At 72.7% G+C, this 41,144-nt stretch carries 34 protein-coding genes and 3 riboswitches; of the genes, 19 read left to right on the top strand and 15 right to left on the bottom strand.

Going from position 1 to position 41,144, the window contains the following annotated elements; all coding sequences use genetic code 11:
* The first annotated feature begins 154 nt into the window (after positions 1-154).
* The 6 genes from ABGB21_RS35020 (at position 155) to pstB (ending at position 6,684) form a co-directional block, all read left to right on the top strand.
* Entirely contained in the window at positions 155-1,231 is a 1,077-nt protein-coding gene (locus tag ABGB21_RS35020; RefSeq protein ID WP_347681462.1) for a polysaccharide deacetylase family protein, read from the top strand.
* A gap of 41 nt (positions 1,232-1,272) precedes the next feature.
* Complete coding sequence (gene mshD, locus ABGB21_RS35015; protein ID WP_347651933.1) at positions 1,273-2,247, top strand: mycothiol synthase; 975 nt, start codon at positions 1,273-1,275, stop codon at positions 2,245-2,247.
* A 250-nt stretch (positions 2,248-2,497) separates the two neighbouring features.
* Positions 2,498-3,598, top strand: coding sequence for a phosphate ABC transporter substrate-binding protein PstS (gene pstS / locus ABGB21_RS35010; protein ID WP_347651934.1), 1,101 nt, complete (start codon positions 2,498-2,500; stop codon positions 3,596-3,598).
* A gap of 78 nt (positions 3,599-3,676) precedes the next feature.
* On the top strand, positions 3,677-4,807 hold the full coding sequence (pstC, locus tag ABGB21_RS35005; RefSeq protein WP_347651935.1) for a phosphate ABC transporter permease subunit PstC: 1,131 nt from the start codon (positions 3,677-3,679) through the stop codon (positions 4,805-4,807).
* Positions 4,804-5,886 carry a phosphate ABC transporter permease PstA gene (pstA, locus tag ABGB21_RS35000; protein ID WP_347681460.1) on the top strand — a complete coding sequence of 361 codons (1,083 nt, stop codon included), beginning with the start codon at positions 4,804-4,806 and terminating at the stop codon, positions 5,884-5,886. The genes pstC and pstA overlap by 4 nt, the downstream gene beginning before the upstream one ends.
* 21 nt (positions 5,887-5,907) lie before the next feature.
* A complete protein-coding gene (gene pstB, locus ABGB21_RS34995; RefSeq protein WP_347651937.1) occupies positions 5,908-6,684 on the top strand; it encodes a phosphate ABC transporter ATP-binding protein PstB in 777 nt (258 codons plus the stop codon).
* A gap of 86 nt (positions 6,685-6,770) precedes the next feature.
* On the opposite strand, the gene ABGB21_RS34990 is transcribed toward pstB, so the two are convergent.
* Both ABGB21_RS34990 and ABGB21_RS34985 read right to left on the bottom strand, forming a co-directional pair.
* Positions 6,771-7,331, bottom strand: a complete 561-nt coding sequence (locus ABGB21_RS34990) for a GNAT family N-acetyltransferase (RefSeq protein ID WP_347681458.1) — start codon at positions 7,329-7,331, stop codon at positions 6,771-6,773.
* 81 nt (positions 7,332-7,412) lie between these two features.
* A riboswitch (SAM riboswitch) is annotated at positions 7,413-7,526 on the bottom strand.
* A gap of 66 nt (positions 7,527-7,592) precedes the next feature.
* Positions 7,593-8,444, bottom strand: a complete 852-nt coding sequence (locus tag ABGB21_RS34985) for an NUDIX hydrolase (RefSeq protein ID WP_347651939.1) — start codon at positions 8,442-8,444, stop codon at positions 7,593-7,595.
* An 87-nt stretch (positions 8,445-8,531) separates the two neighbouring features.
* Between ABGB21_RS34985 and ABGB21_RS34980 the strand changes: the two genes are divergently transcribed.
* Entirely contained in the window at positions 8,532-9,500 is a 969-nt protein-coding gene (locus ABGB21_RS34980; RefSeq protein ID WP_347651940.1) for a Gfo/Idh/MocA family oxidoreductase, read from the top strand.
* Positions 9,501-9,570: 70 nt separating this feature from the next.
* Here ABGB21_RS34980 and ABGB21_RS34975 read toward each other — a convergent pair whose 3' ends face one another.
* The gene (locus ABGB21_RS34975; protein ID WP_347651941.1) at positions 9,571-10,572 is read right to left on the bottom strand and encodes an inorganic phosphate transporter; all 1,002 of its coding nucleotides are present in this window, start codon (positions 10,570-10,572) and stop codon (positions 9,571-9,573) included.
* Between the two features lie 3 nt (positions 10,573-10,575).
* Entirely contained in the window at positions 10,576-11,202 is a 627-nt protein-coding gene (locus tag ABGB21_RS34970) for a DUF47 family protein (RefSeq protein ID WP_347651942.1), read from the bottom strand.
* A 324-nt stretch (positions 11,203-11,526) separates the two neighbouring features.
* On the opposite strand from ABGB21_RS34970, the gene sigJ reads away from it, so the two are divergent.
* A complete protein-coding gene (gene sigJ / locus ABGB21_RS34965; RefSeq protein ID WP_347651943.1) occupies positions 11,527-12,522 on the top strand; it encodes an RNA polymerase sigma factor SigJ in 996 nt (331 codons plus the stop codon).
* Positions 12,523-12,556: 34 nt separating this feature from the next.
* Here the strand turns inward: sigJ and ABGB21_RS34960 are convergent, their stop codons facing one another.
* Positions 12,557-13,060: a DUF402 domain-containing protein gene (locus ABGB21_RS34960; RefSeq protein WP_347651944.1), complete on the bottom strand. Its 504-nt coding sequence runs from the start codon at positions 13,058-13,060 to the stop codon at positions 12,557-12,559.
* Between the two features lie 360 nt (positions 13,061-13,420).
* Here ABGB21_RS34960 and ABGB21_RS34955 point away from each other — a divergent pair, with 360 nt between their 5' ends.
* Complete coding sequence (locus ABGB21_RS34955; RefSeq protein ID WP_347681464.1) at positions 13,421-15,523, top strand: ATP-dependent DNA helicase; 2,103 nt, start codon at positions 13,421-13,423, stop codon at positions 15,521-15,523.
* A 90-nt stretch (positions 15,524-15,613) separates the two neighbouring features.
* Here the strand turns inward: ABGB21_RS34955 and ABGB21_RS34950 are convergent, their stop codons facing one another.
* Positions 15,614-16,903 carry an AI-2E family transporter gene (locus ABGB21_RS34950; protein WP_347681456.1) on the bottom strand — a complete coding sequence of 430 codons (1,290 nt, stop codon included), beginning with the start codon at positions 16,901-16,903 and terminating at the stop codon, positions 15,614-15,616.
* Positions 16,904-17,074: 171 nt separating this feature from the next.
* Here ABGB21_RS34950 and ABGB21_RS34945 point away from each other — a divergent pair, with 171 nt between their 5' ends.
* On the top strand, positions 17,075-17,413 hold the full coding sequence (locus tag ABGB21_RS34945; protein ID WP_347681454.1) for a co-chaperone GroES: 339 nt from the start codon (positions 17,075-17,077) through the stop codon (positions 17,411-17,413).
* A gap of 34 nt (positions 17,414-17,447) precedes the next feature.
* Here the strand turns inward: ABGB21_RS34945 and ABGB21_RS34940 are convergent, their stop codons facing one another.
* Entirely contained in the window at positions 17,448-18,962 is a 1,515-nt protein-coding gene (locus ABGB21_RS34940; protein WP_347651947.1) for a PrsW family intramembrane metalloprotease, read from the bottom strand.
* A gap of 68 nt (positions 18,963-19,030) precedes the next feature.
* Positions 19,031-19,152, top strand: a riboswitch (SAM riboswitch).
* Between the two features lie 47 nt (positions 19,153-19,199).
* On the opposite strand from ABGB21_RS34940, the gene ABGB21_RS34935 reads away from it, so the two are divergent.
* Positions 19,200-20,528, top strand: coding sequence for an aminotransferase class V-fold PLP-dependent enzyme (locus ABGB21_RS34935; protein ID WP_347651948.1), 1,329 nt, complete (start codon positions 19,200-19,202; stop codon positions 20,526-20,528).
* Between the two features lie 61 nt (positions 20,529-20,589).
* On the opposite strand, the gene ABGB21_RS34930 is transcribed toward ABGB21_RS34935, so the two are convergent.
* Positions 20,590-21,831 (bottom strand): FUSC family protein, encoded by a 1,242-nt coding sequence (locus ABGB21_RS34930; RefSeq protein ID WP_347681452.1) that lies wholly within the window; start codon positions 21,829-21,831, stop codon positions 20,590-20,592.
* A 112-nt stretch (positions 21,832-21,943) separates the two neighbouring features.
* Here ABGB21_RS34930 and ABGB21_RS34925 point away from each other — a divergent pair, with 112 nt between their 5' ends.
* Positions 21,944-23,338 (top strand): FAD-linked oxidase C-terminal domain-containing protein, encoded by a 1,395-nt coding sequence (locus tag ABGB21_RS34925; RefSeq protein WP_347681450.1) that lies wholly within the window; start codon positions 21,944-21,946, stop codon positions 23,336-23,338.
* A 25-nt stretch (positions 23,339-23,363) separates the two neighbouring features.
* On the opposite strand, the gene ABGB21_RS34920 is transcribed toward ABGB21_RS34925, so the two are convergent.
* Complete coding sequence (locus tag ABGB21_RS34920; protein ID WP_347651951.1) at positions 23,364-25,199, bottom strand: glycerol-3-phosphate dehydrogenase/oxidase; 1,836 nt, start codon at positions 25,197-25,199, stop codon at positions 23,364-23,366.
* A 174-nt stretch (positions 25,200-25,373) separates the two neighbouring features.
* Between ABGB21_RS34920 and ABGB21_RS34915 the strand changes: the two genes are divergently transcribed.
* The 5 genes from ABGB21_RS34915 to ABGB21_RS34895 all read left to right on the top strand — a co-directional run bounded on the left by ABGB21_RS34915 (position 25,374) and on the right by ABGB21_RS34895 (position 30,709).
* Positions 25,374-26,156, top strand: a complete 783-nt coding sequence (locus ABGB21_RS34915) for a hypothetical protein (protein WP_347651952.1) — start codon at positions 25,374-25,376, stop codon at positions 26,154-26,156.
* Positions 26,149-26,553, top strand: a complete 405-nt coding sequence (locus ABGB21_RS34910; RefSeq protein WP_347681448.1) for a transcriptional regulator — start codon at positions 26,149-26,151, stop codon at positions 26,551-26,553. Before ABGB21_RS34915 ends, ABGB21_RS34910 begins: the two co-directional genes overlap by 8 nt.
* A gap of 260 nt (positions 26,554-26,813) precedes the next feature.
* The gene (locus tag ABGB21_RS34905) at positions 26,814-29,291 is read left to right on the top strand and encodes a S8 family serine peptidase (RefSeq protein WP_347681446.1); all 2,478 of its coding nucleotides are present in this window, start codon (positions 26,814-26,816) and stop codon (positions 29,289-29,291) included.
* Positions 29,292-29,356: 65 nt separating this feature from the next.
* Positions 29,357-30,316: a GNAT family N-acetyltransferase gene (locus tag ABGB21_RS34900; protein ID WP_347681444.1), complete on the top strand. Its 960-nt coding sequence runs from the start codon at positions 29,357-29,359 to the stop codon at positions 30,314-30,316.
* 99 nt (positions 30,317-30,415) lie between these two features.
* Positions 30,416-30,709: a hypothetical protein gene (locus ABGB21_RS34895; RefSeq protein ID WP_347651956.1), complete on the top strand. Its 294-nt coding sequence runs from the start codon at positions 30,416-30,418 to the stop codon at positions 30,707-30,709.
* Between the two features lie 105 nt (positions 30,710-30,814).
* Here the strand turns inward: ABGB21_RS34895 and groL are convergent, their stop codons facing one another.
* Together groL and ABGB21_RS34885 are read right to left on the bottom strand one after the other, a co-directional pair.
* Positions 30,815-32,437: a chaperonin GroEL gene (groL, locus tag ABGB21_RS34890; protein ID WP_347651957.1), complete on the bottom strand. Its 1,623-nt coding sequence runs from the start codon at positions 32,435-32,437 to the stop codon at positions 30,815-30,817.
* Between the two features lie 881 nt (positions 32,438-33,318).
* A complete protein-coding gene (locus ABGB21_RS34885) occupies positions 33,319-33,522 on the bottom strand; it encodes a cold-shock protein (RefSeq protein WP_095568160.1) in 204 nt (67 codons plus the stop codon).
* 300 nt (positions 33,523-33,822) lie between these two features.
* Between ABGB21_RS34885 and ABGB21_RS34880 the strand changes: the two genes are divergently transcribed.
* A complete protein-coding gene (locus ABGB21_RS34880; protein ID WP_347651958.1) occupies positions 33,823-34,425 on the top strand; it encodes a GNAT family N-acetyltransferase in 603 nt (200 codons plus the stop codon).
* Between the two features lie 70 nt (positions 34,426-34,495).
* Here ABGB21_RS34880 and paaN read toward each other — a convergent pair whose 3' ends face one another.
* The 4 genes from paaN to ABGB21_RS34860 all read right to left on the bottom strand — a co-directional run bounded on the left by paaN (position 34,496) and on the right by ABGB21_RS34860 (position 40,196).
* Positions 34,496-36,160, bottom strand: coding sequence for a phenylacetic acid degradation protein PaaN (gene paaN / locus ABGB21_RS34875; protein WP_347681442.1), 1,665 nt, complete (start codon positions 36,158-36,160; stop codon positions 34,496-34,498).
* Positions 36,161-36,253: 93 nt separating this feature from the next.
* Positions 36,254-37,270 carry a GNAT family N-acetyltransferase gene (locus ABGB21_RS34870; RefSeq protein WP_347651960.1) on the bottom strand — a complete coding sequence of 339 codons (1,017 nt, stop codon included), beginning with the start codon at positions 37,268-37,270 and terminating at the stop codon, positions 36,254-36,256.
* Between the two features lie 434 nt (positions 37,271-37,704).
* A complete protein-coding gene (gene thrC / locus ABGB21_RS34865; RefSeq protein ID WP_347651961.1) occupies positions 37,705-39,000 on the bottom strand; it encodes a threonine synthase in 1,296 nt (431 codons plus the stop codon).
* A gap of 12 nt (positions 39,001-39,012) precedes the next feature.
* Positions 39,013-39,147, bottom strand: a riboswitch (SAM riboswitch).
* A gap of 77 nt (positions 39,148-39,224) precedes the next feature.
* A complete protein-coding gene (locus ABGB21_RS34860) occupies positions 39,225-40,196 on the bottom strand; it encodes a S26 family signal peptidase (RefSeq protein ID WP_347681440.1) in 972 nt (323 codons plus the stop codon).
* A 218-nt stretch (positions 40,197-40,414) separates the two neighbouring features.
* Here ABGB21_RS34860 and ABGB21_RS34855 point away from each other — a divergent pair.
* The coding region (locus ABGB21_RS34855) for a response regulator transcription factor (RefSeq protein ID WP_347681438.1) at positions 40,415-41,144 on the top strand (730 nt) is incomplete at its 3' end.

The following is a 41,144-nucleotide window of genomic DNA, read 5'->3' as shown; positions in this document are numbered from 1 at the left end:
CCCGGACCCCCCCGGGGCGGCCGGGGGGCCCTTCTCGCTTTTATCCCCGAAGGTGAACCCGAGAAAGCGCACCTATTCGGGTATTTCGCTCGTAGCCTGAACCGGTGGATCCGAGGGCAGGGGCGACACCGGTGATGATCGTGGCGGTCGGCTGATGGGCAGTCTGTCGAGAAGCCGGATGTTCGTGATCGCGGCGCTGATCACCGCCGCGATCCTGGGCGGCGCCTACACCCTCGGCCACACCCTCGGCCGGGCCGGGACCCCAGGCGACCACGGCGGGTTCGGTGGCCCCGGGCAGGTCGACGCCGGTTCGGCGTACCCGGCCGACGACGGGTCGGCGCCGTCCCCGGACCACGCGCCGGACCCCGGCACCGACGGTCGTGCCGACCGGGACGCCGGGACGCCGCCGAGCGCGTCCGCCCCGGCGCCGTCGCCGTCCGCGTCCGACGCCGCCGACGGGTACGCCGACGAGGACCTCGGCACGGCCCAGCCGGAGGAGGCACAACTGCCGCCCGAGCCGGCCGGCCCGTACGGCGCCCGGCTGACCACCGGAGGCCCGGCCGTGGCGCTCACCTTCGACGACGGTCCCGACCCCCGGTACACCCCGCAGACCCTCGCCGTCCTGCGCGAGTTCCACGTCCGGGCCACCTTCTGCCTGGTCGGCGAGAACGCCCTGGCGTACCCGGGGCTGGTCCGGGCGATCGTCGCCGACGGCCACACGCTCTGCAACCACTCCTGGGACCACGACGTCGCGCTCGGCAGCCGGTCGGCGGCTCTCATCCTGGCCGACCTGACCCGGACCAACAACGCCATCCGGGCGGCGGTACCGCAGGCTCGGATCGCGTACTACCGCCAGCCGGGCGGCAACTGGAGCCCAGCGGTGGTGGCGGTGGCCCGACAGCTCGGCATGACGTCGCTGCACTGGACGGTGGATCCGCGCGACTGGACGCTGCCCGGCGCCGGGAACATCGCCTCGATGGTCACCGCCAACGCCTTCCCCGGCGCCGTCGTCCTGCTGCACGACGCCGGCGGCAACCGGCAGGGCACGGTCAACGCCCTGTACCCGATCCTGATCAGCCTGAGCCGCCGGTTTGTCATCGCCCCGCTGCCGACCGGCCCGGCGGTACCGCAGCCGCCGACCGGGACAGCCCCGGCGGCGCCGCCCGGATCACCGACCGGGACACCGTCGGACGCCGAGCAGTCGTCGCAAGCCCAGTCACCGCCGGGCTGACCCGGACCGCTACCGCCGTCCGGAGGGTCTACGGTGTGGAGGTGAGCGAAGGAGCGGCGACGGAGCGGCGGACCGTCCGCCTCGACGTACTCGCTCCGGAGGATGTCGAGGCGGTGCTCCGGCTCGCCGAAGCGGCCGGTGCCGCCGACGGGGCGGCTCCGCTCGACGAGCACGTGACGCTCCGGTTACGGCATCCCGGCGCGACGGGCGTCAGCCATCTGCTCATCCGGGACTCCGCCGGCGCAGCGGTCGGCTACGCGTACCTGGAGAACGTCCCGGACGGAACCGGTGAGCTCTCCGCCGGGCTGGTCGTCCACCCGGCCCACCGCCGGCAGGGACTGGGCCGGGCCCTCGTCGAGGCAGCCCGGGAGACCGCCGTCGCCACCGGCGACCGGCTGCTGGTCTGGGCGCACGGTGACCACCCGTCCGCCGCCGCACTCGCGCTCGACCTGGGTTTCGGCCGGGACCGGGTGCTCTGGCAGCTCCGCCGGTCGCTGCGGGAGCCGCTGTCCGGGCCGCCGCTGCCGGCCGGGGTGGCGCTGCGCGCGTTCCGACCCGGCGAGGACGACGAGGCCTGGTTGCGGGTCAACCGTCGGGCCTTCGCCGACCACCCCGAGCAGGGCCGGTGGACCGCCGCCGACCTGCGGCTCCGACTGGACGAGCCGTGGTTCGACCCGAGCGGCTTCCTGCTCGCGGTGGAGGAGAGCACCGGGCGGGTGCTCGGATTCCACTGGACCAAGGTGCACCGCCGGGACACCTCCGGTGGTGCCGGCCCGACCGAACCGATCGGCGAGGTGTACGTCCTCGGCGTCGACCCGGACACCCACGGCCTCGGGCTGGGCAAGGCACTCACCCTGGCCGGCCTGCACCACCTGCGCGACACCGGCCTGCGCCGGGTGATGCTCTACGTCGACGAGTCGAACGCCGGGGCGGTCGCCCTCTACATCCGGCTCGGTTTCGCCACCTGGGTACGCCACGTCCAGTACCGCTGGCAGCCCGGTTCCCCGACCGACTGACCCCGTCGGGCAAGCGACGAAGCGGCCCAATGGTCACGTTCGGCAGCAGCAGCCCCACGGTTCACGGAACGGACATCCCACCCTCAGGATCCGGTCACCCAGCCGGTCACCCCTGTTCACCCCACGTTCACTTGTGACCGGCGAGCCGGCTACCTGGCACTTCTAACTTTCCCTACTAGCTGGCCATCAGCCGGCTCCCGGGAAGGGTCCCGGGTATGTCTCGCTCTTCAAGGTGAAGGGAACCTTTCAGGTGAAGCTCCAGCGGCACGGCACCATTGCCTGCCTCGCTCTGGCCACGGCACTGGCAGTCAGCGCGTGCGGCTCGGACAATAACGAGCCCACCGGAGCGTCGGGCTCCGCGTCCGCCAGCGCCGACTGCGCCACCGGCACGATCAACGCGCAGGGTTCGTCGGCGCAGAAGAACGCGATCGCCGAGTGGACCAAGGCATACCAGCAGAAGTGCACCGGCGCGACCATCAACTACGAAGCGAGCGGCTCCGGCGCGGGCATCCAGGCCTTCATCGCCGGCACCGCCGACTTCGCCGGCTCGGACTCGGCCCTCAAGCCGGAGGAGCAGCCGAACGCGGACGCCAAGTGCCCCGGTGGCGCGGCGATCCACCTGCCGATGGTGATCGGCCCGGTCGCGGTGGCGTACAACGTCAGCGGCGTGGACAACCTGCAGCTCAAGCCGACCACGCTCGCGCAGATCTTCGCCGGCAAGATCACCAAGTGGGACGACGCCGCGATCAAGGCCGACAACCCGGGTGCGACCCTGCCGTCGACCGCGATCCAGACCGTCCACCGCTCGGACGAGTCGGGCACCACCGACAACTTCACCGACTTCCTCGGCAAGACCGCCGCGGCCGACTGGACCTTCGGCAAGGCCAAGGCGTGGAAGGCCCCGGGCGGCACCGGCGCCAAGGGATCGGACGGGGTGGCCAGCGCTGTCAAGACGGCCGACGGCAGCATCGGCTACATGGAGTGGTCGTTCGCCGAGAACGGCGGCCTGAAGATGGCCAAGATCGGTAACGGGGCCGGCGAGTTCGCCGAGCTCACCGCCGAGGCGGCCGGCAAGACCATCGCCGGCGCCCAGGTGACCGGCCAGGGCAACGACCTGAAGATGTCGATCGACTACAACACCAAGGAGGCCGGGGCCTACCCGATCGTCCTGGTGACCTACGAGATCGTCTGCAGCAAGGGCCTCGCCGCCGACAAGCTGGCACTGGTCAAGGGCTTCCTCGGCCACGCCGCCAGCACCGAGGGGCAGGCCGAGCTGACCGCGGTGGGCTACGCCCCGCTGCCGGAGACGGTCCGCGCCAAGGTCGAGACCGCTGTCAAGGCCCTCGCCTGAACCACGGACGGGTCATCCCTCCGCAACGCCTGAACAACTGATCATCCTCATAACTTCGTCAACGGAGCGAGCGAGCAGATGGGCGACACCCCAGACCGCTCGGCCAACGCCGGCACCGGCGGACCACGCGTGACCACCAGTCACGCCCGGTCCGCCGGTGCCGCGCTGTCGGTCGACGTACCAGTGACACCCCTGGACCGCACTCCGGACGGAGTCGGCGGTCAGGGCGGGAACGCCGGGCTGGGCGGCAGCGCCCAGGGCGGCGGCGGAGCGCTGCCCCGGCGCCGCGCCTTCGGCGCGGAGCGGATCTTCCAGAGTCTCACCATGTCGGCCGGTGCGGTGGTGCTGCTCATCATCGTGGCGATCGCGATCTTCCTGGTCGCCAAGGCCGTGCCGGCACTGAACGCCAACACCGAGAACTTCTTCACCTTCGAGGGCTGGTTCCCGAACGAGTCCCAGCCCCGGTTCGGGATCGGTGCGCTGGCCTTCGGCACCGTACTCACCTCGTTCCTGGCACTGCTGCTGGCCGTGCCGGTCGCGCTCGGCATCGCGCTCTACCTGTCGCACTACGCCCCCCGCCGGGTCGGCACCACGCTCGGCTTCCTGATCGACCTGCTCGCCGCGGTGCCGAGTGTGGTCTTCGGCCTCTGGGGCCGGGACTACTTCTACGGCCCCGTCCGGGACCTGTCGGTCTGGCTGAACAAGTACTTCAGCTGGATCCCGATCTTCGGTGGCGACGGCCCGTTCGGTAAGTCGATCCTGCTCGGCTCGCTGGTCCTGGCGATCATGGTGCTGCCGATCATCACCTCGCTCTCCCGCGAGGTGTTCCTGCAGACCCCGACCGCCAACGAGGAGGCCGCACTCGCCCTCGGCGCCACCAAGTGGGAGATGATCCGGACTGCGGTACTGCCGTACGGCCGGCCCGGCGTCATCGGCGCCACCATGCTCGGCCTGGGCCGGGCGCTCGGCGAGACCATCGCCCTGGCGATGACCCTCGGCATCGTCTCGAAGATCTCGTTCAACATCATCGAGAGCGGCGGCAACACCGTCGCCGCCAACATCGCGAACGCGTTCGGCGAGGCCAACGATGTCGGCCGGGGCGCGCTGATCGCCTCCGGCCTGGTGCTCTTCTCCATCACCCTGATCGTCAACATGACCGCGCGGGCCATCATCTACCGGCGCCGGGAGTTCACGGAGTCCGCAGCATGACCACTCTGAGTGCACCTCCGGTCGCGCCGGGGCAGAGCCCCCAACTACGGTCCCGCCGGCTGCCGCTGGCGGCGTCCATCGGTATCGCGGTGGCGGCGGTGGCCGTCGCCGCCGGACTCGTGTACGGCACCGACATCGGCGGCACCGCCCTGGTGGTCGCCCTCGCCGTCCTCTTCTACCTGGTCGGCCTCTTCGCGGCGAGCAACGCCGTGGAGGGCCGGCGGCAGGCGCGCAACCGGATCTGGAGCGCGCTGATCCACTCCGCGTTCGTGCTCGCCCTGCTGCCGCTGGTCTCGGTGGTCTGGACCCTGGTCGACAAGGGTATGGACCGGCTCGACGGCAACTTCTTCGGCACCTCGATGAACAACATCGCGGCCCGGGACCCGAACGGCGGCGCCTACCACGCCATCATCGGCACCCTGGAGCAGGTCGGCATCGCCACCCTGATCACGGTGCCGCTCGGCATCGCCTGCGCCATCTACATCGTCGAGTACGGCCGGGGGCGCTTCGCCCAGACCATCCGGTTCTTCGTCGACGTGATGACCGGCATCCCGTCCATCGTCGCCGGCCTCTTCGTGCTGGCGTTCTGGATCCTGATCGTCTCGCCGTACTTCAACAACGGCCGGCCCGGCTACTCCGGCTTCGCCGCCTCGCTGGCGCTGAGCGTGCTGATGCTGCCGACCATCATCCGTTCCACCGAGGAGATGCTCCGGCTCGTGCCGGCGCCGCTGCGCGAGGGGTCGTACGCGCTCGGCGTTCCGAAGTGGAAGACGATCCTGCGGATCGTCCTGCCGACCGCGCTGCCCGGCATCGTCACCGGCGTGATGCTGGCCGTCGCCCGGGCCGCCGGTGAGACCGCGCCGGTGCTGCTGGTGGCCGGCGGCGGCGCGGCGATCAACTTCAACCCGTTCCAGAACAACCAGTCGTCGCTGGCGCTCTACGTCTACCAGCAGGCCGGAGAGGCGTCACGGTACGCCCCGGCCCGTGCCTGGGCGGCGGCGCTGACCCTTGTCGCCCTCGTGCTCGTCCTGACGATCGCGGCGAAACTGCTGGCCCGCCGTAACCGGTTCGGCCGCTGACCGGAGGAGGAGAAAATCATCATGGCGAAGCGCATCGCAGCGACAAACGTCACCGCGTACTACGGTGGTTTCAAGGCCATCGAGAACATCAACCTCACCGTCGAGCCGAAGACCGTCACCGCGCTGATCGGCCCCTCCGGCTGCGGCAAGTCGACCTTCCTACGGTCCATCAACCGGATGCACGAGGTGCTGCCGGGGGCCCGGGTCGACGGCCGGCTCACCATCGACGACCAGGACATCTACGAGCGGGACGTGGACGTCACCGCGGTCCGCCGGATGATCGGCATGGTCTTCCAGCGGCCGAACCCGTTCCCGACCATGTCGATCTTCGAGAACGTGGTCGCCGGGCTGCGGCTCAACGGCGTACGCAAGAAGTCGATCCTGGAGGAGGCGGCCGAGCGGGCACTGCGTTCGGCGAACCTCTGGGACGAGGTCAAGGACCGGCTCGGCAAGCCCGGCGCGGGCCTGTCCGGCGGTCAGCAGCAGCGGCTCTGCATCGCCCGGACGATCGCCGTCGAACCGCAGGTCGTGCTGATGGACGAGCCCTGCTCGGCGCTGGACCCGATCTCCACGCTGGCGATCGAGGACCTGATGTTCAAGCTGAAGGACCGCTACACGATCATCATCGTGACCCACAACATGCAGCAGGCGGCCCGGGTCTCCGACCGGACCGCGTTCTTCTCGATCGAGCGGACCGGTGACCCGGGCCGACTCATCGAGTACGACGACACCCAGAAGATCTTCAGCAACCCCAGCGAGAAGAAGACCGAGGACTACATCACCGGCCGCTTCGGCTGAGCTGTCCGGAGGGGTCCTTCCTGCCACCGGGGCGACAGCTGTGGTGAGGAAGGGCCCCTTCCTCGCACCACCCAGATCAGCGAGGGTCAGCGCCGCTCGCTGGGCGGGCACCGCACCGTGCTGTCGGCCCAGACCATCCGCAGCTTCCGCGGCGTGCCGTCGAGCCGGCTGGCATCGCCGCCGGGCGGCTCCACCGTGGCCGTCTCCACGCAGATCGCGCCCCGCGCGGCATAGAACGCCTGCGCCCCGGTGTTCTGCCGCAACACCCAGAGGTACATTCCGGCGCCGACCGCCCGGTCGGTCACCGCTTCGGCGGCGCGGGTCAGCAGCCGGGTGCCGACGCCGGTGCGGTGTCGATCGGGTACGACGTGCAGGTTGTCGACCAGACTCCCCCACCGGGTGTCGTGGTCGAACACGACGTGAAGGAAACCCACCAGCCGCTCCCCGTGCTCGGCGAGCAGCGTCCGGGTACCGTCCGGCGCGGTCAGCCGGCTGCGCCACACCGCCCGACGGTCGGCTTCGACGTCGCCGTCCAGGTAGGAGTCGGCGTACGCGCCCCGGTAGTGGCGGCGCCAACTGTCGGCGTGCAACCCGGCGATCCGCTCGGCATCGTCCACTGTGGCGAGACGGATCGGCGGCGCCGTCATGGTCGAACTCCGATCCGCGGGTTACGTCCAGCCGGGAACCCGGCCCTGCGGTGTCTGACGATGATTGGTACGCGCCCCCCGTTCGACGGCTTGCCCGACACCTCGTGCCGGGCCCGGTCCTCACCCGGAGCACCCCGCCCGCGAACGGAGGGTTGCCGGCCAGCAAGCCGGGGCTTCGCGCTGGCACTCATGACCTGTGTCGGGCACGGTAGCACGGGGAGGGCGCCGGCAACGTCCACCGGAACGGTCCGTCCAGGCGGCTCAGTCGAGCACGAAGTGGGCGCCGCCGTCAGGGTCGGGCTCCAGCCGGGGCATCATCGGCCGGGCCGGGTCCCGCCGTGCCGCGACGGTCGGCAGCGCGGCCAGGTCGGCGCAGCCGGCGATCTCGGTCAGCGTCACCCGGGTCGGCGGCAGCATGGTCAGCTCCCCGGCGGTGGCCCGGGCCGCCGCGTCGGCCGGTGACAGCCACAGCGTCCGGTCGGCCTCGCCGGAGACGTCCCGGGTGCGCTGCCCCTCCGGCAGCAGGGCGAGGAAGAAGTACGTGTCGAAGCGCCGCGCCTCGAATTCCGGGGTGATCCACCGGCTCCACGGCAGCAGCAGATCGGAGCGGAGGGTGAGCCGGCAGTCCCGGAGCAGTTCGGCGAAGCTGGTCCGACCGTCGACCAGCGCCTGCCGGCAGCGTTCCCACTCGTCGCCGCTGACGTCGCCGAGCACCTCGTCCGGGTGCGGGCCGGCGAGCAGCACCCCGGCCTCCTCGAAGACCTCCCGGGCCGCCGCGCAGACCAGCGCCTGTGCCTCGGCCGGCGGCAGCCCGAGCCGCTCGCCCCACTGTTCCGGGCCGGGGCCGGCCCAGTCGAGCCGCGCCGACGAGTCGGCCGGGTCGACGCTGCCGCCGGGAAAGGCGTACATGCCGCCGAAGGTCATGGTGGCGGCCCGGCGGATCAGGTACACCTCGAAGCCGGCACCGCCGGACGGGGCTGGCCGCAGCAGCGGTACGGTCGCCGCCCGGCGGGCCGGCGCCGGCGGCCGTCCCTCGGCGTGGAACCGCCGGGCCCGCTCGGCGAAGGACGGCCCGGCGGGGAAGGTCAGCTCCCCGGAGCTGTGGTTCGGCATGCTGCGAGGGTAGTGCCCGAGCGACCGAGCCCACGATCTTGCCCGGCCGCTACGGTGCCGCTGACCGGCTCGGTTACCGTCCCTGCCATGACACGTTGGGGCATCCTCGCCACCGGCAACATCGCCAGGACCTTTGTCGAAGACCTCCGTCTGCTGCCGGACGCGGAGGTGGTGGCGGTCGGCTCGCGTACCGCCGACTCCGCCCGTGCCTTCGCCGAACGGCACGGCATCCCCCGGGCGTACGGGTCGTGGCAGGAACTGGCCGCCGACGACACCATCGACGTGGTCTACGTCGCCACCCCGCACGCCGCCCACCACGACGCGACGATGACCTGCCTCACCGCCGGCCGGGCGGTGCTGGTGGAGAAGCCGATCACCCTCGACCTGGCCGGCGCGCGGGAGCTGATCAACACTGCCCGGACGAACAACCGCTTCCTGATGGAGGCGATGTGGATGCGGTGCAATCCGGTCGTACGCCGGGTCAAGGAGCTGATCGACGACGGCGCGATCGGCGAGGTCACCACCGTGCAGGCGGATTTCGGGGTCGCCGGCCCGTTCCCGCCGGAGCACCGGATGCGGGCCCGGGCCCTCGGTGGTGGCGCACTGCTGGATCTGGGGGTCTATCCGGTGAGCCTGGCGCATCTGCTGCTCGGTGCGCCGGACGAGGTCCGCGCCTGGGCGAAGATCAGCCCGGAGGGGGTCGACGAGAACACCGGGCTCGTCCTCGGTTACGACTCGGGCGCGGTGGCAAGCCTGACCTGCGGCATGATCGGCGCGACCGCGGTGGCGGCGACGATCAGCGGCCGGACCGGACGGATTGAGCTGGGTTCGCCGTTCTACCGGCCGAGTCGGGTGACCCTGCACCGCGACGGTGCCGACCCGGAGCCGCTGCCCGTGGAGCTGATCGGCTCCGGCTACCAGTACGAGGCGGCCGAGGTGCAGCGCTGCCTGGCCGAGGGGCTGCTGGAGAGTCCGCTGGTGCCGCATTCGGCCACCACCGAGGTGATGGGGCTGCTGGACACCGTGCGGGAGCAGATCGGCGTCACCTACCCCTGAGATCGGCGCGGGCCCCTTCCGCACCGACGGCTGCCGCCGGCGGTGCGGAAGGGGCCCCTTTTCGCAGGGCTCAGAAGAGCGGGTTCACCAGGAAGTACATGATGGCGCCGATGGAGCCGGCGGCGGGGAAGGTGAGGATCCAGGCGCCGACGATGTTGCCGGCGACGCCCCACCGTACGGCGGAGAGCCGCTTGGTGGCCCCGACGCCCATGATCGCCGAGGTGATGGTGTGCGTGGTGGAGATCGGGGCGTGCAGCACCAGGGCGTTGAAGTAGAGGACCGCGCTGGCGACGCTCTCGGCCGCGAAGCCCTCCGGCGGGCGCAGGTCGATGATCTTCCGCCCGAGGGTACGGATGATCCGCCAGCCGCCCGCGTAGGTGCCGAGCGCCAGCACGGTCGCCGAGGTCCAGAAGGCCCACTCCGGGATGTGCTCGGCGCTGTTCTGGTAGCCACCGACGAAGAGGGCGAGGACCACGATGCCGATGGTCTTCGCGGCGTCCTGCATGCCGTGGCCGATCGACATCGCCGCCGCCGAGGCGGTCTGGGCCCACCGGAAGCCCCGGTTGAGCTTGGCCGGCTGACCGTTCCGGAAGATCCACTGTACGGCGATCATGACGATGTAGCCGAGGATGAAGCCGACCAGCGGCGAGAGGATCATCGGCAGCACCACGTCCCGGCCGATGCCTCCCCAGAGCACCGTGTGCGAGGCGGCCAGGGTCGAGCCGACCAGACCGCCGATCAGTGCGTGCGAGGAGGACGACGGCAGGCCGAAGTACCAGGTGATCAGGTTCCAGGTGATCGCGCCGATCACCCCGGCGAAGACGATGCCGAGGCTGGAGACCCCGGTCGGCAGGTCGACCAGACCGCTGCCGACCGTCTTGGCGACGCCGGCGCCGAAGTGCGCGCCGATGAAGTTGCCGATGGCCGCCATGGCCAGGGCCACCCGGGGGGTGAGGGCGCGGGTGGAGATGCTGGTGGCGATCGCGTTCGCGGCGTCGTGGAAGCCGTTGGTGTAGTCGAAGACCAACGCGACCGCGATCACCGCCAGCACGGCGATGAGTTCAGGTTCCACCGGTCAGCTTTCCTTGACCGCGATGGTCTCGACGGTGTTGGCGACGTGCTCGAAGGCGTCGCAGGCGGCCTCCAGCTCGTCGGCGACCTCCTTCATCTTCAGCACGGTGAGCGCGTCGTACTCGCCGGAGAAGAGCCGGACCAGCAGCATCCGGTACGCCTGGTCGCCGTCGTTCTCCAGCCGGTTGCACTCGATCCAGTAGTCCTCGAGGTCCTTCATCGCCTTCAGCCGCGGCATCGCGTCCGCAGTCAGCTTGGCCTGCTGGTCGAGGACGTTGACCAGCTCGTGCATCTCCCGGGGCAGTGACGGGAGCTTGGTCAGCCCGTACAGGTAGAGCAGGCTGCCGACCGCCTCCAGGTGGTCCATCACGTCGTCGAGCAGCGACCCGAGCCGGTAGATGTCCTCCCGGTCGAACGGGGTGACGAACGTCGAGTTGATCTTCTTGTAGAGCTCGTGGGTGATCTGGTCGCTGTCGTGTTCGACCTCGCTGAGCCGCTCGCTGACCGACTGGACGTCGACCCCGGGCAGGGCCAGCTCGTTGAGGAGCTCGGTGCCACGCACGAGGTTGTGGGCGGCTCGGGTGAACAACTCGTAGAAGGCGCCCTCGGAGGGGCGGAGCGAAAACTTCACGGCACGGACCTCGTTGCGTCGGCGGACGGGTGGCGGGCCGCAAGAGGCTGCCCCTGGGAGATGCTAGGAAACCTCGGATCGGGATTTTCCCCGGCCCACCCCTGGTCAGAGCCGGTTCACCCGTCATTCACCTGCTGTTCACCTTGGGACCGGCGCCAACCTCCGGAACAGAACAATCAGTCAGGAATCACCGGTACCCGCAACGGTGCCCGACGACACCCGGACCCGGGCCGGGAATCTGTCCGGCCCGCCCGGTCACACCGCGCCGACCGCCCTCTGTCATCGTCGTAGCGAGCACTCCGGAGAGCGGACGGGGAGGCCGACGTGCGGGACCTGGCGACGGAGTTCGAGGCCGAACGGGACCACCTGACCGCGGTCGCCTACCGGATGCTGGGCAGCCGGGCCGAGGCGGAGGACGTCGTACAGGAGACCTGGCTCCGGTACGCCGTCGCGCTGGCCACCCCGCAGGCCCGCGCCGAGGTACGTGACCTGCGGGCCTGGCTCACCACCACGGCCTCCCGGCTCTGCCTCGACGTGCTGCGCTCCGCCCGGGTACGCCGGGAGGCGTACCCCGGTGCGTGGCTGCCCGAGCCGATCGTCGACCGGGTCGTCAACCCCGCCGACCAGGTCGGGCCGGCCGGTGGGCAGACCGGCGGGGCGGCCGGGCTCGCCGCCGACCCCGCCGAACGGACGGTACGCGCCGAACAGGTGGGAATCGCCCTGCTGGTGCTCCTCGAACGACTCTCCCCCGAGCAGCGGGTGGCGTTCGTGCTGCACGACGTCTTCGCCGTGCCGTTCCCGGCGATCGCGACCGCGCTCGGGACCAGCCCGGCCGCCGCCCGGCAACTCGCCGCCCGGGCCCGGCGGGCGGTTTCCGAGGGTGGCGCCCGGCAGTCCGCCGACCCGGCCGAACACCGGCGCCTGCTCGACGCCTTCCTGGCCGCCGCCGAGGCGGGCGACCTCGACCGGCTGCTCGCGGTGCTCGCCCCCGACGTGGTCTACGTCGGCGACGGTGGAGGGATCTTCCCGACCGCACGCCGCCCGGTGACCGGGGCCGACAAGGTGGCCCGCTTCGCCCTCGGCCTGGTCCAACGGTCGACGGCGACCTGGCAGGTACGCCACCTGCGGTCGGTGCCGGTGCTGGTGAACGGCTTCCCGGGCGTGCAGATCGCGGCCGACTACCGGCCGGGACTGCCCCTGCACGGGGTCCTCTGGTGCACGGTCGCGGACGGCCGGATCACCGGGCTCTACCAGCAGGTCAATCCGGAGAAGCTGACCCGGGTGCCACCGCTGCACCCGAGCGACGCTCCCGCGCCGTGAGGTCGGACCGGCCACCACGGCCCCGGCCGGACGGTCAGACGACCAGGGCCAGCCACTTCCGGTACGCCGATCCGAACGGCTCGGTGCCGTCACCGAGCGCCCCGTACAGCCACTGCGCCGCCGCCCGGGCCTGCGTCACCAGCTCGTCCGGGTAACCGAACCGGATCCGGTGCTCGGCGAACTCGTCCTCGTCACGCAGCTCCACCAGTTCGGTGCTCCGGCGGCGTACCACGTCCAGGTCGAGGTCGACCAGGTGCACGGTGTCCCCCTCCCAGCGGGCCGGGGTGGCGATGTCGCAGTAGACCTCACTGGTCCGCGGCGGCGGGTTGAACATCGTCGTCCACCAGGCGTCGTGCGGGACGAGCAGGACGAACGGGATCTGCTCGACGGACGGTCGGCCGTGGTAGATGGAGTGGGTGCCGGCGGTCACGCCGAGCCAGACGCCGAGCTCGTCCTCGGTCAGCCGGCGGGCGGGGTAGTCCCGGTGCGGGGTGCCGTCGTACTTGCGATAGACGACCCGGACCACATCGCTCGACATGTCCGCACCCTAGCGGATCGTCCCCACTACCCGCCGTGTGCGAAGCGTCCGGTAGACGTCGCATTCGACAACATCAGGAGACTGACGGCGTGGCGGTTGGCGCTCCGGCGTCGGCCGGCCCTTGGCGGTCGGGGGCGTACCCCGGGTGGGCGAAGCGGCGGACCCGCCGGCCGAGGGAGCGCACCCGGTGTCGGGACCGACGGGTACGGTCGCACAGTGACCGCGCCCGCCACCGACGCCAGCCCACCCACCACGACCGGCCCGACGGCGACGGAGGCCGGCGCCGCCACCGGGTCCGACGGGAGCCCGACCGGCAGATCCGGGCGGCGGCGACGCGGCGACCGGCCCGGCGCCCTCGACCTGCTGACCGCAGCGGTCGGCGCGGTGCCCGGCGGTGCCGCCCGGCCCGGGCAGCAGCAGATGGCGACCGCGATCGAACGCAGCGTCCAGTCCCGCGAGCACCTGCTGGTCCAGGCCGGCACCGGCACCGGCAAGTCGCTCGCCTACCTCGCCCCGGCGCTGACCGTCGACGGCCCGGTGGTGGTCTCGACCGCCACGCTGGCACTGCAGTCCCAGCTGGTCGACCACGACCTGCCCCGGCTGGCCGACGCGGTCGAGCCGCTGCTCGGCCGGCGACCGACCTTCGCGGTGCTGAAGGGTCGGCACCACTACCTGTGCCTGGCCCGGCTGGAGAACTCCACAGAGGACGAGCCGGAGGACACCCTCTTCGACGCCCCGGCCCGGGGTGGGGGCGGCGGCACCAAGTGGCTCGGTGAGGCGGGCCGGCTCGGCAAACAGATCCAGCGGCTGCGGGACTGGGCCATGGAGACCGACACCGGCGACCGGGACGAACTGGACCCCGGCGTGGACGACCAGGCCTGGCGGCTGGTGTCGATGCCGGCCCGGGAGTGCGTCGGCGCCTCCCGCTGCCCGTACGGCGCGGAGTGCTTCGCGGAGGCGTCCCGGGCCCGGGCCCGGGAGGCGGACGTGGTGGTGACCAACCACAGCCTGCTCGCCGTCGACATGCTCGCCGGACGGCACATCGTGCCGCCGCACAAGCTGCTGATCGTCGACGAGGCGCACGAGCTCGCCGACCGGGTCTCCTCGGCGGCCCAGGCCGAACTGGTCCCCGAGCTGATCGACCGGGCGGCGAAACGGACCCGACCGCTGGTCGACCCGGAGCTGGCCGAAGCGCTCGTCGCGGCCGGCGACGCGCTGGCGGTCGGGCTGACCGAGGCGCCGGCCGGGCGGATCACCGGCGGGCTGCCGGCCCCGCTGCGGGAGGCGTGCACCCTGCTCGACGCCGCCACCCGGGGCGCGCTGGAGAAGATCGGCGACATCAAGGCCGACGATCCCGATCCGGTCCGCAAACAGCAGGCCAAGGCGGTGCTGGACGAGCTGTCGACGACCGCCCAGCGGCTGCTGGAGGAGGCCGACCACGACGTGGCGTGGGTGGAGAAGCCCGAGGGGCCGGTCGGTCGTCGCGCCCTGGTGGTCGCGCCGCTCTCGGTCGCGGGCACGCTCGCCACCCACCTGTACGACGAGCGCACCGTGGTCGCCACCTCGGCCACCCTGGCCCTCGGTGGCCGGTTCGACACGGTGGCCCGGTCGCTCGGCCTGGAGCTGCCGACGACGCCCCCGCCCGCCCCGTCGGCGATGGCGTCGGCGATGGCCGCGAAGAGCCGGGGCACGGGCCCGACGACGCCGGGAACGACCCCGGACCGGGGCGCCGGCCGGCCGGCTCCGGAGCCGCCGGGAGCCGCGGACCGGTCCGGGTCGGTGGACTCGGGTCCGGGCTGGCATTCCCTCGACGTCGGATCCCCGTTCGACTACGCCCGGCAGGGCATCCTGTACGTCGCCGCGCACCTGCCCCGCCCCAGCGCCTCCGGCCTGCCGGCCGCCGCCGGCGAGGAACTGCTCGCGCTGGTGGGGGCACTCGGTGGTCGTACCCTCGGGCTGTTCTCGTCCCGGCGGGCCGCACTGCAGGCCGCCGAGCTGCTGCGGGCCCGTACCGACCTGCCGATCCTGTTGCAGGGCGAGGAGGCGCTGCCGCTGCTGGTCCGCAAGTTCCGGGAGGACCGGGCGAGCTGCCTGTTCGGGGTGATGTCGCTGTGGCAGGGCGTGGACGTGCCGGGTGACGCCTGTCAACTGGTCGTGATCGACCGGCTGCCGTTCCCCCGGCCGGACGAGCCGCTGGCGGCGGCCCGGGCCGCGGCGGTGGACTCCGCCGGCGGGTCCGGGTTCGCCGCGGTCAGCGTGCCGATCGCCGCCGTACGGCTGGCCCAGGGGGTGGGTCGCCTGATCCGCTCGATGCAGGACAAGGGCGTGGTGGCGGTGCTCGACTCCCGGCTGGAGACCGCCCGGGGGTACGGCCCGTTCCTCCGGCGTTCGCTGCCGCCGTTCTGGTACACGACCCGGCCGGACATCGCCCGGGGCGCCCTGGAGCGGCTCGGCCGCGGCTGAGCCGGCCCGCGCCGGCCGTACCCGACGGACGGGGGGCCGGGCGGCGTACCGACCCGGCCGGGACGGGCGGCCCCGGCCGACCGGCGGCGGTCAGGGGGCGGTCGGGGCCACCACCACGGCGTCCGGCGGCACCTCGGGTCGCCGCCGGTGGGCCAGCCGGCGTACCGCCGTGTTCAGCACGGCGACCAGCGGCACCGAGACCAGCGCACCGACGATCCCGGCCAGCACCACACCGGCCGCGATGGCGACGATCACCGCGAGCGGATGGATCGCCACCGCCCGACCCATGATCAACGGCTGCAGGATGTGCCCCTCGACCTGCTGTACGCCGATCACCACGCCGAGGATGATCAGCGCGGTGACCCAGCCGCTGTCGACCAGGGCCACCAGCACCGCCACCGCGCCGGAGAGGGTGGCGCCGACGATCGGGATGAACGCGCCGAGGAAGACCAGCGCGGCGAGCGGGAACGCGAACGGGATGTCGAAGACGACGAGGAAGATGCCGATCCCGACCGCGTCGATGAACGCGACCAGTACGGTCGCCCGGACGTACGCGACCAGGGTGTTCCAGGAGGCGCGCCCGGCGTCGTCCACCCGCCAACGGGCGGCGACCGGCAGCAGCCGGACGATGAACCGCCAGATCTTGCCGCCGTCGCGGAGGAAGAAGAACGTGGCGAAGAGCACCAGCAGCGCGCCGGTTAGCAGTTCGGCGACGGTCGCGGCGGTCGAGACCGCCCCGCTGGTCAGCGACTGGGTGTTCTCGTTGAGCCAGCGCTCGCCCTGCTCGATGTAGGAGTCGAGCTGCCGGTCCGACATGTGCAGCGGCCCGGTCCGCAGCCAGTCCTGGATCTGCCGGATGCCGTCGGTGGTCTTGCGGCTCAGATCCGGTACGCCCCGGACGAACTCGTTCACCACCAGGGTGAGGGTGCCGACCACCGCCGCCAGACCGGCGACCAGCACCACCGCGGTCGCCAGGGACCGGGGGAACCGGGCCCGGAGCAGCCAGCCGGCCGCCGGGGCCAGCAGGGCCGAGAGCAGCAGCGCGATGGCCAGCGGAATGATGACGATCCGGATCGTGCCGATCACCTTGAGCAGGGCCCAGGCGACAAGCCCGATGACGATCAGCCGCCACGACCAGGCGGCGGCGATCCGCAGCGCGTGCGGCACGTCCTCGTCGTCCCGGCTGGACGTCGAGGGGTGGTGCGCCACCGGCGGCGTCTCCTCGCTCAGCGGCGGTGGCGGCGGTGCCGCGATGACCCCTCCCGGATCCGCCGGCGACGACGGCCGGCTCTCCGACCGCCCGGACGCGTAGGCGCGACGGAACCTCGCCCGCAGCTGCTCGAAGCGGCTCACGCGCACCTCCCCGTTCTGAGAACCCACCCGTGCCTCCCCTGGTGGCGGAGAATCGGCCTCCCTACGGTAGCCGGACCGGTACAGCCCGGCTCGCACCGCGTGCGGCTGCCGGGCCCCGGGATCGGCACCGTCCCGGGCCGGGTGGGGCCGAGGAGGCGCAGGTCGACGCGGTCGCCGGGCACGGTACCGTTTCCCGACGTGACCGCCGACGTGAACAACGACAACGGGCTGCCCATCCGCCTGCTGCACGACCGGGTGCTGGTGCGTACCGAGGGCGCTGAGGGCGAACGGCGCTCGACCGCCGGCATCGTCATCCCGGCGACCGCCTCGATGGGGCGCCGCCTGGCCTGGGCGACCGCGGTCGGGGTCGGCCCGAACGTCCGCTCCATCGTCTCCGGCGACCGGGTGCTCTTCGACCCGGACGACCGCTCGGAGGTGGAGCTGCACGGCCGGGAGTACGTGCTGCTCCGCGAACGCGACGTGCACGCGGTTGCCGCCCGACGGGTCGAGGACGACTCCACCGGCCTCTACCTCTGACAGGCCCGCCGGCCAGCGCCGGTGGCGACCCGGCTCAGAATCCCGTGGACGGTCGGTACGGCGACGGATGGCCCGGGCCGGCGCCCGGGACCGTCGACGGTCCGCCCGTCCCGTACCACCCGGACGGGCCGTAGCCGCCCGGAACCGGGCCGGGAGAAGGCGCCGGCACCAGCACGACCGGGATCGGCACCACCGGCTCGCTCGGCGCCTCCACCGGCCGGCTGGTCCCGTCCGGGAACGTCAGGTGGTAGCGGGTCCCGTCCCAGAACCCGGGTGGCGCCTGCGGGTCCCGGCCGACAAATACCTGCCGGGCCGCCTGCAGCTCGTCGAGCAGGCGACGCTCCTCGGCCACCGAACGGGCCAACGCGGCCGGCTTGGCGTCCAGGCCCCGGACCATCCCGTCCCGGAGCAGCGCCAGCCGGGTGGCGGCGTACTGGAATCCGCGCATCGCCCGCAGACCGTGCGGACCGGCCACCCGGCGGGCCCACTGTCGGGCCGCGTGCCGCCGGCCGAGACTGCTCAGCGCGGCGACCTCCGGCGGCGTCAACCAGCCCGCCCGTACGTAGTCGGGCAGGGTGCGCTCGGTGAGTCGGCCCTCCCAGCCGCGCAGCCAGATGGCCAGCCCGACCATGCCCAGGAAGATCGGCACCATCAGGCTGATGTAGCTGTAGAGCATGATCAGCGGCTGCCCGGTCTGCTCGACGAGGGTGGGTGCCAGGTTCCAGGTGCCGTGCAGGATCATCGCCAGCAGCAGGCCGGCCAGGGGCGCGGTGATCCGGACCGCCCGGTCGGCGGAGCGGGCCGCGACGCCCAGCCCGACGCCGGTCATCGCGGTGAAGAGCGGGTGGGCGAAGCCGCTGATCAGCACCCGGGAGATGAAGATCGCGATGACGTTCATCGTGCCGGTGGCCGGGCCGTACTGGCTGGCGCCCTCGGCGTAGCCGAGTCCGCCGAGGTAGAGGATGTTCTCCACCATCGCGAACCCGACCGCCGACAGGCCACAGTAGACGATCCCGTCGGTGATGCCGGACCACTCCCGGCGGCGGAAGAGCAGCAGCAGGATCGGGCCCAGCGCCTTGGTCAGCTCCTCGATGAAGGGCGCGACCAGGACCGCCACCAGCGAATCCGACAGTCCGGCCGAGTGGAACAGGTCCGCCGCGAACCCGTTCACGTTCAGCGACGCGTACGTCGACACCGCCGCGCCCCAACCGAAGCAGAAGACGAGGTACTTGACCGGCTCCGGCTCGTACCGGTCGAGCCAGAGGAAACAGGCGACCAGGACCGGCACCGGCACGATCGCCGCGACCAGTCCGACGACCAGCGCGGTGATGCCGAGCCGCTGGCCGAGGGTGAGCAGCATCAACACCGCGCAGCCGGCGATCAGCAGGATCACCCCGACCAGCACCAGGATGCGGCGCCACCCCAGTCCGGACCGTGGCGACCGGACCTGGACCACCGGCAGCCCACCGGGCGGTGCCGGGGGGAACGATCCCGGCGGAACCGGCGACGGTGCGGAGGTGGGCGCACCGGGTGGCGGGGTGTCGACCATGACGTCAGCGTAGTCACATCCGGCAGAGCCTGGTCTCACCACTTCCGCTCCGGCTATGCTCACCGGCAGGTCACGAGTGCCAGCGTTCAGCCCCGGCTTGCTGGCCGGCAACCCTCGTCGAGGTTCGCGGTGGGGTGCCCCGGGTGATGACCGGGCCTGGTCGCACCGCCGCGCCAGGCAAGCGCGGGCCCCGACCCAATCCCACTCCGGGGTCCCTGGACTGCCGGAGGTACCCCGATGAGTACGACCCTCGCGTCCCGTTCCCGCCGTACCGCACCCCGGGAGGCCGGGAACGCGCCGGCCGCCGGCGTCGCCGTGCCGGACAACGGCCGCACCGTGCCGGGTGCCAGGCCGCTCGACGTGCTCGGCGTACCCGGGCAGGTCAACCTCGACTACGCCGCCACCGCGCCGTGCGCCCGGGCCGCCGCCGACGCGGTGGCCGAACTTCTGCCCTGGTACGGCAGTGTGCACCGGGGCGCCGGAGCGCTGTCCCGGCGCAGCACCCTCGCCTACGAGCGTTCCCGGGAACAGGTCGGCGACTTCCTCGGCGTCCGCGCGGGTGACCACGTCATCTTCACCCGCAACACCACCGACGCGCTGAACCTGCTGGCCCGGGCCCTGCCGCCCGGTGCCCGGGTGGTCACCTTCGGCGGCGAGCACCACGCCAACCTGCTGCCGTGGCCCACCGGGACGGTCCGGCTGCCGGTCCCCGACTCCCCCGCCGCAGCCGTCCGGGCGCTCGACGCCGCCCTACGGGAACTGCGCCGGGGCACCGACGGGACAGGGCCGATCCTGGTCGCGGTGACCGGGGCCAGCAACGTCACCGGGGAGGTCTGGCCGGTCGCGGAACTGGCCCTGGCCGCCCACCGGTACGGCGCCCGGATCGCCCTGGACGCGGCCCAGCTCGCCCCGCACGCCCCGGTCGACCTCGGCGCGCTGGACGTGGACTACGTCGCGGTCTCCGGACACAAGCTGTACGCCCCGTTCGGGGTCGGCGTACTGGCCGGGCGGTCGGACTGGCTGGACGCGGCCCCGCCGTACCTGGCCGGTGGCGGGGCCACCCTGGCGGTCGGCACCGCCACCCACGACGTCCGGTGGACGACCGGGCCGGCCCGACACGAGGCGGGCACCCCGAACCTGCTCGGCGCGGTCGCGCTGGCCGCTGTCTGTACGGCGTTGGAGGCTGCGGACCGGGCCGCGCTGTACGCCCACGAGCAGGCCCTCCTCGCCCACCTGCGGGCCGGACTCGCCGCGCTGCCGCAGGTGTGCGAACTGCGTACCTTCGCCGCCGAGGCGCCCCGGGTCGGGATCGTGTCGTTCGTGGTCGCCGGCCGGGATTCGGCGGAGGTCGCCGCGGAACTCGCCCGGGGGTGGCAGATCGGAGTCCGGGACGGGAAGTTCTGTGCCCATCCGCTGGCCCGACGCCTGCTCACCGAGGCGGCCACCCGAACCGGACGGACCGACCTGCCGGGCACGGCGCTGCGGGCCAGCATCGGCCTGGGCAGTGGCCGCGAGCACGTCGACCGCCTGCTGACCGCCCTGGGTACGCTCACCGGCGCCAGCTGAGCCGGCCGGCAGGTCAGGCCGGCCGGATCAGAGAGCCGGCCGGCGGGTCAGGCTGGTCGGATCAGATGGCCCGGCGGCGACGCTGCCCGCCCGACCGGGTCGTCTGGCCCTCGCGGGCCGCCTTCTGGGCGGCCTGGGTGGCGTCGTCGGGGTGCCCGCCGGCCGCCAGCCGCACCAGCCGGTTCGCCTCGGTCCGTTCGATGCCGGTCGCCCGGAGCACGTCACTGCCGGCGGTCCGGACCTGCGCGACCACCACGCTGCCGGAGAACCCCACCCCCTCGTCGTACGCCCGGCCGGCCTGCCCGATCGCCTGCAGCGCCTGCTCCCGTGCGGCCTCCGGCTCGATGCCGATCCCGAGATCCTTGCGAAGCAGCTTCACCGCGTCGGCCAGCAGCGCCACCGCGGTCGCCAACTCCTCCGGCACCGGCTCGTCGTCCTCCAGCACGGTGACCGCGCGCCGGATCAGCGTGCCGCTGTTGTGCACCGCGTGTTCGATGAACTGGGAACTCTCCACGTACTGGGTGAGCGCCGGCCGGCGGTGCCAGCGCACCGGCGACAGGATCGAGGTCTCCCGGCCGCCCTCCAGCGCCTCTTCGAAGCCCTGCAGGTGCTCCTCGACCTCGTTCAGCCGGTCCAGGGCCCGCTGCGCCCGGGGCGCGTCCCGGGTTCTGAGCGCCTCTGCGGTCTCGGTCAGCTCCTCGGTGAGCCGGCCCAGTGCCGGCCGGGCCGCCCGGTCCACCACCCGGAGCGGATTCAGTGGCAGGACCAGCGCGATGACCACCAGCCCGGCGGCCCCACCGATCAGCGCGTCGATCACCCGGGGCGCCTCGACGTTCGACATGGAGGGCATGACGGTCACGATCAGCACGGCGGTCGCCGCCGCCTGGGTGACCACCGCCGGACCGCCGCCCAGGAAGATGGTGACCACGATCGAGAGCAGCACGATCAGGCCGAGTTGCCACGCGCCACGTCCGGCCAGCAGGACCAGCAGGTCACCGAGTCCGATCCCCACCGCGACGCCGATGATCAGCTCGACGGTCCGGCGGAACCGCTGCCCGACCGAGGAGGCGATGGTGCCGATCGCGGAGATCGGCGCGAAGACCGGCGACGGGTTGCCCAGCAGTTCGTGCGAGGCGGTCCAGGCCAGCGCCGCCGCCACCGAGGCCTGCACCGACAGCAGCAGGTTGAACCGTACGGCGTGCCAGCGGTCCTTCACCGTGGCCCTGGAGCGCCTCCGGAACTCCTTCGCCAGCTGGCTGATCCGCTCCCGGTCCAGGTCCAGGTCGACCGGCGCTTTTGCCACGGTGTCCCGGACGGTGCGCATGGCGGGGACTACCCGCTTCCGAACCTTCCTAACAGTGGCGGTCCGAAACCGACCATGGTCGACAGGTCGTCGGCCGACTAGCCTGCCCACCATGCCGGATCTTCTCGACGACCTGCGGGCGGCACTCGGTGAATCCGCCGTACTGACCGATCCCGACCTGCTCCGCGGCTACCAGCGCGACGAGGCCGACCTCTGCGTGGCCGGCATGCCGGCCGTGGTGGTCCGGCCGCGCAGCACCGCCGACGTGGTCGCCGTGGTCCGGACCGCCGCGGCGTACGGCGTACCGGTGGTGCCGCAGGGGGCCCGGACCGGCCTGGCCGGGGCCGCGAACGCGGTCGACGGCGCGGTGGTGGTCTCCATGACGGCGATGGACGAGATTCTCGAGATCGACCCGGTGAACCGGATCGGTGTGGTGCAGCCGGGGGTGGTCAACGCCGCCCTGGCGGCCGCGGTCGCCAAGCACGGGCTGCGCTACCCGCCCGACCCGGGCTCGTGGGAGTCGTCGACGATCGGCGGCAACGTCTCCACGAACGCCGGCGGCATGTGCTGCGTCAAGTACGGCGTCACCACCGAGTACGTCCTCGGCCTGGAGGTGGTGCTCGCCGACGGCGAGGTGCTGCGGACCGGGCGACGTACCGCCAAGGGGGTCGCCGGGTACGACCTGACCCGGCTCTTCGTCGGTTCGGAGGGCACCCTCGGCGTGATCACCGAGGTGACGGTCTCGCTGCGCCCGGCGGCCGAGGAGTCACTGACCCTGGTCGCGGTCTTCCCGTCCACCGCCGCCGCCGGCCGGGCGGTCGCCGGGATCTCCGCCCAGGGGCTCAGCCCGAGCCTGCTGGAACTGCTGGACCGGACACACCTGCGGGCGATCGAGGCGTACCGGCCGATGGGGTTGCGGACCGACGCCGGCGCGCTGCTGCTCGCCGCCGCCGACACCGGGCCCCGGGCCGCCGCCGACCTGGCCCGACTGGCCGAGGTCTGTACGGCCAGCGGTGCCGACGAGGTCTACGCGGCGACCGACGCCGAGGAGGCGTCCGCGCTGCTCCAGGCACGTCGGCTGGCCCACCCGGCGATGGAGCGGTTCGCCGCGCAGGCGTTCCCGGGCGGCAACGGCGGGCTGGTCATCGACGACATCGCGGTACCCCGGGACGCGCTGGCGGCGCTGCTGGACGGGGTGGCCCGGATCGCCGAGGAGTGCGACGTACCGATCGGGGTGGTCGGGCACGCCGGGGACGGCAACATGCACCCGAACATCGTGGTGGACCGGGCCGACCCGGCCAGCGTGGCCCGCGGCCGGCGGGCCTTCGACGCAATCATGGAGCTGGGGCTCTCGCTCGGCGGCACCTGCACCGGCGAGCACGGGGTGGGACTGCTGAAGCGGGACTGGCTGGCCCGGGAGATCGGTCCGGTCGGGGTACGGGTGCACCAGGCGATCAAGCACGCCCTCGACCCGACCGGACTGTTCAACCCCGGCAAGGTGGTCTAGTCAGCCGCCCCGGCCGGCCCGTCGCTCAACCCGACAGTTGTGCCCCGTCCGGCCCGACACCCGCGCCACGGTCGGCGGCCAGACCGCGTACGTCGGGAGCGCCGAGCCGGGCCGCGTCCGCGGTGGCGTCGTCCGGCATCCGCTGCGACTGCCGCTCGGCCGCCACCCGGGCCAGGTAGTGCTCGACCTCGCGGGCCCGTACCGAGGCGTCCCAGCCGAGCACCCGGCCCATCAGTTCGGCCGCCTGCTCGGCCGACTCGGCACCCCGGTGCGGCGTCTCGAACGAGATCCGGGTACGCCGGGTCAGCACGTCGTCCAGGTGCAGCGCGCCCTCGGCCCGGGCCGCGTACACCACCTCGGCGGCGAGGTACTCCGGTGCCCCGGCCAGCGGTGATCCGAGCAGCGGCTCGGCGTCGACCATGGCGAGGAGTTCGCCGGTCAGGTTGCCGTACCGCTCCAGCAGGTGTTCCACCACCCCGGCCGGTACGCCGTGTCGGCGGGCCAGGTCGGCCCGGTCCCGCCACAGCGCGGCGTACCCGTCGGCGCCGAGCAGCGGCAGGTCGGCGGTGCGGGACGCGCGGACGTTGCCGAGCCGGCGGGCCGCCTTGTCGACCACGTCGGCGGCCATCACCCGGTACGTCGTGTACTTGCCGCCGGCGACCAGCAGCAGCCCGAGCATCGGCTCGAAGACCGCGTGCTCGCGGGACAGTTTCGACGTCGAGTCCGCCTCGCCGGTCAGCAGCGGGCGCAGCCCGGCGTAGACGCCCTCGATGTCGTCGGTGGTCAACGGCCGGTCGAGCACGGTGTTGACCTGGTCGAGCAGGTAGTCGATGTCGCGGGCCGAGGCGGCCGGGTGGGCCCGGTCGAGCCGCCAGTCGGTGTCGGTGGTGCCGATGATCCAGTGCCCGCCCCACGGCAGGACAAAAAGCACCGAGGTCGGCGTACGCAGGATCAGCCCGGCCTCGCCGGTGATCGCCGAGCGGGGCACCACCAGGTGCACCCCCTTGGAGGCGCGGACCCGCAGCCCGCGCCGGACGCCGACGTCGCCGAGCAGCTCGGACATGTCGTCGCTCCACACCCCGGTGGCGGCGATCACGGTCCGGGCGTTCACCTCGAACTCGGCGGGTTCGCCGTTCCCCTGCGCCGGCGCTTCCATGTCCCGGACCCGTACCCCGGTCACCTCGCGGGCCTGCCGGTTCAGGCCGACGACCCGGGCGCTGGTCACCACGGCCGCGCCGAGGCTGGCCGCGGTCCGGGCCAGGGTGACCACCAGCCGGGCGTCGTCGACCTGGCCGTCGTAGTAGCGGATCGCCCCGGAGACCGCGTCGGCGCGCAGGCTCGGGAAGATCCGGCGGGTGCCCTCCCGGCTGAGGTGCCGGTGCAGCGGCATGCCGCGCCCGCCGCCGAAGATCCCGGCGAAGGCGTCGTACGCGGCGACCCCGGTGCCGTAGTAGGAGCGCCGCCAGACCCGCTTCGGCAGCGCCGTGGGTCCGTCCGCGGCCGGCAGTGGCACCAGGATCGGCACCGGACGGACCAGGTGCGGCGCGAGTCGGGTGGCGAGCAGGCCCCGCTCGGTCAGCGCCTCGTGGACCAGCCCGAGTTCCAGCTGTTCCAGGTAGCGCAGCCCGCCGTGGATGAGTTTGCTGGACCGGCTGGACGTGCCGGCGGCGTAGTCACGGGCCTCGACCAGCGCCACCTTCAGCCCCCGGGAGGCCGCGTCGAGCGCGGCGCCCGCCCCGGTCACCCCACCACCGATGACGAGTACGTCGAACCGTTCACTCCGCAGCCGTCGCAGGTCGGCCGCCCGACGGGCGGGTGACAACTCTCCGGCCGTGTTCCGGGAAACGCTGGGGTCACGCACCCGTCCACGTTAGCCGCCCACCGTCGGTGGGGAAGGCCCCCTCCTGTCGCTTCTCGTCGGGGCAGTGCCCCTCGCCGACCAACTCCGGTGACCGGTCCTCCTTGTCCTGGGGTGTCGACAGGCATATGCTTTGCATCGCAGAGTAGATAACGGATGCAAAGTAAGGGGGCGGTCATGCACCCACCGGAGCACACCCACCCGGCCCGTACGCTCGCCGAACTGGACCGACTCCGCAGTCGTACCCGGGACAGGGCACACGCCGGGGCCTGGCTGCCGGCGCTCGGTGTCGCCACGCTGCTGCTGGCCAGCAGCCTGCTCTACCGCACCCCGTTCGGAACACCCACCAGCATCACCATCAGTCACCCCTACTGGGCGGGGCTGCGCGACGAGCAACACGACCCGGTGCTGTCGTACGTCTTCTGGTTCGTCGGGATCCCGCTGCTCTTCGCGGCGACCGGCGCCTGGTACGCCTGGCGCGCCCGCCGGCTGGGCCTACGGGTCGCCTGGCCGGTCTTCGCCGCCACCGGCCTCGGCGTACTGGCACTGCTCGCCGTCCTCGCGGCGGTACCGGAACGGCGGATCGCCGCCGACCACCTCGGCGCCGCCACCCCGGACTTCTGGTGGCCCGGCCTGCTGACCCCGCTGCTCCCGGTCGCGGCGGCGGTGCTCGCCCTCGCCTGGGCCGAACGCAGCGTCGCCCTCGCGATCGCCGGGGGTTGGATCGCACTGCTGACAGCCTGGCTCTGCGGCTCCCGCACGCTCGGCTACCTGCCGCCCTGGGCCACCCGACTCCTCGGCGGCGGCGACACCTCGCTCGGCGGCGAACTCGCCCTCCGACCAGGGCACTATCTTGTCCTGATGGCGCTACCGCTGGTCAGCTTCGCCGCCGTCCGCGCGCTGCGGGCCGCCCGCCGCACCACCCGACCGGTACGGACCACCGAGGTCCCGGGTGCCTGACCGGCAGGCCCCGGCGGCGCATCCCGCCCTCGCCCTGGACGACACCGTCCACCAACGGGTACGCCTCGCCATCCTGACCGTGCTCAGCGAGGTACGCGAGTGCGGGTTCGGAACCCTGCGCGACGAACTCGGGCTGACCGACGGCAACCTGAACCGCCACCTCAGGATCCTGGAGGACGCCGGCCTGATGCAGGTGACCAAGGGGTACGAGGGCCGGCGCCCCCGTACCTGGCTACGGCTCACCCGGCAGGGTCGGGCGGCGCTGCGCGCCGAGGTCGCCGCACTGGAGCAGCTGGTCAACCGGCTCCGCAGCGCAGCCGAGGACGACAGCGCGGCCCAGGACGACAACGCCGCCGCCGAGGAGGAGGCCGGCGACCCTACGGCTTCCGCCGACTGAGTTACCCACCCGACGGGGCGTCCACGGAGGACGGTGCGGGGGAAGGCGACGCGGACCCGCCGGGGTGGCCGGACGTCGTAGCATTTCGCGGCATGCAGGACGGTGCGTCCCCGTCGCCCGGTGCTTCCCCGCCGCCCGGTGCTTCCCCGCCGCCCGGTGCTTCCCCGCCGCCCGGGCCCTCGTCCGTGCCGCCGCCGTACCCACCCCCGGCTGTCCCGCCGTACCCGTATCCGCCGCCTCCGTATCCGGCGGCCGTCGGGGTGGCCGGCAGCAGCCCCTGGCCGGTGGTCGCCGCCGTTCTCGTCGGGCTCTGGACGGTCGGCGTGACGGTGGTCGCCCAGACCGTCGGGTGGGCCGTCGACCAGACACTGCTCGTCGCCGGGTTGGACCGGCCGGTCTGGCTCTGGCCGGCGATCGGCCTGGCCAACGCCCTACTGGTGGGAGTGCCGACCGGACTGCTGGCCCTCCTGCCCCGTTCCCCGGCGGTACGCGCCACCGGCCGGGCCTGGTTGCTCGGCGCGATCACGCTCGGCGTGCTGCTGACCCTCCGGGCGATCCCGACGACCGCGCACGAGGTGTACCTCGCCGGATTCGCCGCGACGGCAGCCCTGGCCACGGTGCTGATCCGCCGGCTCGGCAGCGGAATCCACAGGTCGGCCCGCGAACCGGTCCACGGGTCCCCGGCCGGGCAGGGAGTACAGCCATCCCTGCTCGGGGCAGCCACGGCTCGGACCCGTACCGAGCTGGGTGCGGTCCTGTTCGGGACCGCCGCCGGACTGGCCCTGCTGCTGCCCTGGGCCTGGGTCGGCGCACTGGGCGGCACGCTGGAGACCGTGCTCGCCCTGCTCGCCGCCGCCACGGTCGGCTGGCTGGCCGCGACCGTCCTGCACACCGGCTTCTGGGCCGCCTTCGCGCCGGAACCCGGCGGCTCCCGCACCGGACTCGTCCTGCTCGGCGGGCTGGTGGCCGGGGTGGCGCTCGCCCTGCTCGCCGCCGGCACCGGCCAGTCCGGCACCCAACTCGCCGTACTCCTGGTGTTGCCACCAACCGGATTCGCGCTCGCCGCGCTGCACGCGGTCGGCCGGGCCCGGTCCGCCGGCGCGCCGTCATCGGCGGACGGCGCGGCTGTCCGGCCGGACACCGCCGGCGGCTGGCTTGTCGGCATCGCCGCGATCGGTCCACTGGCCTTCGTCGACCCGGAGGAGATCACCCTGCTGCTGGCGGTCACCCGCGACGTGCCGTACTGGGCCGCGATCGCCGCCCTCGGCTCGCTCGCCGTCGCGGTGCTGCTCGCCGTCGGGTACGGCGTCGGCTTCGGCCGGTCCACGGCGGCACTGCCCCGCCGGCCGGTGGCCGTGGCGGTGACCGGTGTCCTGCTGCTCGGCGCCGGCGCGGTGTACGTCGGGCTCGGCAGCCCGGGCTGGCACGGTGAACGGCTCTTCGTGGTGCTCCGCCAGCAGGCGGACCTGACCGGGGTGGCGGGTGCGGCGGGTCCGGCCGGCCGGGAGGCCCGGGGTCGGGAGGTCTACCGCCGACTGGTCGACACCGCCCGGTCCTCCCAGGCGGATCTGCGCCGGGAGTTGACCCGGTTCCGGCTGAACCACACGCCGTACTACCTGGTCAACGCGATCGAGACGGACGGGGGTCCGGCGGTGGCGGCCTGGCTGTCCCGCCGGGAGGACGTGGCCCGGGTGCTGGTCAGCCAGCGGCTGCGGCGATTGCCGGCCGGGGGCGGGCCGGCACGCGGCGACGACCCGGCCCCGACGTCACCGGGTTGGAACCTGACGACGATCGGCGCCGACCGGGTCCGGGCCGAGCTCGGCATCGACGGTACGGGCGTCGTGGTGGGCAGTTCGGACTCCGGGGTGGACGGAACCCATCCGGCCCTGGCCGCCGGTTTCCGGGGCGGTGACGACTCGTGGCACGACCCGTGGAACGGCACCCGCGCCCCGGTCGACCACGGCGGTCACGGTACGCACACCCTCGCCACCGCGGTCGGCGGTCAGCACGTCGGGGTGGCGCCGGGAGCCCGCTGGGTGGGCTGCGTCAACCTGGACCGCAACCTCGGCAATCCGGCCGACTACCTGGACTGCCTGCAGTTCATGCTGGCGCCGTACCCGCCCGGCGCCGACCCGTTCAGGGCCGGACGGCCGGAACGGGCGCCACAGGTGTTGACCAACTCGTGGGGCTGTCCGCCGATCGAGGGCTGTGCCCGGGAGACGCTGCGGCCGGCCGCCGCCGCGCTCGCCTCCGCCGGCATCTTCTTCGTCGCCGCCGCCGGTAACACCGGTCCCGGCTGCGGATCGCTCGACGATCCGCCCGCGCCGTACCCGGAGGTCTTCACCGTCGGGGCGACGGACCGGAACCGGCGGGTCACGTTCTTCTCCAGCCGGGGTCCGGCGCCGGGCGGGGCGGCGAAACCGGACCTGGTCGCGCCCGGCGACGAGGTGCTGTCCGCCCTGCCCGGCGGCGGCTACGGCGCGCAGAGCGGTACGTCGATGGCGGCCCCGCACGTGGCCGGGGTCGTCGCGCTGATGTGGTCGGCGAATCCCGCGCTGGTCGGCGACCTGGCGACCACCGGCCGGATCCTGCGCGACACCGCCGCACCGGTCGACCCGACGTTCCGCTCCCGCCAGCCGGCGGACGAGTGCGGCGGGCCGGCACGGATCTCCGGCGCCGGCATCGTGGACGCGTACGCCGCCGTCCGGGCGGCCCAGCAGCTCGACCAGGGGCGGTGAGCACTCCGACCGGCGACGCCGACGAACCTGTACGTCGGTCGACCGATGACCTATCGTCGGCGATCATGGAAGCCGAGTTCTCGATCGTCGCGCTCACCGACGCCCAGGTGCCGGCCGTGGTCCAGCTCTGCACGGACGCGCTGGACCTGCCCGAGGACGCCGCCGAGGCGGCCCAGATCGTGGCCCGGTTGCGGGACGACACCCCACCGCCCGGGTCGGCGCAGCGGCGGCGTACCGCCGGGGTGGTCGCCCTGGCCGACGGTGCCGTGGTCGGCGCGGCGCTCGGTTCGCTGGCGTACCGCGACCCGGCCGTCGGGCACGTCGACCTGTTCGTCGTTCGGCCGGACCGGCGGCGGCGGGGCATCGGCCGGGCGCTGCTGCGGTCGGTGGAGGCGGCGCTCGCCGGACTCGGCGCCGCCCAGGTACGGATCGCCGGCAACGCGCCGCACTACGCGTGGCCGGGGATCGACGTCCGGTACACCCCGGCGGTCTGCACCGCGCTGGCGCTCGGCTACACCCCGGACGGTACGGCCTGGAACATGACCGCCGACCTCTCCGACGAGTCCTCGCCGGCGCTGCGCTCCACCGCCGCCGCCGAACAGCGGCTGGCCGCCCAGGGTGTCACGGTACGGCGTGCCGGACCGGCGGACGTGCCGGAACTGACCCGGTTCGCCCGGGACACCTTCGGCGGCAGTTGGGACGCCGAACTGGCGCACTCGGTCGGGCCGGACGACGCCGGCTGCCACCTCGCCGTCCGTACTCCGCAGGGGGGTGGGGAGCCGGAACTGCTCGGTTTCGCCGCGTACGGCTCGTCCCGGCCGAGCTGGTTCGGGCCGATGGGGACCGCGCCGGCCGCCGAGGGGCTGGGGATCGGCAGTGTGCTGCTGCGGCGCTGTCTGCGCGACCAGTACGCGGCGGGCCACCGTCGGGCCCAGATCGGCTGGGTCGGGCCGGTCCCGTTCTACTCCCGGGCTGCCGGGGCGACCGTCGAGCGGGTGTTCTTCCTCTACCGCAAGCAGCTCTGATCAGCCGAGCACGGTTGATAACGGATGTGTACCTACAAACCGCCATTTACCCATTCGCACCGCCGGTCACCTCCTACCGTTTGCGGGGAGGAGGCACTCATGGCGAATGACGACGACCCGGTGGACAAGTTGCGTCCGGTGGCGCATCCGCCGACGGACCTGCCCGCCGCCGAGACCCCGGTGCCCCGGCTCGGCCAGGACGACGTCGTCGGACGGCACGACGCTGTCGACGGTGCCGGCGCGGCGGTACCCGGGGACGACCCAGGGGACCTCGGTGGGGCCCAGGCCCGTGGGGCGGTCGACGACCGGGAGTCGGTCGAGGTCCCGGTCGAGGTCGGCAGACCGTTCAGCCGGGCGGCGAAGCGGCGGAACCAGCGACGGCTGCCGAGCTGACGACAGCCGACCCGCCGGGTATGCCGCGGGGCACAGGCGAACGCCGGGTACGACGAAGGGGCGGACCGCTCGCGCGGCCCGCCCCTCACGACGTGGAGTCTGGACTCAGAAGTCCATGTCCCCGCCGCCCGGCGCACCGGCCGGGGCCGGGTTCTTCTCCGGCTTGTCCGCCACCACAGCCTCGGTGGTCAGGAACAGGGCCGCGATCGACGACGCGTTCTGCAGCGCCGACCGGGTCACCTTGGCGGGGTCGATGATGCCCGCCTCGAGCAGGTTGACGTACTCGCCGTTGGCGGCGTTGAGGCCGTGGCCGGCCTCCAGGTTGCGCACCTTCTCGACCACGACGCCGCCCTCGAGGCCGGCGTTGACGGCGATCTGCCGCAGCGGAGCGTCCAGCGCGAGCTTGACGATCTGCGCGCCGGTCGCCTCGTCACCGGCGAGGTCCAGCTTGTCGAACGCGGTCTTGCCGGCCTGCACCAGCGCCACGCCACCACCGGGGACGATGCCCTCCTCGACGGCCGCCTTCGCGTTACGCACGGCGTCCTCGATGCGGTGCTTGCGCTCCTTCAGCTCGACCTCGGTGGCCGCGCCGACCTTGATCACCGCAACACCGCCGGCCAGCTTGGCCAGGCGCTCCTGCAGCTTCTCACGGTCGTAGTCGGAGTCGCTCTTCTCGATCTCGGCCCGGATCTGGTTGACCCGGCCCTGGATCTGGTCGGCGTCGCCGGCACCGTCGACGATGGTGGTCTCGTCCTTGGTCACCACGACCTTGCGGGCGCGGCCCAGCATGTCGAGGCCGACGGCGTCGAGCTTGAGGCCGACCTCCTCGCTGATCGGCTGGCCGCCGGTCAGGATGGCGATGTCGCCCAGCATGGCCTTGCGGCGGTCACCGAAGCCCGGCGCCTTCACGGCGACGGACTTGAAGGTGCCCCGGACCTTGTTCACGACCAGGGTCGCGAGGGCCTCGCCCTCGACGTCCTCGGCGATGATGGCCAGCGGCTTACCCGACTGCATGACCTTCTCGAGGATCGGCAGCAGGTCCTTGACCGTCGAGATCTTGTTGTTGACGATCAGGATGTACGGGTCGTCGAGAACGGCCTCCATCCGGTCGGGGTCGGTCATGAAGTACCCCGAGATGTAGCCCTTGTCGAAGCGCATACCCTCGGTCAGCTCCAGCTCGAGCCCGAAGGTGTTGCTCTCCTCGACGGTGATGACGCCTTCCTTGCCGACCTTGTCCATCGCCTCGGCGATGATCTCGCCGACGCTGGTGTCACCAGCGGAGATGGAGGCGGTGGAGGCGATCTGCTCCTTGGTCTCGATGTCCTTGGCGAGCTTGCTCAGCTCCTCCGAGACGTTCGCGACCGCGGCCTCGATGCCCCGCTTGAGGGCCATCGGGTTCGCGCCGGCCGCGACGTTGCGCAGGCCCTCGCGGACCAGCGCCTGGGCGAGGACGGTCGCCGTCGTCGTGCCGTCACCGGCCACGTCGTCGGTCTTCTTGGCGACCTCCTTGACCAGCTCGGCGCCGATCTTCTCGTACGGGTCCTCGAGCTCGATCTCCTTGGCGATGCTCACACCATCGTTGGTGATGGTGGGGGCGCCCCACTTCTTCTCGAGCACGACGTTGCGGCCCTTGGGGCCCAGCGTCACCTTCACGGCGTCGGCGAGGGTGTTCATGCCCCGCTCGAGGCCGCGGCGCGCCTCTTCGTCGAACGCGATCATCTTGGCCATACGGCGTTGTCCTCCTGGACACTCACGGCCGCCGGAGTCTCGTCGGCTCCGACCTGCCGCCTGGTTACGCACCTTCGGACGTCACTACGGCACTGGCGGACGGGGCCGTCCCCGGCGCTGAAGCGCCTGGTCAACTCCGTCGCACTGTGCGACAGTGACGTCCGTTGGCCGGGCCGGACAGCCCGCGACGACCGGCCATGTGCCGCGTGCCCGTACGACGAACCCGCGACCGTGGCCCTACCGCCCCGACCTCTGGCACTCGCGACGCGCGAGTGCCAATCACTTGTTTAGCACTCTCCCATGCCGAGTGCAAGCGAGTGGACCGGACCGGAGGACCGCCGCGACGGCCCGCCGCAGGCCGGCAGGCGGGCGGAACGAGGCAGGGGGACCCACCCCCGGCGAGGACGTCGGGGCGACGGGGCGACGGGAGCCGACCGGCGACCGGGGTGGCGGGGTCGACGTGCCCGGTCGAGCCGGGACCGAAAGATCAACAACGGACACCGGCCGGTCCGTCCTGCCGCCCGTCGGGCATCCCGCGATCGGCGACCGAGGGCGCCGCGATCGGACGTCCCGGTCCCGCGGAGATCGCGGACAACCGGCTCGGGACACGACCCGCCGGGCCACCCGGAAATACCGCGAATGAACACGATGTCGCGCCGGAATCCGCCGACACGGGTCGGATCACCAGCGCAGCCGGCCCCACCGGATCACAGATCTGGTCGAGTCACCGGGCGCGGCGTCCGGCAGCCGTGCCGCTGGCGCGTCAGATCAAGCCCTGACCCGGGTTTCCCGCAGGTCAGGGCTTGCCAGGAGAGAGCGTGAGTCAACGGGCCGGGGCTCCGGGGTTGCCCGGTGAACGGAAACGACCGCGGCCCGCCGGCTCAGGCGATGACCCGGACCTGCTCCGCCTGCGGGCCCTTCTGGCCCTGGGCGATCTCGAACTCGACGCGCTGACCGTCGTCGAGTGCCTTGTAACCGTCCATCTGGATCGCGGAGAAGTGGACAAAAACGTCCTGCCCGCCGTCAACCGCGATGAAGCCGTAGCCCTTTTCGCTGTTGAACCACTTCACGGTGCCCTGCGCCACGGTGCACTTCCTTACTTCGCGCCGGGGCTGACCAAGCCCGACGTCGACGTACGCCTGCCGGGACCGCCGAATCTGTCACTCCCCTTGACGGATCGAACAAATCAAGCGGCCGAATCCGCACCGTACACCAAGGTCGGGCGGCAGCGCACTAGTCCAAAACGGTCAGCGAGCCGGGTACCGGACGCCCGACACCACCCGCCCGGCTATCGGCGACCGTCGCTGCGCAGGTCACCGCCCACCTGACCGCCCCGGCACCCCGGCGGTGACCCGTCGAAATGCTCCCGGCTACGACGTGCGACCATGACCGACGTGTCGGCTCCCGCTCCGGAAACCGCCGCCGGCCCACCGCCCGACGGCCCCGCCGAACCACCGCTGCCGACCAGCGCGCTCCCGCACCCGCCGGGGCCGCCGACGGTACGTCGGATCCGGCTCACCGACGCCGCCCGGATGCGGGCACTCCGACTGGAGATGCTCGCCGACTCGCCGCTGGCCTTCCTGGAGACCCTCGCCGACGCGGCGGCCCGGTCACACGCCGAGTACGCGGCCCGGATCGCGACCATGGCGACCGGGCACCGCAGTGCCGCCTTCGTCGCCGAGGTCGACGGCCGGCTGGTCGGGCACGCCGGCGGCCAGGCCGCACCCGGCCAACCCGGGCGTACGGTCGTCTTCGCCGTCTACCTCACCCCGGCCTGGCGGGGCACCGGTCTGCTCGCCGCCCTGGTCGACGCGGTGGCGGACTGGTCCCGGGCGGTCGGACGGCCCGAACTGTTGCTGGAGGTCGTGGTCGGCAACAACCGGGCGGTACGGGCGTACCAGCGGCTCGGTTTTGTCGACACCGGCGTACGCGTGCCGCACCCGACCGTGCCGGCCCTGCGCGAACTCCAGATGTCCCGGGCCGCCTGACCCGCACGCCACCACCGGCGCCGGCCAGGAGGGGCCCCTTCCCGAGGCGGGAAGGGGCCTTCCTCGCCGCTCAGCGGCGGGACTGGACGATCCGGAAGCGGCTGGCGACGTAGGCGCCGTCGGTGAGGGCGGCGTTCGCCGCCGGGTTGGCGCCGCTGCCGTGGAAGTCGGAGAAGGCCGCCGACTGGTTGACGAAGACGCCGCCGGTGAGGTTGCAGGACAGGTGCACCCCGGACTCGATGGCGGCGGTCTCGGCGGCGTCGAGTACCGCCTCGTCGGTGGCGTAGACGGCGGCGGTCAGCGCGCCCCGCTCACCGACGGTCTGCCGGAACAGGGCCAGGCTGTGCTCGGTCGAGTCGGTGGCGATCACGAACGAGATCGGGCCGAACCACTCCCGCCCGTACGTCGACACGGCGTCCGCGCCGAGCTTCACGATCAGCGGGGTACGGACCACCGCGCCCGGGTACGTCGGGTGGTCGACCGTCCGGGAGGCGAGCACCACCTCGCCGACCCCGGCAACCTCGTCGAGCCGGGCCAGTACGCCGTCGTTGACCACCGCGCCGGTCAGCTCGACCGCCCGGGCCGGGTCTCCGGTGAGCTTGCCGACCACCCCGGCGATCCCGGCGGCGACCTCGTCGAAGCTCTTGTGCCCCTGGTCGGTGTTGATGCCGGCGGCCGGCACCAGGATGTTCTGCGGGGTGGTGCACATCTGTCCGCTGTAGAGCACCAGCGAGAAGCCGATGTTGCGGCACATGCCGGCGAAGTCGTCGGTGGAGTCGACCACGATCGTGTTGACCCCGGCCTTCTCGGTGTAGACGACGGCCTGCCGGGCGTTCGCCTCCAGCCAGTCGCCGTACTCGGTGGAGCCGGTGTAGTCGATGATCCGCACCTCGGGGCGGAGCGCGAGGGTGGAGGCGAGCCGCTCGTTGGGCGCCTCGGCGGCGAGCAGCACCAGGTTCGGGTCGAAGCCCGCCTCGGCCAGCACCTCGCGGGCGTACCGGACGGTGATGGCGAGCGGCAGCACGGCCCGGGGATGCGGCTTGACCACCACCGGGTTGCCGGTGACCAGCGAGGCGAACAGACCCGGGTAGGTGTTCCAGGTCGGGAACGTGTTGCAGCCGATGGCGAGCGCCACCCCGCGCGGCGCCACGTGGAACGTCTTGGCCATCCGCAGCGGCTCGCCCTTGGCCGGCTTTTCCCAGGTCGCGGCCGCCGGGTGCCGGGTCATCTCCCGGTACGCGTACGCGAGCGACTCCAGCGCCCGGTCCAGGGCGTGTGCCCCGCCGGCCTGGAAGGCCATCACGAAGGCCTGGCCGCTGGTCGCGTGGACCGCGTTCGCGAGTTCGAAGATGTGCGCGTGCAGCCGGGCGAGGATCTCCAGGCAGACCCCGACCCGGGTCTGCGGGCCGGCGTTCCGCCAGCCGGGCAGCGCGGTCGCGGCGGCGGCGAGCAGGGTCTCGGCGTCGGCGTGCGGGTACTGCACGCCGAGTTCGATGCCGAACGGGCTCGTCTCGGTGGTCACCCAGTCGACGGTGCCGGGCTGGTCGAGCGGGAACTTCCCGGCCAGGTACGCGCGGAACGCGGCCTCGCCGTCGGCGGCGGCGGTCTCGCCGTACACCCGGGGGCTGGGCGACTCGGGATAGGCCGACCAGTAGCCGCGTTCGGTGATGGCGGTCAGCGCACGCTCCAGGGTGTCGGCGTGCCGGGTGAAGAGCGGGTGCGGGGTCTCCGTCATCCCGTCATCATGCCGCAGCCGCCCGCCCCGGCCCAGCCTGCGACCCGCGCCGACCTGCCCGGAGGATCGGGCAGGTCACCGGGGCGACGGCACCTACAGGGTCACCTGCCAGCTGGTCAGGCCGCCGACCGCGCGGAAGCCCAGGGCCTCGTTGATGGAGATCATGTAGCTGTTCGTCGCGGCGTTGTGGGTGTCGATGATCCGCAGTGCCGGCTGCTGCGCCATGACGTACCGGAGATTTTCGATCTTGACGAGGGTGCCCAGCCGGTGACCCCGGTGGCGCGGCTCGACCAGCGTGATCGACTGGAAGGCGTGTGTGTCGGAGCTGGCGCTCATGTTGATCGCCGTCCAGGCGACCAGCCGGCCGGTGGCGTCGTGCCGGGTGCCGCAGTTGTACCAGTGGGAGCCCCGGGCGATCAGGGCGTCCTCCGCCTGTTGGATCCGGGTGGCGTCCGGCACCGGCGGTTCCCAGGTCACGTCGCCGAGCGGGGCGTCCTCGATCAGCCGACTGTCCAGGTAGGCGACGTCGGCGAGATACTCGTCCGGGGTCCGACCGGTCCAGAAGACCGTCGTGTAGCCGTCCGCGCGGGCCCGGCTCGCGGCCAACAGCCGGTCGAGTTCCGGCTCGTCGAGCCGGGTCAGGTCGAGTCGACGACGGATGTCGGTGAGCGCGGCGTGCGCCCCCAGCCCGGCGGCGAAGGCGTCACCGGCGCTTGTCGCGGCGCCGTCCGGGTTCATTGTGAACACCTCGCCGAGCAGACGCTTGCGACCGAGGGCGCGGACGAGGCGGACGGCGTGGTCGTAGAGCGCGCGGCCGACCCCGCGCCGCCGGTACGCCGGCAGCACCGAGAGGGTCACCTGGGCGTTCTCCCGGTTCTCCAACTGCGGCAGCCGGATCTCCAGGTAGCCGACGGCCACGCCGTCGAGGTACGCCAGCATGTGCCGCTGCTCGTCGCCCGGCATCGGATGCCGCAGTCCGCCGACGAAACGCTGACGACAGTACGGCGGCGCGTCGGGCTGCTGGTCCGCCCAGACCTCGGTCTGGATCCGGTACGCCTGCTCGACGGCGGTGTCGTCGTGCGGGTCGAAGGCGCTGACCACGATGTCCATGAACCGAGGGTGCCGAAGCGGCGCCGAGATCGCGACCGATTATCGCCGTTACCCGGCGACCGGAGCGTCGTTGAACAGAAAACACCGGTTGGCGGCGATCGATCGCCGGCGTCAACCGGTGGACAAAGATTTGGTCGGGAGGGACGCCCGCACAACGCCTCCGGCGCTGGGTCGTAAGAGCTTAGAAAGTCTACGGCGAAGCGCCCTCCCGCACGGAGCATCTTGCGTCCTGCAGATGCAGCCGTCAAGTCCCTGGCGGAGTGTTTTCGTCACCTGCGGCAAAACGGCAGCTACACACCGCATCCGTCAGGGGTTGTCGGAGACGTTCCGGGGCGACCGAACGGATCTCACCTGCAAGTTGCACGTGCATCTGCTCGGTCGCCACACGGACACGTGGCGCAAGATTTTTGGGAATCAGCCGAGTTTTCTGGAAATCAGCCCAGCAGACCCGCGTCGCGCACCGCGCGCAGCGACGGCTTGACCCGGTACGTCGGCCCGACCTGACCGGCGACCGCGTCCAGGGTCTTGAGGCCCTCGCCGGTGTTGTAGACGACGGTCTCCGCGTCGGGGTCGAGTCGACCGTTCTCCACAAGCTTCTTCAACACCGCGACAGTGACCCCACCGGCGGTCTCCGCGAAGACGCCGGTGGTCCGGGCCAGCAGCCGGATCCCGGCCCGGATCTCGTCGTCGTCGACGTACTCCATCCAGCCCCCGGTACGGCGTACCGCCTCCAGGGCGTAGAGGCCGGCGGCCGGGTCGCCGATGTTGAGCGACTTCGCGATACCGGTCGGCCGGACCGGGGTGATCTCGTCGGTGCCGGCGTGCAGGGCGGTGGCGATCGGGTTGCAGCCGGCCGACTGGGCACCGAAGACCTTCCACCCCTTCGCCGGCGCCTCGACCAGTCCGATCTCGACCAGCTCGCTGAACGCCTTGTCGACCTTGGTGAGCAGCTCACCGCTGGCCATCGGGATCACCACCTGCTCGGGGATCCGCCAGCCGAGCTGCTCGGCCACCTCGTACCCGAGGGTCTTCGAACCCTCCGCGTAGTAGGGCCGGACGTTGACGTTGACGAACGCGGTGTCCTCGAACTCGTCGGTCTCGACCAGTTCGCCGCAGAGCCGGTTGACGTCGTCGTACGAGCCGTCGATCGCGACCAGGTCACCGCCGTAGACCGCGGTGGTGACCACCTTGCCCTGCTCCAGGTCGCTCGGGATGAAAACGATCGACGGTACGCCGGCCCGGGCGGCGTGCGCGGCCACCGAGTTCGCCAGGTTGCCGGTCGACGCGCAGGCGAACCGGGTGAAGCCGAGTCCCCGGGCGGCGGTCAACGCCACCGACACCACCCGGTCCTTGAACGAGTGGGTGGGGTTCGCGCTGTCGTCCTTGACCCACAGCGGGGCCCGGATGCCCAGCTCGGCGGCGAGACCGAGGGCCGGCACCAGCGGGGTCATGCCCGGGTCGAGGGTGACCCGGGTGCTCGGGTCCTGACCGGTCGGCAGCAGGGCGGCGTACCGCCAGAGGTTGTCCGGGCCGGCCTCGATCTGCGCACGGGTGACCCGGGCCAGCAGGGCCTGGTCGTAGCCGACCTCCAGCGGGCCGAAACACTCGTAACAGGCGTGCTGCGCGACGAGCGGGTACTCGGTGCCGCAGCCACGACAGACCAGGACACGGGCGGGGTTCGGGGCCACCGGGGAGGTCTGGGCGTGGGTCGCGTCGATGATCGACGTCATGTCGAGGCCGTCCTCTCATCTTTCCCTGCGCCGCACCACGCGGCGGGGACGGAATTGGCACCTGCCTCGCGGGGCCTCGTCATCGAGACAGCGAAGTGGTTGCCGGGGCGTCAACGGGCCGTATCCCTCAGCCCCTCTGGATGAGGTATGAAGTTGTCGGCTCAGTCTACGGGTCCACCCCGCCCCGTGTCCCGGGTCGGCTGGCCCTGTGAGCTAGATCCCGGTCAGCGGGCCCCCGCCGGTAGGGCGACCGGCGTGATCGCCGGAACGGCCGCCAGTGCGTACGGCACACCGACGCCGAAGGCGGCGAGGACGGCACGGACCGCCACCGGGGCCGGGATGTCGCACAGCGGCGGGCCGACCCGCAGGTGGTGCCGTACCGCGTCGGCCGGCAGGAGCGGCTCGCCCTGCTGCCACCGGTCCGCCACCGGACCGCCGGCAGCGGGGTCGACGGCAGCGGTGGCTGGCGGTTCCCGGTCGGGTCGGGGGTGCGGCGCCGACAGCGGCGCGTACCGGCAGCCGAGCACGATGTCCAGGCCTGCCGTCGCACGCGGTCCCGGATCCGTCAGCCCGGTCCGCAGTCCGGCCACCCCCCGTACCGCGGTGGCGGAGATGCCGACGGTCGTGCCCGGCAGGGCGTGGACGGCCCGGGCCAACCGCTCGGGGTCGAGGGTGCGGTCCGCCAGGTGGCGCACCCGGAGCACCCCGTCGAGCACCCCGGTCTCCGGCGCCGGGTGGTCCCGTTCCTCGATCGTCCGGGCCGCCGCACCGGCCAACCAGAGCGTGACGCTCCGCAGCGGTGGCACCGGCCGGCGGCCACCGCAGCCGCCCCGTGGGCCGAGCCTCCCGGACAGCCCGTCGGGCAGCCCGGACGGCGGCTCGTCCGGAACCCCGGACACCCGACCGACCAGGGCGTGGCGGGGCACCGGCGGGTCGTACAGCGGAAGGTTGTCGCCGGCGGTGAGCAGCCGGTCGCCGAGCTGCGCGACCAGCCGGCGTACGACGATGTTCCGCTCGTGTTCGTACGCGACCACGTCGCCGGGGCGCAGTTCGCCCCAGTGAACCGGTTCGACAAGGACCACGCCGGACCGCAGTGCCGGCAGCATGCTGGCCCCGGTGACCGGCACCCGGGCCGGGCGACCCGCGGCCACCGCCGCGCGGACGAGTTCCACGAATCCGACCGTCGTCCCGTTCACCAGGTGCCTCCCCACTCCGCCCGCCGGTCGGACCACCGGCCGGCCGGTTCCGCGTGATGTTCCCCCGGACTCCGGGGCGATGGTCACGCACCGTGGTCAACTGGTACCAGAGTGCAGAAGTGTTGTCTTGACGAGACATCCTCACCGGTCTAGGATCCGGTTCCCGCCATCCATCGATCCCGACGTCGCGATCGCCGCCGAGGGTGAGGTGCCAGCGAGTGTCGTTGATATCCGTCTCGGTCGTCGACGACGACCGGATGCTGCTGGACGGTGTCGCCGCCTGGCTCGGATCCGCCCCCGACCTGCGGCTCAAGTGCGCGGCCCCGACCGTCGACCGACTGCTCGCCGCCGAACGGGAACCCGCCGACGTGGTGGTCCTGGACCTGCTCCTGGCGGACGGTTCCGCACCGGTCGACAACGTCCACCGGCTCGTCGCGACCGGTCGGGCGGTGCTGGTCGTAAGCGTCGTACCGCACGCCGTGCACGGGGTCGACGTGATGCGGGCCGGGGCGTCCGGATATCTGACCAAGGACCACGACCTGCCGACGCTCGCCGAGGCGATCCGTACCGTCGCCCGGGGCGAGGTCGCGCACTCCCCCGAACTCGCCTTCGCCTGGTCGTCCGACACCCGCCCGGACCGGCCCCGGCTCGCCCCGCAGGAACGGGCGGTGCTCGTCGCGTACGCGTCGGGGATGACCCTGAACGCGGCGGCCCGCAAGGTCGGCATCCAGCCCGCCACCGCGCGAGGCTACCTGGACCGGGTCAAGGCGAAGTACCACGAGGTGGGCCGGCCGACGTACACCAAACTCGACCTCGCCGACCGGGTACGCGAGGACGGGCTGCGCTGGTCGGAGCGGAGTGGGCCCGGGTCAGGGGCGGACGGGTCAGGGGCGGACGGGTCGGGGGCGGACGGGTCGGGGGCGGACGGGTCGGGGGCGGACGCCACCC

It is taken from the genome of Plantactinospora sp. B24E8, assembly GCF_039871735.1.
Taxonomy (GTDB): domain Bacteria; phylum Actinomycetota; class Actinomycetes; order Mycobacteriales; family Micromonosporaceae; genus Plantactinospora.
The sequence above is the reverse complement of the archived record's forward strand: the minus strand, read 5'-3'. Positions and strand labels throughout refer to the sequence as shown.

Coding starts and splice junctions, on each gene's coding strand:
- ABGB21_RS35020 (WP_347681462.1), top strand. CDS start 155: ATGGGCAGTCTGTCGAGAAGCCGGATGTTCGTGATCGCGGCGCTGATC.
- pstC (WP_347651935.1), top strand. CDS start 3,677: ATGGGCGACACCCCAGACCGCTCGGCCAACGCCGGCACCGGCGGACCA.
- pstA (WP_347681460.1), top strand. CDS start 4,804: ATGACCACTCTGAGTGCACCTCCGGTCGCGCCGGGGCAGAGCCCCCAA.
- pstB (WP_347651937.1), top strand. CDS start 5,908: ATGGCGAAGCGCATCGCAGCGACAAACGTCACCGCGTACTACGGTGGT.
- ABGB21_RS34990 (WP_347681458.1), bottom strand. CDS start 7,331: ATGACGGCGCCGCCGATCCGTCTCGCCACAGTGGACGATGCCGAGCGG.
- ABGB21_RS34985 (WP_347651939.1), bottom strand. CDS start 8,444: ATGCCGAACCACAGCTCCGGGGAGCTGACCTTCCCCGCCGGGCCGTCC.
- ABGB21_RS34980 (WP_347651940.1), top strand. CDS start 8,532: ATGACACGTTGGGGCATCCTCGCCACCGGCAACATCGCCAGGACCTTT.
- ABGB21_RS34960 (WP_347651944.1), bottom strand. CDS start 13,060: ATGTCGAGCGATGTGGTCCGGGTCGTCTATCGCAAGTACGACGGCACC.
- ABGB21_RS34940 (WP_347651947.1), bottom strand. CDS start 18,962: ATGGTCGACACCCCGCCACCCGGTGCGCCCACCTCCGCACCGTCGCCG.
- ABGB21_RS34935 (WP_347651948.1), top strand. CDS start 19,200: ATGAGTACGACCCTCGCGTCCCGTTCCCGCCGTACCGCACCCCGGGAG.
- ABGB21_RS34925 (WP_347681450.1), top strand. CDS start 21,944: ATGCCGGATCTTCTCGACGACCTGCGGGCGGCACTCGGTGAATCCGCC.
- ABGB21_RS34915 (WP_347651952.1), top strand. CDS start 25,374: ATGCACCCACCGGAGCACACCCACCCGGCCCGTACGCTCGCCGAACTG.
- ABGB21_RS34900 (WP_347681444.1), top strand. CDS start 29,357: ATGGAAGCCGAGTTCTCGATCGTCGCGCTCACCGACGCCCAGGTGCCG.
- ABGB21_RS34895 (WP_347651956.1), top strand. CDS start 30,416: ATGGCGAATGACGACGACCCGGTGGACAAGTTGCGTCCGGTGGCGCAT.
- groL (WP_347651957.1), bottom strand. CDS start 32,437: ATGGCCAAGATGATCGCGTTCGACGAAGAGGCGCGCCGCGGCCTCGAG.
- ABGB21_RS34880 (WP_347651958.1), top strand. CDS start 33,823: ATGACCGACGTGTCGGCTCCCGCTCCGGAAACCGCCGCCGGCCCACCG.
- paaN (WP_347681442.1), bottom strand. CDS start 36,160: ATGACGGAGACCCCGCACCCGCTCTTCACCCGGCACGCCGACACCCTG.
- ABGB21_RS34870 (WP_347651960.1), bottom strand. CDS start 37,270: ATGGACATCGTGGTCAGCGCCTTCGACCCGCACGACGACACCGCCGTC.
- thrC (WP_347651961.1), bottom strand. CDS start 39,000: ATGACGTCGATCATCGACGCGACCCACGCCCAGACCTCCCCGGTGGCC.